The following is a 53442-nucleotide window of genomic DNA, read 5'->3' on the forward strand; positions in this document are numbered from 1 at the left end:
AACCCCCAATACCCCGCCACCGCACCAACCAGGCCGCGTTCAAACGCGTCTCATCCCCTGACCAAACCTCAAATCCTCACACACCAACCCGTTTCGCAGAGACCTCGCGAAAGCCGGGATGACGATGGTGCGGCGGGCGCTACTGAAGATAATCGAACAGCGAGAGGTTCGCGAGCTTGGTGAAGCTCGACTGGGTCGCCTGGAGGATGGTGAGCGTCTTCTGCAGCTCGGTGATCGCCGAGGCGGTGTCGACCGAATCGATCCCCTGGCGCGTCGTGTCGCGGGTGGCCGCGGCGTCGGTGAGCCGGTCGGACTCGAGGTCGACGCGGATCGCGCGTGCGCCCACCGAAGCGCGCGCGGTGTCGACGCCGGCGGAGATCGACTTGATCGCATCGCTCGTCTCCGCGGGCGCCGGATTGCCCGCCATCAGCGCATCGCGAAGCGATTGCAGCGCCCCGAACATCGCGCCGAACGCCTTGTCGCCGGTCATGCCGGTGCTCACGGCGCTGCCATCGGCGATCGGTACCGCCGCGGGCTCGCCAGTGCCGGCGTAGCCGACGCTGCCGTCCGCCGCCTGGGCATAGGGCGCGGACCCGTCGGCGCCGCCGAAGACATATTGGCCGCGTACGTCCCTGGTGTTCGCCAGGTTGAGCAGATCGCCGAGGATCTCGGAGAGCTCCGTGCCGAGCGCCTTGAGGTTGTCAGGGCTCATCGTGCCGTTGCCGGCGTTGACCGCGATCTCCTGCGCGCGCTGCAAGTCGCTCTGCACCGATCCGAGCGTCGAATCGGTCTGGGCGAGCAGGCCCTGGGCGAGCTTGACGTTCGCCGAATACGCCGTGTCGTTGGCATCGGCCTGGTCGAGCCGGACGAGCCGCTGCCAGCTCGGCACGTCGTCCGAAGGCGCGGTGATCCGCGTGCCGGTGGCGATCTGGCCCTGGAGCTTGTCGGACTGGGCGGTGAGGCTGGCCATCCGCGCGGTCGGCGCGTCGTACAGCTGCGAGGTGGCGATGCGCATCGCGGCTCCTATCGGATGTCGAGGATCGATTGCAGCGTCTCGCGCGCGATCTGGATCACGCGGCTCGACGCCTGATAAGCCTGCTGGAAGCGCATGAGGTCGACGGCTTCCTCGTCGATATTGACGCCGCTGGCATTGTCGCGCTGGGCGACGGCGGAGTCGCGGATCGCGGTCTGTGCGTCGCTCAGCGTCTGCCGGGCCGAGAGCGCGGCGGCGTTGCTGCTCACCGTGTCGGTCATCCGCGCTTCGAATGCGCCCGAGCTGCGCAGCGCGTCGAGCCTGGCGAGATTGGCGTTGTCGCGCACCCCGCCGCCGGGCGAGGCTGCGGCGATCCCGCGCGGATCGCCGAGGACGACCGCGATCTTGGTCGCCGGGTCACCCGCCTCGAACATCGGCGCGCCGGCGCCGGCGGTGAGGTCCTGGCCCTGCGCCTGGACTGCGTTGACGCCGCTCACGAAATCCTGCGCGATCATGCCCAGCGTCTCGCGCGCCGAAGCGATGCGCAGCGCGCCGTCGGCGATGCCCGCGAGGGCGCCGCCGCTCGGGCCGAAGGCATGCGTGCCGCTGCCGTCGTGCGTCGCGAACGAGAGCGCGCCTTCGTCGTTCAGCACATAGGTGACGCTAGCGGCGCCCTCGCCCTGCACCAGCGTGGGCCCGCCGCCCCCCGCGCTCACGGCGGCGCGGCCATAGCCGTCGAGACTCACCGAAACGTCGGCGATCATGCTGATCTGCTCGAGCAGTTGGTCGCGCTGGTCGGCGAGCGTCGCGGCGCCCGCCGATCCCGGCGTCGCGCGCGCGAGCCCGGCGTTCACCTTGGCGAGGCCGGCGGTGAGGCTGTTGAGCTGGGTCACCGCCGCGCCGGCGCTCGCATCGAGGTCCGAGGCGGTGGTGGCGAGCGCATCGCCGGTCGCGGCGAAAGCATTGGCGACCGAAGTGGCGGATTCGAGCATCGTCGCGCGTGGCGCCAGCGCGCTCGGATCGGCCGCGACGGCCTTGGCCGAGTTGAAGAAGTCGGTGATCCGGTCGCTCAGCTGGTTGCCGGTGAGCGCGTCCTGGATCCGGTCGAGCCAGGTCGCGCCTGCCTCGGTCCGCGCGAGGTCGCTGCTCGCGCTGCGCACGCCCGCGGCGCGCAGGTCGTCGGCATTGCGCACCACGCCGCTCGCGATCGAGCCCATGCCCGAAGTGGAAGTGATCTTGGCCGAGGTTGGCGCGGCGACTTCGCGGATCGTGGTGGTGCGGCGCGTATAGCCCGCGGTCCCCGCGTTCGCGATATTGTCCGAGACCGTGGTCAGCGCCGCCTGATAGGCGCGCACGCCCGAGGCGCCGATCGAGAGCATGTCGCTCATGGCGAACCCTCCGCTTCGCCGGCCCTGGCCGCCTTGGCGAGGAAGGCAGTCATCGCCTTGCCGATCCCCATCGGCGCATGCTCGGCCATCGACTGGGCGAGCTTCTGGTCCTGCATGTCGCGGAACTCGTCCTCGGCCTTGCTGTCGAACAGCCCGTCGGAGAGCTTGGCCGCGCGCATCGACTTCAGCATCATCTGCGTGAAGATCGCCTCGAACCGCTGCCCCGCAGCGTCGAGATTGGCCTGGGTGTTGAGCCGCGACGTGTCGCCGCTCGTCCCGGCGCTGCCAAGGGTCGGAGGAGCGACGCCGGTCACAGGATCACCAGATCGGCCTTGAGCGCGCCGGCCTCCTTGAGCGCCTCGAGGATCGCCACCAGATCGGCGGGCGACGCGCCGATCGCGTTCACGGCCTTGACCACATCGGCGAGCTTGGGGCCCGGCTCGAGCAGGAACATCGGGTGCTTCTCCTCCTCGACGCCGACCGCGCTCTGGTCCTCGGTGCGCGTCTCGCCCTTGCTGAAGGGCAAGGGCTGGCTGACGCGCTGCGTCTCCTCGATGCGCACGGTGAGCTTGCCGTGGGTGACCGCGGCAGCGCTGACCCGCACCGCCGAGTTGATCACGACGGTGCCGGTGCGCGCGTTGACGATCACCCGCGCGGGCGCCTCGGCGGCTTCCACTTCAAGATTCTCGATCTCGCTGATCAGCTCGGCGCGGACGTCGGCGCCCTGCGGCGCCATGACGGCAACCGACACGCCGTCGACCGCGCGCGCGCGGTTCGGCCCGAGCCGGACGTTGATCGCGTCGGCCACCCGCTGCGCGGTGGTGAAGTCCGAGCGCGAGAGATTGTAGGTGAGATAGGGCGTCGAGCCGAAGCCGGTGTCGACCGCGCGTTCGACCGTCGCGCCTTCGGGGATGCGGCCCGAGGAGGGGATGTTGACCACCACCGACGAGCCGTCCTTGCCCTCGGCGCCGAGCCCCGAGACGGCGAGGTTGCCCTGCGCCATCGCATAGATCTGCCCGTCGGCGCCGATCAGCGGGGTCAGGATCAGCGTGCCGCCGCGCAAGGACTTGGCCTTGCCCATCGACGAGACGGTGATGTCGAGCTTCTGCCCCGGCTTGGCGAAGGCGGGCAGGTCGGCGGTGACCATCACCACCGCGGCGTTCTTGAGTCCCGGGTTGACCCCGGCGGGCAGCTGGAGCCCGAAGCGCGAGGCGACGCCCTTCATCGACTGGACGGTATATTCGAGATTGTCGTCGCCCGTGCCCGGCAGGCCGACGACGACGCCATAGCCGGTGAGCTGGTTCGAGCGGATGCCCTGGAAGCTGCCCAGGTCCTTCACGCGCTGCGCCTGCGCCGGGGTGGCGGCGGCGAGGAGCGCGAGCAGGATGAGGAGGATGCGAGTCATGGCGCTTGCTCCGCTCAGAAGGGGCTGAGGATCTGGAAGAAGCGGCTGAGCCAGCCCTGGCGGCTGGCGCGGGCGACATCGCCCTTGCCGGTATAGGCGATGCGCGCGTCGGCGACTCGCGTGGAGGGCACGCGATTGTCGGTGCCGATGTCGGCGACGCGGACGATGCCCTTGATCTGGATGTACTCGTCGCCGCGGTTGAGCGTGACGCGCTTCTGCCCCTGCACCAGCATCGTGCCGTTGGGATAGACTTCGGCGACGGTCACGCTGATCTCGCCCGAGAGCGCATTGGCCTGGTCGGTGGTGCCCGCGCCGGTGAAGTTGCGCGCGCCGCTCGCCGATGCGTCGCTCTGCTTGAACAGCGAAAGCGCGCCGGTCGTGGGCGGGGTGAGCGAGAAGCCGCCGCCCGAATCGAGCTTCGACGTCGCCGACTTGGACGCGCTGGTGCGCTCGACGAGGACGATCGTCAGCGGATCGCCCACGCGGCGCGCGCGCTGCCCCTCGTAGAGCGCGGCATAGCCCTGGTCGGCCTGGAAGATCGATCCGTTGGCGGGCGCCGCCGACGCCGGAGCGCCGGCGGGAAGCGTCGCGGAGAAATCCTCCTTGGGCTTCTTGTGCCCCAAGATCTGGGCACGCGCCGGGGGCGCCGCCAGCAGCGCGAGCGCGGTGCCGACGACGATCCCGATGCCGAGCCCGGCGGGCAGCGCGAGGCTGCGCGGCTCAGAGGTTCTGGTTGACATATTTCAGCATCTCGTCGGAGGCCGAGATCATCTTGGAGTTGACCTCATAGGCGCGTTGCGTCTCGATCATGTCGACGAGCTCCTCGACGACGTTGACGTTGGAGCCTTCGAGCATCCCCTGGCGGATCGTGCCGCGGCCCACTTCGCCGGGATTGCCGACGCTCGCCGTGCCGCTCGCCGCGGTCTCGATGTAGAGATTGTCGCCCTTGGCCTGGAGCCCGGCCGAATTGGGGAAGGTCGCGACCTGGAGCTGGCCGAGCTGGCTCGCCTCGGTCTGGCCCTGGAGCGTCGCCGAGACGGTGCCGTCGCTGCCGATGGTGATCGAGGTCGCGCCTTCGGGGATCGTGATCCCGGGCATCACCTGATAGCCTTCGGAGGTGATCAGCTGCCCCTGCGGCGAGCGCGAGAAATTGCCGGCGCGGGTATAGCCCAGCGTGCCGTCGGGCATCTGGATCTGGAAATAGCCGTCGCCGTCCAGCGCCAGGTCGAGCGAATTGCCCGTGGTCTGGAAGGCGCCCTGGGTGTCGATCCGGCTGGTGCCCTGCACCTTGACGCCGGTACCGAGGTTGAGCCCGGTGGCATATTGCGTCTGCTGGGTGCTCGCCGCGCCCGGCGCCGTCACCACCTGATAGGCGAGCGTCTGGAACGACGCGCGGTCGCGCTTGAACGCCGTCGTGTTGACGTTGGCGAGGTTGTTCGAGATCACGCGCATCTTCATGTCCTGGGCGTCGAGCCCGGTGCGCGCGATGTGCATTGCGGCGGAACCCATAAGTCGTCCCCTTAAGCAGGCATCCGCATCACCGATGCGGCGCTCTCATCCATCGACTTGGCCTCCTTCAACAGGTTGGCCTGTACTTCGTAGCTGCGCTGGTTCTCGATCATGTCGACCAGCGCCTGGGTCAGGTTGACGTTCGACTGTTCGAGCGCCTTCGACTGGACCGTCGCGTCGAGATCGGCCGGCAGCGCGCCGCCGCCCTCGACGTGGAGGAGGTTGTCGAGCCCCTTGACGGTCTTCGAGCCATCGGTGCTCACCAGCTTGATCCGATCGAGCTCCTGCGGCTGGCTGGGGTCGCCGCCCGCGGGGACGAAGCTGATCGTCCCGTCGGCGGCGATGGCGATCGACTGCGCGGGCGGCACGGTGATGGGGCCCCCCGACCCCATCACCGGGAAACCGTCGCCGGTCTCCAGCACGCCCGACGGCGCGACCTGCAGGTCGCCCCGCCGCGTATAGGCTTCGCTCCCGTCCGCCGCCTGCACCGCGATCCAGGCATCGCCGTTCGACGCGATGTCGAGCGGCCGCCCGGTCTGCATGATCGCGCCGTTGCGCCGGTCGAAGTCGTCGACCTGCTCGGCGGCCATCACGCGCGAATCGAGCGGCTGGCCGGTGAGCATCATCCGGTCGAACGACACGCGATCGGCGCGATAGCCCGTGGTCGAGGCGTTCGCGATGTTGTTCGCGATCGTCGACTGCGCGGCCATCTGGCTCTTGAGCCCCGAGAGCGCGGTGTAGACGAGCCGGTCCATGGCTTAGCTCCCCCTCGCCCCGGTCAGCTGCGGATGTTGAAAATCGTCTGCGAGATCTGGCTCGCGGTATCGAGCGCCTTGGCATTCGCCTGGAAGTTGCGCTGCGCCGCGATCAGGTTGACCAGCTCCTCGGTGATGTCGACGTTCGAGCGCTCGATCGCGCCGGTCATCAGCGAGCCGAAGCCGTTGGCGCCGGGCTCGCCGAGCCGCGGGTCGCCCGAGAGGCCCGAGGCCGCCCAGGTCGAGTTGCCGAGCTGGCGAAGCCCGCCCGTGTTGTCGAAGTTCGCGAGCACCACCTTGCCCAGCGCCTGGGTGTCGCCGTTCGAGAAGCTGGCGGTAACGGTGCCGTCCTCGCCGATGGTCACGCCTTCGAACTGGCCGACCGCCGAGCCGTCCTGCCGGGCCGAGTTGACGCTGAACGGCGAGGCGACCTGCGTCGTCTGGCCGTCGAAACCGAGGCTGATCACCTGCTCCGACGTCGCGCCCGGCGACAGGAAGCCCTGGAAGGTCGTCGCGCCGGTGGGCGAGGAAAGCTTGCCGGTCGCATCGAAGGTCAGTTCGAGCGGCTGGGGGTTGTCCGGATCGGTGCCGGCGCTCAGCTGCTGGTCGCCGACGAAGGAATAGACCGTCCACTTGCTCGTCGGATCGCTCGAGCTCGGCGCGCTGGTGCGCACATAATAGTTGGTGAGCGTCTGCGCATTGCCGTTGGCGTCGTAGATCGTCGTCTGGGTCGACTGGTTGTAGGTGCTCGGATTGAACCGGTCGAACGCGTAGCCGCCGGAAAACTGGTCGGCCTCGGCGGGGATCGACGAATTGGAGTTGAGGTTCAGCGACAGGTCGACGGTCTCGGTCGCCTGCGCCGTGCCGCTGGTCTGCGGCAGGCGGAGACTCACGGTCGAGCCGATGCCGGTCGCGACCACCGCGCCCGAGCCGTCGACCGGATAGACCTGGAGCTTGTTGCCCTGCGCATCGACGACATAGCGGTCGGCGTTCACCAGGAAGCTGCCGTTGCGCGTGTAGGCGACGCCGTTGCCGGTCTTCTCGTCGCCCTTGACGATGAAGAAGCCGTCGCCGGTGATCGCGACGTCGAGCGCCGAGGACGATTGCGTGAAGCCGCCCTGGCTGAACTGCTGGCGCACCGATTTCACCACCGTGCCCGAGCCCACCATCTTCGACGGGTCCGAATTGGCCGAGGAAGCGATGACGTCGGCGAACTGGGTGGTGCTCTTCTTGAAGCCGTTGGTCGAGACGTTCGCGAGGTTGTGCGAGATCGTCGACATGTCGGTCTGCGCCGCCTGGAGGCCGCTGAGCGAAGTGAAGAAGGACATGGGTGTTGCTCCTTGAGGACGTCAGCCGACTTGCCAGACGGCGGAAGCGGAAACCTGGCCGATGCCGGGCAGCGTGAGCAGCGGCTGGCCGTCGGACCCCATCGAGACGGTGGAGACCGGCGCCCAGACGAGCGGCCTGGCCGAGACGCTGCCGCCTTCGGCGTTGCGGGCCTGGACCTTGACCGTGAACGGCCCCTCGCCGGCTGCCGCGCCGCTGTCGGTCGTGCCGTCCCAGTCGAACGCGACTGCGCCTTGTGCTTGCGCGCCGAGGTCGAGCGTCTTGAGCGTCTCGCCGCTCTTGTTCTGGAGGGTGACGGTCACGTCGGTCGCGTCGCCATCGAGGCTCACCGCGCCGGCGAGCCCGCCGCCAGTGCGCGGATAGGCAGTCGAGCCCTCGACCAGCACCGTCTTGCCGACATAGCCGAGCGCATCGTTCATCGACGAGCTGCCGAGCTTGTCCGAGATCGCCTTCAGCGTGGTGTTCATCTCGCTGATCCCGGCCAGCGACGAGAATTGCGCCATCTGCGCGACCATCTGGGTGTTGTCGACGGGCTCGAACGGGTCCTGGTTCTTCAGCTGCGCGGTCATCAGCTGCAGGAAGTCGTTCTGATCCATCTGGGTGCTGCCCAGGTTGGACGTATCGGTGGTGCTCGTCCCGGTGCTCGTGGTCGCGCCGTAGCGGTTGATCCCGAGGCTGGAGAGCGTGGAGTCGAAGCTGCTGGCCATCGTCACCGTCCAAGCTTGAGGGTGTCGAGGATCAGCGACTTGGCGGTCTGCATCACTTCGACATTGTTCTGGTAGCTGCGCGCGGTCTCGAGCATGTCGACCAGCTCGCGCGTCTCATCGACGGCGGATTCCCAGACGTTGCCGTCCTTGTCGGCCATCGGGTTGCCGGGGTCGTAGCGCTTGGTCGGGTCGGCGCCCGCGGTGACGACGCGCTCGACGTCGACCGTCGCCATCCCGCTCTGCTCGTCGAACTTCGTGCGGAACACCGGCTTGATCGTGCGGTAGGCCGTCTCGGCGCTCGAGGCGACCGTGCCGGCATTGGCGAGGTTCGAGGCGGTGGTGTTCATCCGCACGAGCTGCGCGCTCATCGCGCGGCCCGAGACCTGGAAGATCGAGAGGGGTTTGTCGCCCATGCCTATTCTCCCTTCAGCGCGCGCGTGATCTGGCTGATCCGGCCGTTCAGGAACGAGAGCGTCGTCTGATAGGCGACGGCATTCTCGGCGAAGGCGGTCTGTTCGGTCGAGAGGTCGACGGTGTTGCCGTCCTGGCTCGGCTGGAGCGGCACGCGGTAGAGCGTCGCATCGTCGATCGCGCGGTCGACCGAGCCGCCCGGCGCCTCGGCGCCCGCGAGCGCCCTGGCGAAGTCGATATCCCTGGCCTTGTAGCCGGGGGTCGAGGCGTTCGCGATGTTCGACGCGAGCACGCCCATGCGCTGCGAGCGCACGGCCAGCGCCGCGCCATGCACGCCGAAGAGGCTGTCGTCTCCCATCTGCACGTCTCCCGCACAAAGTTCGGGCGTGTTCTCTGCAATGGGTGTGCCAATTGCGGTTTGGTGGAGTGAGGGGCCGGGAGAGGCGGCGGGAGCGGCAAGATGTTGCCGGTCGAGCGGCAAGCGGTTGCCGGTGCCGCCAACACCCACGGCCGTCATCCCGGCGAAAGCCGGGACCCAGCGCCGCGAGCGACGCCCTCCGCAACCCTGGGTCCCGGCTTTCGCCGGGATGACGACTTGAAGGCGGGACGTCGTTTGGCCCGCCTCTTGCACCCACGCAGGCATGGACCTGACGGGCTTCCCCGGGCTCGCGCCCTTCCTCGATCCGGCCGCGCTGGCGATCGTCGGCGGCGGGACGGCGCTTACCGTGATCCTGCGCACGCCGCTCGCCGATCTCGGCCGCGGCCTCGCCGCGATCGCCGTGCTGCCGCGCCGCCGCTTCGACGCCGGCCCGCTGCTCGCCCAGGTCGCCTCGCTCCACCGCATCGCGCGCCGCCACGGCGTCGTCGCGCTCGATCGCAGCGTGATCGCCGATCCCGACCTCGCCGCCGCAGTCACTGCGATCGTCGACGGCGCCGGGCCCGAGGACGTGACCGCGCTCCTCGCCGAACGCCGCCAGGCGCGCTCCGAGCGTCATCGCGGCGCCTTCGAGCTCTGGACCGGAGCCGCCGAAGCGGCGCCGGCGCTCGGCATGGTCGGCACGCTGATCGGGCTGGTGCTGATGTTCACCCGGATGCGCGACCCCGCCGCGATCGGCGCGGCGATGGCGGTCGCGCTGCTCGCCACGCTCTACGGCGCGCTGCTCGCCAACCTGATCGCGCTGCCGATCGCCGTGCGGCTCAAGCGCCGCGCGCGCCAGGAACTGCACGAGCGTGCGCGGCTCGAGGCGCCGCTCGCCGCGCTCGCCGCACTCGCGCCGCAACGCGACCTCAAGGACTATGCGGCATGAGCTGGGACGAGGAAGCGCAGCCGCGCCGCCCCTGGCTGGTCACGCTCGCCGACCTGTCGCTGCTGCTCGTCGGCTTCTTCGTGCTGCTCCAGTCGGTCCAGCGCACCGATCCGCAGGCGCTCGCCGCGGGCATCCGCGCGGGGTTCGGGGTGCGCGACGCCGAATCGAAGCGCCCGGCACCGGCCGCGATGCCGGTCGACCTCGCTACGGTATCCGACTTCGCCGCCGGCTCGGCGCTGCCGCCGGATACCAGCGCCGCGATCGCCTGGGCCCGGCTCGCCGCACGCGACCCGCGCACGCGCCTGCGGATCACCGGCGAGAGCGACGGCACGCCTGCCGACGTCGACCTCGCCACCGGCAGCGCCGCGATCCTCGCCGCCGATCGCGCGCGCACCGTCGCCGCCTTGCTGGTCCGCGCGGGCGCCGTGCCCGCCGACCGCATCGCCATCGCCACGAGCACTGGCCGCCGCCGCGTGCTGCTCACCCTCGGTTACGAGGGTCCGAAATGACCAGGGAGACACCCATGTTCCTGTTCCTCGCGCTCACTGCCGCCGCGCCCGTGGGCGATTTCCAGTCGACCCCCGCGCTCGATGCGATCGTCGCCCAGTTCACCGGCCAGGATATCGGCCAGACCGGCGGCGCACGCGCGCCCGTCGACGCACGGCTCAAGCTCGCCGCCTGCGCCGCGCCGCAGCTCGACTGGCGCAGCGACCAGCACGACGCGGTGGTGGTGCGCTGCATGGCGCCGCAGTGGCGGATCTTCGTCCCCGTGGTGATGGCCGCGCCGGCGCCGAGACCAGCCGCCCAGGCGCCCGTCGCGGCAGCCGCGGCTCCCGCGCCAGCCAAGGCCGAGCCGGTGATCCGCCGCGGCGACGCGGTGACGGTCGAGGCGGGCTCGGGCGGCTTCTCGGTCACGCGCGACGGCGTCGCGATGAGCGATGCCGCGCCGGGCGCGCGACTGATGGTCAAGGTCGACGACAGGAAGCCGCCGATCCAGGCGGTAGCGCTCGAGCCGGGCCGCGCGAAGCTCCCCGGCTGGGAGCCGTGAAACTTTTCGCTTAAACTCTGCGCGGGGCGGCCGTTCTACCGACCGTCAGGATAGAGCGAGGACTGGCAGATCATGGTGGACCCTATCGGCATCAAGGCAGGAACGGCCATCGACCGCCGCCCGGCGCCGGCCGTGTCTGCCGAGCCCGCCGCCCCGGTGCGCAGCGTGGCACCGGCCGCGGATCCGGCGACCCCGCAGGTCGCCGCCGCGCAGGCGCAGGCGGAGATGGCGGCCTCGCCGCCGGTGGATGCCGAGCGCGTCTCGCGCATCCGCAAGGCGGTGCAGGACGGGCGCTTCCCGCTCGTCCCCTCGACCGTCGCCGACCGCCTGCTCGCGCTCAAGCTCGAATGGAGCCCCAATGACAAGGCGTGATGCGCTCGTCGGCGTGATCGAGGCGCTCCACGCCGAGATCGCAGCCCTGAAGGCCAACGACGTGCGCGCGCTCGAGGCCGCGACCGGCGTCAAGCTCGCCGCGATCCAGGCCGCGGCCGCGCACGACCATGAGCCGGTGACGCCCGAAGTTCGCGCGCTCGCCGCCGAGGCGCAACGGCTGAACGAGACCTGCCGGATCTACGTCAACCTGATGGCGGCAACTATCCGCCGCCGCCTGCAGGATCTTGCCGGTCTCGCCGGCGCGCCCTACCGCCCCGCAGGCGCCGCCGCCTGAAACCGCCGGACTGGCACGCTCCTTGCTGATCCTGCCCGCACGAACGGGCAGACGGATCGGAGGCGATGGGCGTCACATCGGTCAATCAAACCGCCAGCATCCAGTCGGCGATTGCATTCGCAAGCCGCCGGACGGGTGTCGACTTCAACTATCTGCTCGGCCAGGCGCAGGTCGAGAGCGGGTTGCGCTCGGACGCCGCCGCGCCGACCTCGAGCGCGCGCGGGCTCTACCAGTTCATCGACCAGAGCTGGCTCGGCGTGATCAAGGCGCATGGCGCCGACTATGGCCTGGGCTGGGCGGCCGGGAGCATCAGGCAGACCCCGAGCGGCCGCTATGTCGTGAGCGATCCCGCGGTCCGCCGCCAGATCCTCGGGCTGCGCAGCGACCCGAACGTCTCTGCGCTGATGGCCGCCGAACATGCCTCGGACAACAAGGACGCGCTCGAAGCGAGCCTGGGCCGCGCGACGAGCGGTACCGACCTCTACATGGCCCACTTCCTCGGCCTGGGCGGCGCGCGCAGGTTCCTGACCGCGATGGACCGCAACCCCGGCGCCAGCGCCGCGAGCCTCTTCCCGGCGGCGGCGAACGCCAACCGCAGCGTCTTCTATGCCGAGGGCGGCCAGCCGCGCAGCCTCCAGCAGGTCTATGACCGGCTGGGCGGCAAGCTCGACGCCGGCGCCGCCGCGGCGGGCGGCACCGGCTCGGCGACCGGCACGCCCGCGTCCGACGCGCCCGACTGGAATGCGATGCTGGGCGAAGGCGGCGAAGTCGTGCTCGGCAGTGGCGCGAGCGCCGACGGCGACGCCACCTGGCTGCACACCACGCTCGCCAATCTCAACACGCTCAGGGAGTCCGTCAATCCGATGCGTCCCACGCCCGAAACCGCCCGGCTCGCCTATCTGATGCTCGCGAGCCTGGGGGCCTGAGCCATGACCCCGCTCGCCCTGCCGCGCGGCCTCGCGCCGACGATGCGCAGCTTCGCGCTGCCGCTCGCGATCCTGATGCTCGTCGCGCTGATGGTGGTGCCGATCCCGGCCTTCCTGCTCGACGCCTTCTTCATCATGAACATCGCGATCAGCCTCGCGGTGCTGATGGTCGCCTTGAACGCGCAGAAGCCGCTCGACTTCTCGGCCTTCCCGACCGTGCTCCTCTTCGCGACGCTGTTCCGCCTCGGCCTCAACGTCGCCTCGACGCGCGTCGTGCTTGTCCACGGCCATGAGGGCGAGAGTGCCGCGGGGCAGGTGATCGAAGCGTTCGGCACCTTCCTCATCGGCGGCGACTATGTCGTCGGCATCTTCGTCTTCGCGATCCTGGTGATCATCAACCTGATCGTGGTGACCAAGGGCGCCGGCCGCGTCTCCGAAGTCTCGGCGCGCTTCACGCTCGATGCCTTGCCCGGCAAGCAGATGGCGATCGACGCCGATCTCAACGCCGGGCTGATCACCCCCGACGAGGCCCGAGCACGCCGCGCCGAAGTCTCGACCGAAGCCGATTTCTACGGCGCGATGGACGGCTCGTCCAAGTTCGTGAAGGGCGATGCAGTCGCCGCGCTGCTGATCCTCGCGGTCAATGTGGTCGGCGGGCTGATCCTCGGCCCGACCGCGCACGGCCTGTCGATCGGCGACGCCGCGCACAATTACGTCCTGCTCGCGATCGGCGACGCACTGGTCGCGCAGCTGCCCGCGCTGATGCTCTCGATCGCCGCCGCCGCGATCGTCACGCGCGTCAACTCGGCGCACGACCTCGCCGGCCAGATCGGCAGCCAGTTCGGCAGCCACAAGACCTGGACGCCGGTGGCGGGCATCCTCGCCATCCTCGGGGTGATCCCGGGCATGCCGCATTTCGTCGTGCTCCCCGCCGCCGCGGTCGCCGGTGCGATCGCCTGGCACCTCCGGACGCAATCGATGCGCCCGCCGCCCGCCGCACCCGCGCCCGAGCCGGCGGACCTCTCGAAGATCGGCTGGGAGGAAGTCACCGACAACATGCTGGTGATGCTCGACATTGGATACGGCCTCGTCCCGCTCGTCGACGAGCGCCGCGGCGGGCCGCTGATGGCCCGCATCACCGGCGTGCGCCGCCAGCTTTCCAAGGAGCTCGGCTTCGTCGTCCCCCAGGTGCGCGTGCGCGACGACATCAACCTGCCGCCCTTCACCTATCGCATCCTGATCGGCGGCGTCGTGGTGGGCGAGGACCAGGTCTCGCCCGACGAGATGCTCGCGCTCGATACCGGCCAGGCCGCAGGCAGGCTCGCCGGCAAGCCGGTCAAGGACCCGACCTTCGGGCTCGACGCGATCTGGGTCGCCAACGCCGACGCCGACGCCGCGACCGGCGCGGGCTATCTCGTCGTCGATCCCGCGACGGTGGTCGCGACGCACCTCAACCAGTGCCTGATCCAGAACGCCGCCGACCTGCTCGGACCCGACGAGGTCCAGGCGCTGCTCGATGGGCTCAAGGAGCGTTCGGCCCAGCTCGTCGCCGCGCTCTGCCCGCAGCCGGTGCCGCTCACCACGCTCACCCAGGTGCTGCGCGGGCTGCTGGCGGAGACTATCCCGCTCAGGGAGTTCCGCCGCATCGCCGCCGCGATCGCAGTCACCGCGCAGAAGACGCTCGACGCCGAGGAACTGCTCGAGCTGATCCGGCCCGAGCTGGGGCCGCTGATCATCCAGCGGCTGTGCGGGGTGCGCGAGCCGCTGCGGGTGATGACACTCGAGGGTCAGCTCGAGGCGCTGCTCGGCCAGGCGGTCCGCTCGGACCCGGCGCGGCGCCACACGATCGAGCCCGAGCTCGGCCGCCGCATCGCCGATGCGCTCCAGCGCGCCGCCCAGCCGCTCGTCGCCGAGGCCAGGCCTTTCGCGCTCGTCGTCCAGCCGTCGATCCGCATCGCGATCCGCAAGCTGGTCCGCACCGTCCTGCCCGACACGCCGGTGATGAGCTTCTTCGAAGTCCCCGAGGACAAGGCGGTCGAAGTCGTCGCCGTGATCGGCGCGCCGGAGGCGCTGCCCGCATGAACGCACCCCAGTTGAGGAAGCCGACCGCCATGGCCAGCGCTGCCCCGCTCACCTACTCGCCCGTGCCCCGGCGCGATGCCGAGGCGCTCGTGCGCAGGCACCTGCCGCTGGTTCGGCGGATCGCCTGGCACATCCACGGCTCGATGAGCGCGATCGTCGATGTCGAGGATCTGGTGCAGACCGGCATGGTCGCGCTGGTCGAGGCGGTCGCCGCGTTCGAGGACCGCGGCCAGGTGAGCTTCGAGCATTATCTCGTCACGCGGCTGCGCGGCTCGATGATCGACGAGCTCCGCCGCCAGGCGACGACGACACGCGGCGCGATGCGGCGCCGGCGCGCGTACAACGACGCGGTCGCGTCGCTCGGTCAGGCGCTGGGCCGAGCGCCCGGCGACGCCGAAGTCGCCGAGCGGCTGGGCGTGAGCGTCGAGAAGCTGCGGCTCGACTATGCCAATGCCGAGGCGGTGCGCTTCGATTCGATCGACGATTGCTATTCGGACGAATCGCCCTGGTTCATGGCCGACGAGCCCGACGCCTTCGACCAGCTCGCCGAGAGCGGCCAGCGCGACGCGCTGATCGACGCGATCGCCGAGCTTCCCGAGCGCGAACAGCTGGTGATCCAGCTCTATTATGTCGAGGAATTGAACCTCGAGGAGATCGGCCAGGTCCTCGGCGTCGGCGCCGCGCGCATCTGCCAGATCAAGGCGAGCGCGCATGCCCGGCTGAAGAAGGGGCTGGCGAGGCGGCCGGGGTAACCTCGCCATGCCCGGGCGAGATCAAGTCGATCGACCCTGGCCGTTGGTTGTGCCGACGGTTATCCTGCCCATTGCAATAAGATTGAGGTGCGCCGTGGACCGGGCGATGAAATCACTTCAGAACGGCATCGATGATCGTCAGCGCGAATTGCGGCAATTGGTCGGGATTTTGGGCGAGAAGGCCTATCATATTCAGATTCTCTCGAATTGGTTGCGTGTCGCCACGATCCTCTTGTCTTCGCTTTCGGCGGCGAAGGCGGCGGCGGACAGTGCATTCGGCCCGAGCAACGTCGGCGTGTTGGCCATATTCACCGCGCTCGGCATCATGACCACCGTGCTGCTCGGACTGGAAGCGGCATTCAAGTTCGAGAAGCGCGCCGCCGATCTCAATCTGCTGGCCGCCACCACGCAGGCGACGGTCATTTCGGTGGATAGCGAATGGCGAAGGAACATCGGTTCGTTCCACGATTCCGACCTTCGCGCCGCGGCACGCGATATTCTGACGTTGCAGGATGCGAAGCTTACCGAAATCCATCAGAAAGCGGCGAGCGCCGGCATCAATCTGGTACTTCAGGTGCGCAAGTTGGAGGATCCCGCCGACAGACCCTATGCGGCCTGAGCATCGGCAACGATCGCTTCAGGGCTCGCCTTCGATCACCGCATGCGCCCGCGCGATCTTCTTGCCGTTGCTCGTCGGAAAGTCGCTGCCGAGGAACGCCTTCATGTCGTCGATCATCGCGATCACGCGGTTGCGGCTGCCGGGGAAGGAAATCGGCTCCTCGGCGTCGGGCAGCCGCGTGCAGAGGTTGATGCAGCCGATCGAGGCGAGGAAGCCGATCCCCGGGTGGATCAGGATCTCCGAGCGATGGCCGGTGTTGCCCAGCTCGACGCCAGGTCGCGGCAGCGCGGTGTGGTTGGCGTTCTGGCTGTAGCCGATCGTGACGTATTTGGTGCCCGCCTGGGTCAGCAGCGGATAGGTCCCCGCCTCGACGCGCTTCTTGTTGCCCGCCTGCGCGTTCGATCCCGGCCCCGGCGATTCGGCGACGGTGCCCGTCATCAGCGCACCGCTCGCCGCGGTGCCGTTGTGGAAGATCGTATAGCGTCCCACCGTGCGCACGCGGCCCGCCGCATTGCGCTGCACCGACTGGCGTTCGATCAGGATTTCCCAGCCCTGGCCCGAGATCGGCATGTTTCCCTCCCGCTGTTCGAGCGAAACAAGACACTCACCTCTGGAGAACGCAACGGGACCGCGCCGATTCGGTGGCGATCGTCCCGCTCGATCCTGCTGATGCGAAGGGATGAGTGGCGGCCCGGACGGCGGCCGGCTAGCCAGTGCCGATGTTCCGCCTGCCCCTCCCCAAGACCGCCAGCGCACCGTTCTGCCCGTCCGAGGTACGCGGCAGCGTCGCGGTGCCGCCCGGGCTGCCCTTCTGGCGCAAGGCGCTGCGCTCGGCCGGGCCGGGGCTGCTCGTCGCGGTCGGCTACATGGACCCGGGAAACTGGGCGACCGACATCGAGGCAGGCTCGCGCTACGGCTATGACCTGCTGTTCGTGATCGGGCTTTGCGGGTTCGGCGCGATGCTGCTGCAATGGCTGGCGATGCGGCTGGGGCTCGTCACCGGGCGCGACCTCGGCCGGATGGCGCGCGAACGCTACGCGCCCGCGACGGTCAAATGCCTGTGGCTGCTCGCCGAGCTTGCGATCGTCGCCACCGACATCGCCGAAGTGCTCGGCAGCGCGCTAGCGTTCAACCTGCTGCTCGGCGTGCCGCTGTGGCTGGGCGTGCTGCTCACCGGGCTCGACACGGTGATCGTGCTCGGGTTGAAGGGCCAGGGCTTCCGCCAGGTCGAGGCGATCGTGCTCGGGCTGGTCGCGACGATCGCACTCTGCTTCGCGGTCCAACTCGCGATCGCCGTCCCGAGCCCCGCGGGCATCCTCCACGGTCTCGTCCCCAGGCCGGCGATCTTCGCCGATCCCCATGCGCTCTACCTCGCGGTCGGCATCCTCGGCGCGACGGTGATGCCGCACAATCTGTACCTCCACAGCTCGGTGGTGCAGACGCGGCTGGTCGGCAGCGGGGAGCCTGCGAAGCGCGACGCGATCCGCTTCGCGACGATCGACATCGTCGTGGCGCTGCTCCTCGCGACCCTGGTCAATGGCGCGATCCTGACACTGTCGGCGGCGACCTTCCACGCGAGCGGCTTCTCGGGCGTCGCCGAGATCGAGGACGCCTATCGCCTGCTCGCGCCGATCACCGGCGCCTCGGCGGCCGCCGCGCTGTTCGCGATCGCGCTGTTCGCATCGGGGCAGAGCGCGACCTTCACCGGCACCATCGCGGGGCAGGTGATCCTCGAGGGCTTCCTCGACCTCAAGATCCCCTGCTGGCAGCGCCGGCTGATCACCCGCGGGCTCGCGCTGGTGCCGGCGCTCGCGGGCGTGATGTGGTTAGGAGACCATGCGGTCGGTAAACTGCTGGTGCTGACCCAGGTGGTGCTGTCGCTCCAGCTCCCCTTCGCGATCTGGCCGCTGATCCGCTTCACCAGCGATCGCGCGCTGATGGGCGCCTTCGCCACGCCGCGCCTGCTCGCGGGCGCGGCGTGGGCGATGTTCGCGACGATCGTCACGGCGAACCTCTGGCTGATCGGCCGGTGGTTCGCCTGAACGTCACTTGGGCAGCACCCTGCTCCCCGTCACCGTGAAGCTCGCCGCCGCGCCCGCCGGCCTGGCGAGCCCCGGCCGCTCGACCGGCTGGCCGCCGCCGACCCAGAGCTCGATCTTCCCCGGCTGGACCGAGCGCACGCCCTTGGCGTCGACCACGCTGATCGCGCGGTCTTTGAGCGTGAAGGTCACGGTCCTGGTCTGCCCCTTGGGAATGGCGACGCGCTGGAAGCCCTCGAGCGCGCGGATCGGACCGCCGCTGACGCCCGGGTGCGTGACATAGAGCTGGACGACTTCGTCGCCGTCCATCGCGCCGGCATTGGTCACCGGCACCGAGACCGTCACCGACCCATCCGCCTTGATGCTCGCTGCGCTCAGCTTGACCGCGCCGTAGCGGAACCGCGTGAAGCTCAGCCCATGGCCGAAGGGGTAGAGCACTTCGCCGCCGAAATAGCGGTAGGTGCGGCCCTTCATCGCATAATCGTCGAACGGCGGCAGGTCGTTCACCGACTTGTAGAAAGTCACCGGCAGGCGACCCGCAGGACTGTAGTCGCCCGCGAGCAGCCCGGCGACCGCTTCGCCGCCCGCTTCGCCCGGATACCAGGCCTCGACGATCGCGGGGACGTGCTTGTCGGCCCAGTTCACGCTCATCGCGCTGCCGTTCATCAGCACGAGCACGGTGGGCTTGCCGGTCGCGGTGACGCGCTCGAGCAGCTTCTGCTGGGGCGCGGGCAAGTCGAGGCTGGTGCGGTCGCCGCCGGCGAAGCCGTCGGTCTTGAGCTTCATCTCCTCGCCCTCGATCCGCGCCGAGAGCCCGCCGACGAACACGACGAGGTCAGCCTGTTTCGCGGCGTCGACGGCATCGTCGCCGTTCGAGCTCGGCGTGCTCCACACCAGACGCTGCTCGCCGCGCGCGCCGCGCTGGAAGCCTTCGACGCGGAGCGGATAGGTCTTGCCCGCCTCGAGATCGATCGTCCCCGACAGGATCGAGGGCGAGTCCCCCACGCCCCATTCGTCGACGACGAGCGTGTCGCCGACCCAGACGCGGTAGCCGTTCTCGCTGAGCAGGCGGAAGCTGTAGGTGCCGGTCTCGGGCGCCTTGACGAAGCCCGTCCAGCGCGCCGAATTTTCCTTGTCGCCGTTCCACTGGATCGCGGCATTGGCTTCGGTCCCGCTCGCGGTCGCTGCGCCCTCGAGGTTGGCGCCGGCGAAATGCTCGGCCTTGAGACCGGGCGCCGCGCAGCCCGCGTCGAGGCAGAGCGCGCCATCGGGCACCGAAGTCTCGGCCGGGCCGACGAGGCCCGTCCCTTCGGCGAACACCACCTTCGCCTGCGGCCAGCGCGCGCGGATGCCGTCGAGCACCGTCGTCGGCGCGGAGGGCGTGCCGTAATAATTGCCGACCAGCGTATCGAGGCTGTCGGCATTGGGGCCGACCACCGCGATCACCTTGGGGTCGCCCTTGATCGGCAGCAGGTCGCCCTCGTTCCTGAGCAGCACCATCGAGGCCTTGGCCATCTCGAGGCTTACGGCGCGATGCGCGGGCGTGTTGTTGTCCGCCGCGGTGATCCCGGCGAAGGGCAGGCTGGCGGCGGGATCGAACATGCCGAGCTTGATCCGCGCCTCGAACAGCCGGACCAGCGCCTGGTCGACCACGCTCTCGGGCAGCAGCCCCTGCCTGACCGAACGGACGATCGTGTCGGCGTCGGTGGTCATGTTGTTGCGATAGTCGCCGCAGATCACGTCCATCCCGGCCTTGAAGCCGAGCGCGATCCCTTCCTCGGGGGTCTTGGTGTAGTGGAGCGCGTCGGGGCGGTAGATGTTCGCCGCCGCGCCGCAATCCGACACGACATAGCCCTTGAAGCCCCAGTCCTTGCGGAGGTGCTGGTCGAGCAGCATCGTGTTCGCGCAGCCCGGCACGCCGTCGACGGCGTTGTAGACGCACATGATCGACTGGACCTTGCCCTCGGTCACCGTCGCGCGGAAGGCGGGGAGGTAGGTGTCCTCGAGGTCGTAGGCGCTGGGGTTCACATTGGTGGTGTGGCGCGTCGATTCGGGGCCCGAATGCACCGCGAAATGCTTCGAGGTGGCGATGACCTTGTAGTAGTTCGGGTCGTCGCCCTGCAGGCCGGTGATGAAGGCGATGCCGATGCGGCTGGTGAGGAACGGATCCTCGCCATAGGTCTCCTGGCCGCGGCCCCAGCGCGGATCGCGGAAGATGTTGATGTTCGGCGACCAGACGGTGAGCCCGCGGTAGAAGTCGCTGCCGCCGTCGGGGTGGAGCCGCTCGACGTATTTCGCGCGGAATTCGGTGGAGATCGTGTCGGCGACCTTGTGCATCCGCGCCGTGTCCCAGGTCGCGGCCATGCCGATCGCCTGGGGGAAGACCGTCGCGATGCCCGCGCGCGCGACGCCGTGGAGGCCCTCGTTCCACCAGTTGTACGCCGGGACGCCGAGCCGCGGAATCGCCGGGGCGGTATGGCCGAGCTGGTGCGCCTTCTCTTCGAGCGTCATGTGCCTGACGACGTCGGCGGCGCGCTCGGCGGGGGTCTTGCTGGTGTCGCGCAGCGCCGTTGGCTCGGCACTCTGCGCCAGCGCCGGGGCAGTGACGGCCGTGGAAGCGAGCAACGCGAGCGCGAGCAGGTGGCGGTGGTTCATGCGGGGCCTCTCCTTTGTGGGAGGGGCGTAGCCGATAATTGGTAGCGCTACCAGAGGCGGCGCCCCGGCACGGAAAAGCCCCGGTGGCACAAGACCACCGGGGCTCCCCATGCGCCCCCTCGTCCGAGGGGTGACCGGCCGTGGTGCCTGTCAGGGGGGTGACACCCCGGACCGGCCCACGCTTAACGGAGCAGCTGCAGAACCGTCTGCTGGCTCTGGTTGGCCTGCGCCAGCATCGCGGTCGACGCCTGGCTCAGGATCTGGGCCTTGGCGAGCTGAGCGGTCTCGGCCGAATAATCGGTGTCCTCGATCCGGCTGCGCGCGTCGGTCAGGTTGGTGACGTTGGTGGTCAGGTTGTTGACCACCGATTCGAGGCGGCTCTGCGACGCACCGAGCGTGGCGCGCGCGGTGTTCACCGTCTTGAGCGCGTCGTCGAGCGTGTCGAGTGCGTCGGTCGCGCCGTCGGCATCCGAGATGTCGACGTCGACCGCATCGTCGAGATCGACTTCGGCGAAGGACAAAGTCACCGTGTCCGACGAGTTCGAGCCGACCTGGACGGTCACGTCGCCGTCGTCGCCGGCCGAGCCGTCGAACAGCGCGATGTTGTTGAACTTGGTGTTCGAGAGGATGTCGGTGATCTGGCCGGTCAGCTCGGTGACTTCCGCCTGGAGGTTGGTGCGGTCGTCGTCCGAATAGGTGCCCGAGGCCGACTGGACCGCCAGCTCGCGGATGCGCTGCAGCATGTTGGTGACTTCACCGAGTGCGCCTTCCGCGGTCTGCGCCATCGAGATGCCGTCGTTGGCATTGCGGATCGCCTGGCTCATGCCGCGGATCTGGCCGGTCATCGTCGAGGCGATGGCGAGGCCGGCGGCGTCGTCCTTCGCGCTGTTGATGCGCTTGCCGGTCGAAAGCCGCTCCATCGCGGTGCTGAGCATGCTCGACGCGGCGGTCGAGGCATTGCCCGCGCGAATGGCGGCGGTGTTGGTGCCGATAACAGTCATGGGTCTCACTCCATTCAAGCCTGGCGCTTCCCGCGCACCCCCCTAGCGGGAGCTCCGAGCCGCCAAGGCACAGAACGGCCGGGCCCGGACGGGCTTTAGCGAAAAACTTGAAAATGCCGCCGGGGCCTCGCGCGCGTGCGCGTAGAACGCCCGGAAGCCAATGCGGACAAACCCTTAGATATTTTACCGGAGATTAACCAACTTTCCCGCACAAGGGCCGGTGAAGGGGGAAGCTATGGGTTCGATCCTACCGTCGGCCGCTGTGCTTCGGCAGAATTACGCGCTGGTCTCCGCGCTTCGGGCGCAGGGGTTCGCGATCGGCACGGCCGACGCCCGGCCTGTCGCGGGGGACCTGTTCCTCGTCGCCGAAGGCGAGCCCGTGCCCGCGCCGGCCCGCACGCTGATCCTCGGCACTGGCGCCCCGCTCGCGCTGCCCTTTCGCGACGGCAATCCCGCGCGGCTGCGCTACCGGCATGACGACGCCGCGGTCGGCATCGGCTTCGCCAGCGCGATGGCGCGCGGCGAGGCTCCCGTCGCCGCCGATCCCGAGAGCCTCGCGCTGCTCGCGCTGTCCGAGCGCGTCGCGGCGTCCGATATCACTGTGCTGATCAACGGCCCCACCGGCACCGGCAAGGAAGTCCTCTCCCGCGCGATCCACCTGGGCTCGTCGCGCGCCAATGGCCCGTTCGTCGCGATCAACTGCGCCGCGCTGCCCGAATCGATGCTCGAGGCGATGCTGTTCGGCCACCAGAAGGGCAGCTTCACCGGCGCCTCCTCGAGCGGCCAGGGGTTCTTCCGCGCCGCCCACGGCGGGACCTTGTTGCTCGACGAGATCGCCGAGATGCCGCTCGGCCTCCAGGCCAAGTTGCTCCGCGCGCTCCAGGAGCGCGAGGTGGTGCCGATCGGCGGCACCGTTCCCGAGAAGGTCGACGTGCGCGTGATCGCCTGCGCCAACCGCGACCTGCACGCCGAGGTCCAGTCGGGCCGCTTCCGCGCCGACCTCTATTACCGCCTCTCGGTCTTCCCGCTCGCCACCAAGGCGCTTGCCGAGCGCCCGGGCGATATCGCCGCGCTCGCTGCCGCGATGGTGCTCCGCCACGCGGGCAACCGCGGCGAGCTCCCCTGGATCAGCGCCGATGCGCTCGAGGCGCTCGCCGACCACGACTGGCCGGGCAATGTCCGCGAGCTCGAGAACGTCATCCAGCGCGCGCTGCTGCTCTGCGCCGGCGACGCGATCGAGCCCGAGCACCTGATCTTCGACCGGGCGCCCGAGCGCGCTCTGCCCACGGGCGGCACGCTCAGCAACATCGTCCAGATCCACGAATTCCAGGCGATCCGCGACACGCTTGCGGAGTGTAACGGCAGCCGCACCGAGACCGCGCGCCGGCTCGGCATCTCCGAGCGGACGCTGCGCTACCGCCTCGCCAAGGCGCGCGAACAGGGTGAGGACATCGCCCGCATCGCGGTGCCGGCATGAGCGGGGTGGCGGGCGCCATGAGCGTCGACCGGGTGATGGCGTTGCGCGCGCAGATCCTCGAGCGCAACGCCGCGCTATCGCGCGCCAACCAGGCGCCGGCCGCGGCGGGCACCGACGCGACCGAGGCGCCGACCCGCGCGACTTTCTCGAACACGCTCGAAAGCGCGCTCAAGCAGGTCAACCAGCAGCAGGCCGACGCCGGCGCGCTGTCCGAGGCCTATGAGCGCGGCGAGACGGTGGACATCGCCAAGGTGATGCTCGCGCGCCAGCAGGCGTCGGTGGGCTTCGAAGCGACGCTCCAGGTCCGCAACAAGCTGCTGTCGGCGTACCAGAACATCATGAACATGCCGGTGTAACGCGATGAGCAACGTCCCCGTCCCCGCCAATGGCATGCCCCAGGCGCTCGCCGCACCGCTGCGCCAGGCCACGAGCCTGCTCGGCCAGCCCGCGGTCAGGCGCGCGATGCCGTTCCTCTTCCTGATCGGGCTCGCCGCCGCCGGCTGGCTCGCCTGGTCGATGGTCGCCACCGCGCCGCAGCGTATCCTGTTCGCGAACCTGAGCGACGCCGACAAGGCCTCGGTCACCAGCGCGCTCGACAGCGCCGGCATCCCGTCGGCGATCGACGGCTCGGGCTCGGTGACCGTCGCCGAGGACCAGTACCACAAGGCACGGATGCTGCTCGCCAGCCAGGACCTGCCCAAGGGCCAGCCCGGCGGCTACCAGATCCTCGACCAGCTGCCGATGGGCGTCAGCCGCGCGGTCGAAGGCGAGCGGCTGCGCCAGGCGCGCGAGACCGAGCTTGCACGCTCGATCCAGGAGATCGATTCGATCGCCGAGGCACGCGTCCACCTCGCGACGCCCGAAGCCTCGGCCTTCGTGCGCGACCATGCCCAGCCCTCGGCGAGCGTGATCGTCAAGCTCCAGCCCGGCCGCGCGCTGGGCGACGCGCAGATCCGCGCGATCGTCAATCTCGTCGCCTCCTCGGTCCCCCGCATGGCGCCCGAGAGCGTGACGATCGTCGACCAGATGGGCGCGCTGCTCAGCAAGTCGGGCAGCGGCGACCCTTCCGGCAGCGACAATCGCATCGATTTCCAGCGCCGGGTGGAGGAGAAGTACCGCACCCAGCTGGTCCAGCTGCTCACGCCGATGGTCGGCGGCAACAACTTCACCGCCGAGGTCCAGGCCGACGTCAACCTCGACGAGAGCCAGGCGACGCGCGAGAGCTACGACAAGGACGGCACGCTGCGCGCCGAGCAGGGCAATTGGACCGGCAGCGGCGAGAAGGAAGCGCCCGGCGGCATCCCCGGCGCGCTGTCGAACACCCCGCCGCCGCCGAGCACGCTGACGTCACCCAACGCCGCGGCGAAGCAGCCGCAGCCGAGCGGCCCCAACGGCACGATCAACTCCGCCGCCTCGACTCCCGGCGTGCCCCAGCCGGCGCCGTCCGCCGCGGCCTCGCCCGAGCCGCAGACCAAGCAGAGCGACAGTTTCTCGCGCGCCTATGACCTGGGCAAGGAAGTCTCGGTCACACGGCAGGTGCCGGGCAACGTCAAGCGCCTCTCGGTCGCGGTGCTGCTGCGCGAGGAGTCGGGCAAGCCGCGCTCGAAGATCGAGATCGACCAGATCACGCAGCTCGTCCGCGCCGCGATGGGCTTCGATCCGGCGCGCGGCGACGTGGTCACGGTGATCAGTCGCAAGTTCAACCCGCTGCCCGAGCTCAACGACGCCGCGGGGCCGGCCTGGTACGATGCCGCCTGGGTCCCGCTCGTCGCGCGCAACGTGACGGCGCTGCTGATCGCGGTGCTGGTGCTGTTCCTCGGCATCCGGCCGCTCACCAAGGCACTGCTCAGGAAGCGCGACGACGCCGCGCGGCCGAACCCGGCGCTGGCGATGGGCGGCGTCGCCCAGGACGGGCAATACGTGCCGCCGCCCGCGCCGCCGCCGGTGAGCATCGACATGCTCCAGAGCGCCGACACGCGCGGCTACGAGGAGCGCGTCGGCATGGTCCGCGGCTTCACGCGCGACAATCCCGCGCGCGCGGCGCTGGCGGTGCGCGACATGATCAAGGCCGACGCGCCATGAACGCGGTCCGCAGCTTCAACGGCGTCGAGCGCGCCGCGGTGCTGATGATGCTCGTCGGCGAGGAGGAGGCCGCGGCCATCCTCCAGAAGCTCGATCCCGACGAGGTCCGCGACCTCGGCAAGGCGATGTTCGAAGTCGCCGACGTCAGCGAAGCCGAAGTCGAGCAGGTGCTCGACGACTTCACCTGGAAGGCCAGCGCGCGCTCGGGGATCCAGTTCGATCCCGGCGCGCAGGTCGAGGGGATGATGACGCGCGCGCTCGGCCCCGATCGCGCGGGCAGCGTGCTCGCGCGGATCATGCCGGCCAAGGCCGCCGCCGGGCTCGAGCTGCTGCAATGGTTCGAGCCGCCCGAGATCGCCGCGATGATCGAAGCCGAGCATCCGCAGATCGCCGCGGTGCTGCTCGCCAACCTCGAGCCCGACGTGGCGGCGAAGGTGTTCGAGCACCTCCCCGAAGCCGCGCAGCCGCAGATATTGCGCCGCGTGGCCAAGCTCGGCCCGGTGCCGCCCGAAGCGATCGAGACGCTGCGCACGATGCTGGAGAGCCGCGCCGGCGCGGTCTCGGCCAGCCCCGATTCGGGTCTCCAGCTCGGCGGCACGCGCGAGGCGGCGAAGATCCTCGGCGCCGCGCGCAAGACGGTCGAGCAGAAGGTGATGCCCAGGCTCGCCAAGATCGACAAGGACGTCGCCCGAGCGATCGAGGAAGCGATGTTCGTCTTCGACAACCTCCTCGAGATGGACGACAAGAACCTCTCGACCCTCATCCGCAGCGTCGACGGCGACGTGCTGGTGCGTGCGCTCAAGGGCGTCGAGGCCGAGGTGCGCGACCGCTTCCTCGGCTGCATGTCGAGCCGCGCCGCCGACGGCATCCGCGACGAGATGGACGCGCGCGGGCCGATGAAGCTCGCCGAAGTGCTCGAGGCGCAAAAGACGATGATCGCGGTCGCGCGCGGGCTGATCAAGGATGGCACGCTGCTGATGCCGAGCAGCGGCGGCGAGGACGATTATGTCTGACTTCGTCCCCGGCTTCTCGGCGCGCCAGTCGCGCGCGGCGGCGGTGCTGCACCAGGCCTTCGCCGGCATGCCGGGCTTCGCGCCCGCCCCGGTCGAGGGGATCGGGCGGCGCGGCTTCGTGCCTGCCTCGGCGCAAGTGGAGGATGAGGAGGACGAGCCCGAACTGGCACCCCGCCACTTCAGCCCCGCCGACCCCAGCCGCAACCCGACCGAAGGCTGGGACCCCTTCGCGCCCGACGCCGTCACGGCAGCGCGCGCCGAAGGCTTCGCCGAGGGCCGCGCGCTCGCGCTGCTCGAGATCGGCGAGGTCCGTGCGCGCGAGACCGCGCTGCTCGACCAGGTCTCGACCGCGCTCGCCGGCGGTGCGCATTTCGATCGCGAGCGGATGGCGGGGCACCTCCGCCAGACCGTGCTCCATCTGGTCACGCGGCTGATCGGCGAGGCGGGCATCGCACCCGACGTGCTCGCCGCGCGCGTGAAGGCCGCGATCGACCTGCTCGCCGACAGCGCCGAATCGGCGCTGCTCCGCCTCCACCCGGACGATGTCGCGCTGGTAGAGGGCAAGCTGCCGACGACGATTTTCGCAGTCGCCGACCCGCATATCGCGCGCGGCGGCTTCGTGATCGAGAGCGCGTCGACGATCGTCGAGGATGGCCCCGGCCTCTGGCTCGAGCAGCTCGCCCAGGCGATCGATCGCGTGCCGATCCCGCCCCTATGCTGAGCGACTTCGCGACCGGCTATCTCGACGGGCTCGCTTGCCCGGGCTTTGCGCCGCGCGCCTGCGTCGCCGGGCGGCTCGCGTCGTTCGACGGGCTGCTGATGGAAGCGACCGGGCTGTCGCTCCCGGTCGGCACCGTCTGCGCGATCGGCAGCGGCTCGGCGCTGGTCGAGGCCGAAGTGATCGGCTTCCGCGGCGGCCGCACGCTGCTGATGAACCTCGGCGGCCCCGCGCCGCTGCTCCCCAACGCCCCCGTCCGCCCGATCGGCCCGCCCGGCGAGGCGGAGGTCGGTGCGGCGCTGCTCGGCCGCGTCGTCGACGGCGCGGGCAAGCCGATCGACGGGCTCGGACCCATCCGCGGCGCCGGGCGCTGGCCGCTCGCGGGCAAGCTCCACAACCCGCTCGACCGCGGCCGGGTGCGCCAGCCGCTCGACGTCGGCGTGCGCGCGATCAACGGGCTGCTCACCGTCGGCCAGGGCCAGCGGATCGGGATCGTGGCGGGCTCGGGGGTCGGCAAATCGGTGCTGCTCGGGATGATCGTCCGCGCGGCCGAAGCCGATGTCGTCGTCGTCGGGCTGATCGGCGAGCGCAGCCGCGAAGTCGCCGATTTCCTCGAGACCAAGGTCGCCGGCGAGGCGCGCGCGCGCACCGTCGTCGTCGCGGTTCCGGCCAATCATTCGCCGGTGCTACGCATCCGCGGCGCGCTGCGCGCCACGGCCATCGCCGAAGCCTTTCGCGCGCAGGGCAGGAAGGTGCTGCTGATCATGGACAGCCTGACGCGCGTCGCGCATGCGGGCCGCGAGATCGGCCTCGCGCTCGGCGAGCCGGCCTCGGCGCGCGGCTATCCGCCCAGCGCCATCGCGATGCTCCCCAGCCTGATCGAGCGTGCCGGCGTCGACGTCGCGAGCGGGGGCTCGATCACCGCGATCTACACCGTGCTCGCCGACGGCGACGACGGCAACGACCCCGTGGTCGACAGCGCGCGCTCGATCCTCGACGGCCACGTCGTGCTCAGCCGCGCGATGGCCGAGCGCGGCATCTACCCCGCGATCGACCTGGGTCCCTCGGTCAGCCGCGTGATGACCGACATTGCGGCTCCCGACCATGTCCATGCCGCGCGCGTGCTCCGCCGCCACCTCGCGACCTATGAGGAGAATCGCGACCTCGTGCTGATGGGCGCCTATCGCCCCGGCGCCGATGCCGAGATCGACGCGGCGATCGCCTGCCACCCGGCCGTGCTCGAATATATCCGCCAGGGCAGCGACGAAATCGTGCCGCTCGCCGATGCCGTCGCCGAGCTGACCGGCGTGTTCGGCGATGGCTGACCTTCGGGCGGTGCCGGCCCGCTCCCCCACCCGGCCACCCAACGCCAGTATCCTATGGGTGGCCGGGTGGGGGAGCGGGCCGGCACCGACGCACTTCCATGCATAAGGCACGCAAGCTGGAGCGGCTGCTCCGCGTCCGTACCTTGCAGCTCGGTCAGGTTCGCGCCGAAGAGGCCGCCGCACGCGCGCGCTTCGGCCAAGAAGCGGCCCTGCGCGAGCGCATCGCCCAGCTCGTTGCCGGGGTCGCGCCCGCGCAATCCGCCGGCTTCGGCGCGACGATGATCGCTGCCGCGCATTATCGCGAACGGCTCCACCAGTCGGCGCATGCCGCCGATCGCCGGGTCGAGGTCGCTGCCAACAATGTCTCGACTGCGGCTTCGGCGACGCAGGAAGCTAGGCGCGACCAGAGCGCGATCGAGAAGCTGATCGCGCGCGAAAAGGCCGAAGCGGCGCTCGAGGCGCTGCGCGCGCTCGAGAAGCTCCCGGCCACGGTGCGAAACCGGCACGATCCTTGCTGACCGCTTCCCCGATTGATGCAATCGGGGAGTTCGACCTTGATCCAGATCGCGGCCTCCGCGCTTCCGACGCAGCCCGGAGCGATCCGTGTCGGCGCGCAAGTGGCTGGCACAGCGCCCGATTTCTCGCTCGCGCTCACCGCGCTGCTGCTCGGCGGCGGCGCGGTTGCGGGCGACGCGGGCGAGCCCGGCCGGCAAGCCGATGCCGCCCCCGGCAAGATCTTGCCGGAAGCGCTGCTCGCGAGCGGCGAGGCGGCGCCCGAGGCGAAGGACGCCAAGGACGTGAAGGACGAGGCCGAGGCCGCCGCGGACATGCCCTTCGCCTGGTTCGCCGTCGCGCCGATCCGGATCGAGCCCCAGCCGCTGCCGCAGGGCGGCGCGGCGGCTCCGGGCGCTCGGATCGAGCTTCGGCCGGCGCTCGGCGCTCAGCCCAGGCCGCAAGGCGAGGCGACTGCCCCCCAGCTTCCCGTGGCCGACGCTGCGGCGCCCCAGCCCCAGCTCGAACCCAAGGCCGAGCCGGCCGCCAAGCCGGTCGCGATCCCGGTCCCGGGCATGCAGCCGGTCCAGGTCCGGCCCGCAACTGCCGCCATGGCGCCTGCTGCCGACATCACCCGGCCCGTCACCATCGCCCAGCTCCAGCCGCGCATCGAGACCGTCCAGTCCGCCACCGCAACCGCCGTCGTCGCGGCGGCCTTTCAGCTGCCAGAGAACCGGCCCGCCAATCAGCGCCGCGCCGAGCCGCAGGACCTCCCTATCCTCGCCAGCGCTGCGCCAGGCACGGAGCAAGCCGCGCCCCAGGCGGTCCAGGCGATGCAGCCGGCGCAGGACCTGCAGCTCGACATCCGCCGTCGCGACTGGATGACCTCGATGGTCGACCGGATCGAAGCGATGCGCGACTTGCAGGCGGCGAGCGCGAAGGAGACGCAGATCCGCCTCGTTCCCGATGCGCTCGGCAAGGTCGACATCGCGATCCGCCGGGAAGGCGATCGCATCGACGTGCGCTTCACCACCGAGACCGCGATCGCGCGCACCATCCTGAACGACGCCCAGCCGCGCCTCGCCGAGCTCGCCGAAGCGCGCGGTCTGCGGCTCGGCCAGGCGAGCGTGAGCCTCGGTGCCGATCCGGGCGCGAGCGGCGGGCAAGGCAACCAGTCCCGCCAGGACTCGCGCCCTGCACCCGCCGCGCCGCCGAGCGCCTTCCGTGACGCGAGCGCCGACGCGCCCGCCGAGGACCGCATTGCCTGAGACTTGAGGAACCGATCATGAGCGACACCAAGGCCGACAAGCCCGAGAAGAAGAAGGGCGGCATGATGAAGATCCTGATGCTCGCCGGCGCCGCGCTGCTGCTGGTCGGCGGCGGCGTCGGCGGCGCGCTCTATGCGATGAACGCCGGATTGTTCGGCAGCGCGCACGGCGGCGCCGCGGCGGCGGCCAACGGCCCCCAGCTCGTCCCCAAGGCCGAGGAGAAGCGCGCCTCGGCCACCAAGGAAGGCGGCCATGGCGAAGGCGGCGAGGGCGGCGGCTCGCATGAAGGCCTGCCCACGCCCGAGGGCCATGGCGGCGACAAATATGCCTCCAACTATTATGCGATCGAGAAGGAGTTCACGTCGAACCTCCAGGACAGCGTCCATTTCATCCAGGTCGGCGTCGCGATCTCGACGCCCTATGACGATCGCGTCCTCGACAACATCAAGACGCATGAGATCGCGATCCGCTCGGCGGTTCTGCTCGCGCTCGGCGAGACCAGCGAGGAGGACGTGTTCACCGCCGAGGGCAAGAAGGCGATCCAGCAGCGGCTGGTGAAGGCGATCAACGCCGTCCTGCAGCAGAAAGAAGGTTTCGGGGGCGTAAGTAACGTCTACTTTACCAATTTCATTGTTCAGTGAACAATGATGGTTAACGCTCCTTCAGACATGGATCGCCGCGAGCGGCCCCGGGTCAGCGCCGAGCACGCGCTCGCGCTCGGCGGCGCTTCGAGCCGCAATCCCTTCGGCGACCTGGTGACGCTCCAGCATTTGTCGGCACGGCTCTCAAAGTCGCTCAAGCCGGTGTTCGAGGGCATGCTCCGCCGCCCGCTGCGCTGCTGGGCCGAGCCGGTCGAGGTCCAGCGCTGGGCCGACTACAAGGCCGAGCGCGGCGACGCGCTTTCCGCCTGGCAGCCGCTGGCGATGCAGCCGGGCCGCGGCCGGGCTTGCCTGGTGATCGACGGCCGCCACGTCATGGAGATGCTCGATGCCTTCTTCGGCGGCGATGGCGAGGGTGTGGCACCCGGCGAGTTCACCCCTGCCGCCGAGGCGCTGGTCGCACGGCTCGGCCAGGCGGTCGCGGTGCCGCTCGCCGCGGCCTGGGAGCCGCTGGTCCGCATCGGCTTCCGCGCCACCACCGTCATGGTCCTGGGCGCGCCGCCCGAGCTTCCCGGTGACGAGGCCGTGGTCATCACGCGCTTCGGCCTGGCCGACGGCGACCGCAAGCCGGTCCATGTCGACCTCCTCTACCCGGCGAGCGCGCTCAAGCCGCACAGCGCCGCGCTCGCGGTCAAGGTCCATGACGACGGTGACGAGGTCGAGCCCGAATGGCGCAGCGGCCTCACCCGCGCGGTGATGGGCGTGCGCTTCCCCGTCCGCTCGGTGCTCGCCGAGCCGGTGATGCCGCTCGGCCGCCTGCTCGAACTCAAGCCCGGCGACGTCATCCCGATCGATTTCGGCACGCAAGTGCCCGTGATGGTGGCGAGCCGCAAGCTCGGCGCCGGCGAGGTCGGCACTGCCAACGGCCGCGCCGCGGTGCGCCTCACCACGCTCGAACCGATCAACGCGGAGGATTTCCGATGAACGACATGACGGGCAATTTCCCGATGGAAGCCGCGGTCGCCGCGAACTTCCATCTGCTCCAGGATGTCGACGTCAGGCTGACGGTCGAGATCGGCTCGACCACGCTGTCGCTACGCGAGCTGCTCGCGCTCGGCGAGACCAGCGTGATCGAGCTCGACCGCGATGCGAACGAGCTGCTCGACGTCTTCGTCAACGGCACGCTGATCGGCCGCGGCGAAGTCGTGACCGTCGGCGAGAAGTTCGGCGTGCGGATGACCGAGCTGGTCAGCCCCGACAAGCGGACTGCCGCCAAATGATGTGGTCCTATGTCCTCAAGCTGGTGATCCTGCTGCCGCTTGTCTGCGGGCTGCTCGTCGGCTGCCTCTACGCCTGGCGCAAGCTCGAGGCACGGCTGCCGAAGAGCCAGGGCGAGCGGATGGTGCAGGTCAGGGAGAGCATGATGCTCTCGCCGGGGCTGCGGCTCGCGGTGGTCGAGTTCGAGGGGCGCAAGCTGCTCGTCTCGGTGAGCCGCACCGGCGTGACTTTGGTCGACCGGGGAGACGAGCCGTGATCCGCGCGCGCCGCGCTTCGCGCACTCTTGGCATCCGCACGCCCCGCACCGTCGGCGGCCGCGCCGCGCTGTTCGTCGGGCTGCTCGCCTTCCTGATCCTCTTCGCCGCGCCTGCCTTCGCGCAAGGCGTACCGGCACCCGTTGCGACGCCCGGCGTCGGCGACGCGGTCGACCGCGCGCTCGGCGACCTCGGCGGCGGCAATGCGCCGCTCAGCCTGTCGCTCCAGCTGCTCATCATCATGGGCCTGCTCACGGTGCTGCCGGGCATCCTCTTGATGATGACCAGCTTCACCCGGATCATCATCGTGCTCGCGGTGCTCCGCCAGGCGCTGGGGCTCCAGCAGACCCCGCCCAACCAGGTGCTGATCGGCCTGTCGTTGTTCCTCACCTTCTTCGTGATGTCGCCGGTGCTGGGCCAGATGAACGCGACCGCGATCCAGCCCTACGCCGAGGGCAAGATCAACGCGACCGCGATGATCGCCGGCGCGGGCGAGCCCCTGCACGGCTTCATGATCAAGCAGACGCGCAACCACGATCTCAAGATGTTCGCCGACATGGCCAGGAGCGGCCCTTATGCGAAGCCCGAGGACGTGCCCTATTCGGTGCTCCTCCCCGCCTTCGTGACGAGCGAGCTCAAGACCGCCTTCCAGATCGGCTTCCTGATCTTCCTGCCCTTCATCGTGATCGACCTCGTCGTCGCCACCGTGCTCATGTCCTTGGGCATGATGATGATGTCGCCGACGATCATCTCGCTGCCGTTCAAGCTCCTGCTGTTCGTCCTCGTCGACGGCTGGGCGATGACGATGGGCAGCCTCGCCTCCAGCTTCGCGACGTGACCCCATGGATGCTGACTATTTCCTCACCGTCGCCCGCGAGGCGCTGTGGATCCTGGCGCTGGCCTCGGCGCCGATCCTGATCCCGGCGCTGCTTTCGGGCCTGATCCTCGGCATGATCCAGGCCGCGACCTCGATCCAGGAGCAGACGCTCACCTTCGTGCCCAAGCTCGTCGTCGTGGGGATCAGCCTGGTGATCTTCGGCGGCATGATCCTCGGCCTGCTCGGCGACTTTCTGACGAGCATCTTCGAGCGCATCCCGGATCTGGTGCGGTAGCGACGCGATGATGGGCTTCGGCCTCTCGATCGAGCCGCAGCTCTGGGCTTTGCTGTTCGCGATGGTGCGGATCGGCGCGGCGTTCGTCGCGGCGCCGGTGTTCAGCGCGGTGGCGGTGCCGCTCCACGCGCGGATCGCGCTGTCGGGCGCGATCGGCGTGCTCGTGGTGAACGTCGCCCACATCCAGCCGCCCGCCGAAATCTTCTCGATCACTACCTTCCTCGCGGTCGCGGCCGAGGCGCTGATCGGGCTGGCGATGGGTTTCGTCCTCCAGATCGCCTTCGCCGCGCCGCTCGTCGCGAGCGAGCTGATCGGCATGGGGATGGGGCTGGGCTTCGCCAACGCGGTCGACCCGCAGAGCAACCACGCCACCCCTGCGCTCGGCCAGTTCCTCTCGATCCTGCTGACCCTGCTCTTCCTCGCGGTCGACGGCCATCTCGTGCTCGTCGACCTCGTCGTGCGCAGCTATGAAGCGATGCCGCCGGGGACGTGGATCGCGCCCGCCCGGCTGCTCGGCATCGCGATGTTCGGCGGCTATGCCTTCCTCGCCGGGCTGCTGCTCGCGCTGCCGGTGGGCTTCATCCTGCTCTGCCTCAACGTCGTCGTCGGCATGCTGAGCCGCGCCGCGCCGTCGCTCAACCTCTTCGCGGTCGGCCTGCCCGCCAGCCTGGTGATTGGCGTGGTCGCGCTGCTGCTCGCGTTGCCCGCGATGGGCGACTATCTCCAGGTCATCATCGGCGAGGGCCTCGCCATGATGCCGCAGCTGGTGCTCGGCTGATGGCGGAGGAGTTCGGCGAAAAGACCGAGGCCCCGACACCCAGGCGCCGGCAAAAGGCGCGCGAGGAGGGCCAGGTCCTCCGCTCGCGCGACTTCGCCTCGGCGCTGGTGGTGCTCGCGGGGTGCGGCTGGATGGCGCTGATGGGCCCCTCGCTGCTCGCCGGCTGCCGCCAGCTGATGACGGCCAGTTTGAGTTTCGGCCGCGCCGACGTCGAGGACTTCGAGCCCTGGCGCCCGCTGCTCGCCGCGGGCTGGGCACTCGCGCCATCGCTCGGCGGGCTGCTCGCGCTGTCCTTCGCTGCCGCGGTGCTGAGCCAGGCGGGGCTCGGCGCGCTCACCTGGAACGGCCGGAACTTCGCCCCCAAGGCCTCGCGCATCGATCCTGCCGCCGGGCTCAAGCGCGTCTTCGGACCCACCGGCTGGATCGAGCTGGTCAAGTCGCTGCTCAAGGTCGTGCTGCTCGGCGGGATCGGCTGGTGGATGCTCGCCTCGCTGATCCATCCCTCGATCGGGCTCGTCTCCGCCGACCTGCCGGGCGCGGTGGGTGCTATCGGCGGCAGGTTCCTGCTGCTCGTCTTCGCCATGGCGGGCGGCATGGCGCTGATCGCGGGGATCGACCTGCCGATCCAGATCCTCCGCCATCTGAAGCAGCTCCGGATGAGCAAGCAGGAGATCCGCGACGAGCATAAGGAAAGCGAAGGCTCGCCCGAAGTGAAGGCCGCCCAGCGCGACCGCCAGCGCGCGATCGTCAAGGGCGGGCTGCGCAAGACGGTGGCGACCGCGCATGTCGTGCTCACCAACCCGACGCACTTCGCCGTCGCCCTGCGCTACGACCGCGAGAGCGACCAGGTGCCGGTGGTCGTCGCCAAGGGCCGCGGCATCACCGCACTCGCGATCCGCGAGCTCGCCGGCGAGTTCGCAGTGCCCGTGCTGGAATATCCGAGCCTCGCGCGCGCCGTCTATTACACCAGCCGCGAGGGGCAGGAGATCCGCGACGACCTCTATGCCGCGATCGCGACGGTGCTCGCCTTCGTCTTCGGGGTGAACGCTCGCACCGCCGGGGTCCAGCCGCCGGTCAATGTGCCGGCAACCGCGCGCTTCGACGAGAATGGACGGAAACAGGGCTAAAGTCCTGCGTCGCATGGCCGTTTTCCGGGTCAGGGGGTTTGCATGGCCATCGAATCGATTGCGAAGACGCTCGGCGCCGGATCGGGCATCGACATCAACACGCTGGTCGAGCAGCTCGTCGACGCGCAATTCTCGGCGAAGCAGGATGGCTTCACCAAGCGCGGCGACACGCTGACCGCGCAGATCTCGTCGGTGTCGAGCCTCAAGGACGGCATCTCGGGGTTCGACACCGCGCTCAAGACGCTGATCAAGACCGGCACGCTCGCGACCCAGCCGACCAGTTCGAACACGAGCATCCTCACCGCCTCGACGATGAGCGGCGGCTCGGCCGCGGGGCTCTCGACCCAGGTCGAGGTCCGACAGCTCGCCGCGGCGCAGAGCGCCTATAGCGCGCCGGTCGCCGACAAGACCGCCGCGATCGGCACCGGCACGCTCACCATCACCTTCGGCACCGCCACCGTCTCCGACGGCACGATGACCGACTTCGAACCCGGCTCGGCGGCGTCTGTCGACATCGCGATCACCTCGGCCAATTCGAGCCTCACCGGCATTCGCGACGCGATCAACGCGAAGAACTGCGGCGTCACCGCGACGATCATGAGCGATTCGGACGGCGCGCGGCTCGTGCTCAAGAGCGGCACCGGCGCCACCCAGGCCTTCACGCTCACCGCTACCGAGGACGACGGCGCCGAGGGGCTCGCCGCGCTCGATATCGGCAAGGATGCCGCCGGCACCACGATCGGCACTGCCGCGCAGGATGCGATCGTCGCGGTCGACGGCGTCGCGATCCACCGCGCGTCGAACGCGATCCTCGACCTCGTCACCGGCATCCGCCTCGACCTGCAATCGGCCGCGCCCGGCACCAAGGTGACGCTCGGCAGCTCGGCGCCGACCGATGCGCTGAGCCAGGCGGTAACCGACGTGGTCGACACCTACAACGAGCTGCTCGCGACGCTGAAGACCGCGACCGACGCGACCAGCGGTCCGCTGCGCAACGACGCCGCCGCCAAGGCGCTGCTCCGCTCGCTCGCGCAGCTGCCGACGCAGCAGCTGACCACAGTCACCGACGGCGGCCCCAGGACGCTCGCCGAGATCGGCGTCGCGACCAACCGCGACGGCACGCTGCGCGTCGACGCGACCCGGCTGGCGACGGCGATGTCGAGCTACGAAAGCGACATCGAGGCGATGTTCAAGGCGAGCGCGGGGCTTTCGGCCCAGCTCACCACGATCACCAATGCCGCGACGAGCACGAGCTATGGCCTGGGCGCGAGCACGGCGACCTATCAGAAGGCCCAGTCGCAGCTCGCCGACGACCAGGCCAAGGCGCAGACCCAGGAAGACGCGATGCGCGACCGGCTGACCAAGCAGTTCGCGACGATGGACGCCGCGGTCGCAGCCTATAAGGCGACCCAGTCGCAGCTGCAGAACCAGATCGACGCCTGGAACAGCAACGACTGACGATGCGCTACGCGACCGCCCTCACCCGCGACCCCGCCGCGACCTATCGCCAGGTCGGGCTGGTGGGGCGGACGAGCACCGGCGACCCGCATGCGCTGGTGTCGATGCTCTACGAGGAAGGCATGTCGGCGCTGCGCTCGGCGGCCTGGGCGGCCGAGCGTCGCCGCTTCGAGATGAAGAGCGAGCGCGTCGCGCGCGCCACCGCGGTGCTGTTCGCGCTCGAGGCGGGGCTCGACTTCGACGCGGGCGGCGAGGTCAGCCGCGCGCTGGAGGCCTTCTATCACGATCTTCGCCAGCGCATCGTCCAGGCCAGCCTCGGCACCGATCCGCGGCCATTCCACGACGCCGCCGACAGTCTCGCCGAGATCGCCGACGCATGGCGGAGCGTGCGCGGCGCCTAGCCCCAGCGCTCCAGGATTTCCTCCACCGTCGCCGTCTCCTGCGTCACCGCCGCGGCCGGCGTGTCCGAGAAGCGTGGGGCGGGCATCGGCTGCGGCGTGCCCGCGGGCGAGGCGAAAGTCTCGCGCGCGGCGAGGTGCGGGTGCTGCGGCGCTTCGGCGAGCGACAGCACCGGCGTCACGCACGCGCGCTTCTCGGCGAACAGCGCGGCCCAATCGTCGCGCGCGCGGCTGGCGAAGGCCTGGGCGAAGGCTTCGCCCATCTCGATCCAGGTCGCGCGGTCATATTGGCGGAAGCGGCCCTGCGGAAAGCCCAGCCCTTCGCACAACGCATCGAAATAGGGCGGCTCGACCGCGCCGACCGCGACGTGCCGCCCATCGGCGCAGGCATAGCAGCGGTAGAAGGGCGCGCCGCCGTCGATCAGGTTGGAGGCTCGCGAATCGGCCCAGCGATTGACGCCGTGGAGTCCGTAATAGAGCGTCATCATCGCGGCGACGCCGTCGACCTGCGCGGCCTCGACCACCTGGCCGCGCCCGGTCGCCTGCGCCGCGAGGATCGCCGAGACCGCGCCGAGCGCAAGGAACAGGGCGCCTCCGGCATATTCGCCGAGCAGGTTGAGCGGCAGCACCGGCGTCGCCGGCGTGCCGATCGCGTGGAGCGCGCCGGTGAGCGCGAGATGGTTGATGTCGTTCCCCGGCGCGCCCGACAGCGGCCCCTCCAGCCCCCAGCCGCTCACTCGCGCATAGACCAGCCGTGGATTGAGCGAGAGGCACTTGGCCGGATCGAGCCCGAGCTGCTCGGCCACGCCGGCGCGGAAGCCCTCCAGCACGCCATCGGCCTGGGCGATCATCGCCAGCGCCTTCTCGCGGTCGGCGACATTGGTGAGGTCGAGCGAGACTTCGGAGCGGCCGCGGTAGAGCACCGGCGCGATCGCGCTGCCGTCGGTCCCGGCGCGGCGGATCCGCACGACATCCGCGCCCATGTCGGCGAGCAGCATGCCCGCGAGCGGCACCGGCCCCGCTGCATCGAGCTCGACGATCCTGACGCCCGCCAACGGTCCGTGCCGCAACTCCATCGCGTCCAATTCCCCTCTTGTCGCGACTCGCTCATAGCCGCGCCTGAGCGAAAGGGCCAAGCGCTGGCGCTCTCAGGCGCTTTCGTCTAGCGGAACGGCATGTCAGCACCCCATGTCGTCGCCCTGGGCGGCACCACGCGCGCCGAATCGACCACCGGGCGCCTGCTCGCCGCTGCGCTCGACATGGCGGCGGCCCGCGGCGCGCGCGTGACGCTGCTGACCGGGCCCGACATCGCCTTCCCGCACTACGAGCCCGGCATCGCCGAGGGCAACGAAGCGATCGAACGCTACCTCGCGGCGCTGCGCTCGGCCGATGCGATCATCGTCGGCTCGCCGGGCTATCACGGCACGCTCTCCGGTTTGGTCAAGACCGCGCTCGACTATGTCGAGCAGCTGGCGAAGGACGAGCGCCCCTATTTCGACGGCCTCCCCGTCGGCCTCGTCGCCACCGCGGCGGGCTGGCAGGCGGCCGTCTCGACGCTCCAGGCGCTGCGCACGATCGTCCACGCGCTGCGCGGCTGGCCGACGCCGATCGGCATCGCGGTCAACACCAGCGAGAACTCCGATCCGGTCGGCGGCTGCCAGAAACAGATGCAGGCGATGGTCGACCAGCTTTTCCTGTTCCACGGCCGCCGCTGAAAGGCCTCGTATGGTTGCCGCTCGATTAACCATTTCGTGACAGCTTTTCCCTAGCGTCTTCCCTAGAAAACAGGGGGATCGCAGGGTGACGGACGAAGGCTCAGCGGAGCGCGCACGCCGCGCGCGGCGGACGATCCTCGCGGTCGACGACAGCCGCACCAACCTCAACCTGCTCGGCCAGCGGCTGGGCAACCTCGGCTATCTCGTCGTGCTCGCCGACAAGGGGTCGGACGCGCTCGACCTCATCGCGGGCCGCGGCTTCGACCTGGTGCTGCTCGACATGGTGATGCCCCAGCTCTCGGGCCTGCACGTCCTTTCCGAGATCCGCGCCGCGCCCGATACCGCCGACCTGCCGGTGATCATGATCACGGGCCGCAGCGACCCGGCCTCTGCCGTGGAGGCGCTCGCCGCGGGGGCGGACGATTATGTCGCCAAGCCGTTCGAGTTCGAGGTTCTCGCCGCGCGGATCGAGCGCACGCTCGAGCGCGCCGCGCGGGTCGAGGCGCTCAAGCGCGTGACGATGTCGCTCGACGCCCGCATCGCCGCGCGCGCGATCGAGCTGGGCGAAGTCAAGTCAGAGCTCGCCGCCGCCCGCGCCGACCGTACCCGGCTGATCGCGTCGATCCAGGCGCTGCACGACGAGCTGAACCAGGTCTCGCGGATTCGCTGACGATTTCCGTCATCCCGGCGAAAGCCGGGACCCAGAATCAAGCAGGAGGTCGCTCGTGGTCCTGGGTCCCGGCTTTCGCCGGGATGACGACTTATGGCGTGCGGTTTCCTACAACCCCCGCGGAAACCAGTGGCGGCGCATGAAATAGAGCGTGATCGCCGCCGAGATCGCGATGCACAGCCCGGTCACGCCCCAGAAGGCCCAGGGCTCGTGCGCCCAGGGGATGCCCGCGACGTTCATGCCCAGCAGGCCGGTGATGAAGGTCAGCGGCAGGAAGATCATCGCCACCACCGCGATCAGCAGCGAGCGCTGGTCGATCTGCTCGGCGCGCAGGTCGGTGAGCGTCTCGTGCGTCAGCGCGGCGCGCTCGCGAATGCTCTCCAGTTCCTCGACCATGCGCGCGGCGCGGTCGGCGGCGGAGCTGAGGTGCAGCCGGTCGTCGTCGCGCAGCCAGTCGCCGGGGAGCGACGCCAGCCTCTCGAGCGCGAGCCGCTGCGGCGCGAGGAAGCGGCGATAGCCGATCGCGCGGATGCGGATGCGGTTGACCAGGATGCGCAGCTCGAACACGCCGTGCGCGGCGATCTTCTCCTCGCAATCGTCGAGCATGTCGCCGAGCTCGGCGACGACCGGGTCGAGCTCCTCGGTGATCTCCTCGGCCATCCCCGCGATCAGGTCGCCGGGATCGAGGATCGCGCCATGGGTCACCGCGACGCGGATATTGTCGAGCGCCTGCATCGGCTTGCGCGTCACCGAGAAGACATGGTCGGCATGCGCATAGATGCGGATCGAGGCGAGCGGATCGGAGGCGGCGAGCTCCTCGGTGGAGAGGCCGCGCAGGTTGATCACCGCGCCTTCGCCGACGGCATCGCAGCGCGGGCGCGTCTCGTTGGCGGTCAGCGCCTCGATGACATAGGGCGAGAGCTGCGCCTGGTCGGTGAGCCATTGCTGGGCGTGCTCGTCGGTGGTGGTGAGGTGCACCCACACCAGCTCGCCGCCCTGCTTGAGCGCATCCTTGACGCCCAGCTCCTGGACCTTGCCCTTGCTGACGACGAACGCGAATCCGCTCATCCGGCCATCTCCACTTCGATCGAAAGCCCCGGCCCGGGATCGGCGGGGAAGGTGTCGCACGCGATCCGCGGCGCGTCGGCGCGCGCGCGCTCGAGGATCGCGGCGGGCACGCCGGGGCGGTGGTAGACGCGATCCGCCGCTGCCAGCGCGCGCGCCTGGCGCAGCGTGAGATCGTCGGGATCGGGGGAAGCAAGCACAAAACGCTCGACGCGTGGCGCAGGGCGCTCGTCACCGGCGGCGGCGAGCCAGATGCCCACCGCTTCGGCGGCATGTTCGCGCAACGGATCGAGAGTCCCGCCCGGCGAAAGCGCCGCACCGATCGCGCGCCGGCGCTTGTCGGGCTCCGGCCAGCGGTCGCGGATGCGGCCCCTGGCCGTCGACAGCGCCCAGGCGAGCTCGCCCAGGCTCGCGGGCAACAGCGCCTCGATCCGCTGCCTCAGCGCCGCCGCCAGCCCCGCCGAAGCGCCGCCGGTGCCCACTGCCACCGTCACGCTCCCGCGCTCGACGATCGCCGGCAGGGTGAAGTCGCAGAGGTCGGGCCGGTCGGCGACATTGACCAGCAGCCCGCGCGCCTTGAGCCGCGCCGCCACCGGCTCGGGGTCGGCAAGCGCGACCAGCGCGATCCGCGCCGCGCCCGCCTCGTCCACGATCGTCGCGCCCGCGCGCTCGAGCAGCCGGCGCTTGGCCTCGCCTGCATCGCCCTCGCCGATCAGCATCACCGGCCGCCCCGCCAGCGCCACGAAGATCGGCAGGGCGGCGAGGCTCATTCCAGCCAGTCCGGCACTTGCTCGGCGTCCATGATCGTCTCGGCGGCGATCCGCTTGGCGACCACGGCGTAGCGATCGCCCGACACCAGCACCTCGGGCACCAGCGCGCGGCTGTTGTAGGTGCTCGCCATCGTCGCGCCATAGGCGCCGGCGCTGCGCAGCACGATCAGGTCGTCGGAGGCGACCGCATCCATCTCGCGCGCCTTGGCGAAGACGTCGGTGCTCTCGCACACCGGCCCCGCGACGTTCGCGACCATCCGCGCGCCCGTCGGCCGCACCGCCGCGACATCGTGCCAGGCGTCGTAGAGCGCCACGCGCGCAAGGTCGTTCATCGCCGCGTCGACGATCACCCAGGGATTGGTCACGCCGGGCTTCACCCACAGCACCTTGGTGAGCAGCACGCCGGCATTGGCGGCGATCACGCGGCCGGGCTCGAACATCAGCTCGACGCCCCAGTCCCTGGTCACCCGCGCGACCATCGCGCCATAATCGGCCGGGCTCGGCGGGTTCTCGTCGTCGCGATAGGGCACCCCCAGCCCGCCGCCGAGATCGACGTGGGTGATGCGGTGCCCCGCTTCGCGCAGCTCGGCGATCAGCTCGCCGACGCGCGTGAACGCCGCCTCGAGCGGCGCAAGGCTCTTCAATTGGCTGCCGATGTGCAGCGCCACGCCGCGCAGGTCGATCCCCGGCAGCGGCGCCAGCCGGTCGAAGATCGCACGCGCCTGGTCGATCGGCAGGCCGAACTTGTTCTCGGCCTTGCCGGTCGAGATCTTGGCGTGCGTGCCCGCGTCGACGTCGGGGTTGACGCGCAGCACCGCCGGTGCGCGCAGGCCGCGCGCGGCCGCCAGCTCGGCGAGGACGACGCCCTCCTCCTCGAGCTCGAGGTTGAACTGGCCGATGCCCATGTCGAGCCCCAGCGCCAGCTCCTCGCGCGTCTTGCCGACGCCCGAGAAGAGGATCTTCTCCGCCGGCATCCCCGCCGCGAGCGCGCGGTGGAGCTCGCCGCCCGAGACGACGTCGGCGCCGAAGCCTTCGTTCGCGAGCACGCGCAGCACGCCCAGGTTCGGATTGGCCTTGATCGCGAAGGCGAGGTTCGATTTCCCCGCCGCCGCCACGCCCTCGCGGAACACGCGCGCGTGCCGCTGGAAGGTCGCAGTCGAATAGACATACACCGGGGTGCCGACTTCGGCGGCGATCCGGGCAAGCGGCACGTCTTCGGCGAAGAGCTCGCCGTCCCTCAGGTTGAAATGGTCCATCGTGCTTTCTGGAGACTGGAAGGGATCAATCGGGCGGCGGGAGATCGAACTCGTCGCTGCGCCGTTCTTTCGAGCTTTCGATCAGCGTGTCGCTGCGCTCGGGGCGGGTCTGCGGCGGCGGCTCCACCAGCGCTTCGGCAGTGGGAGTCGCCTGCGCAGAATAGGGTTTGACCGGCAGCGACGCGCCCTGCGGCGGTTTGAGCGGCTCGCGCGCGCCGCAGGCGGCGAGCAGCAGCGCGGTCCCGGCGAGAAGCAGCAGTCGCACCATCAGCCTTCCTCCGCTCGCGCCTTCCGGGCCTCGGCAATCGCCTCGCGCACGCGCACCGGCGCGGTGCCGCCGAAGCTCGTGCGGCTCGCCACCGACGCATCGACGCTGAGAACGCCGTAGACGCTTTCGTCGATCCTGTCGTCAATCGCTTTCAGCGTGGCGATCGGCAGCTCGTGGAGCCGGACCCCCGCCGCCTCGGCCGCCGCCACCGCGCGCCCGGTGATGTGGTGCGCCTCGCGGAACGGCACCCCCGCCTCGCGGACCAGCCAGTCGGCAAGGTCGGTCGCGGTGGCGAAGCCGCTCTCCGCCAGCGCGCGCATCCGGTCGATGCGGAAGGTCGCGCTCTCGACCATCCCGGTCATCGCCGCGATCGACAGGCCGAGCAGATCGTGCGCTTCGAACACCGGCGGCTTGTCGTCCTGCATGTCCTTCGAATAGGCGAGCGGCAGGCCCTTCATCGTGATCATCAGGCTGACGAGGCTGCCGACGATCCGGCCGCTGTGCCCGCGCACCAGCTCCGCGGCATCGGGGTTGCGCTTCTGCGGCATGATCGAGCTGCCGGTCGACCATTGGTCCGAGAGCGCGACGAAGCCGAAGGGCTGGCTCGCCCACACCACGAATTCCTCGGCGAGGCGCGAGAGGTGGAGGCTGCACTGCGCCGCCGCGGTGAGATACTCGATCGCGAAGTCGCGGTCCGAGACCGAATCGAGCGAGTTGCGCGTCGGCCCGTCGAAGCCCAGCGCCTGCGCCGTGGCGTCGCGGTCGATCGGGAAGCCCGTGCCGGCAAGCGCCGCCGAGCCGAGCGGGCAGAGGTTCATCCGCGCGCGCGCGTCGCGCAGGCGCGAGCGGTCGCGCGCGACCATCTCGTGATAGGCCATGAGGTGATGGCCCAGCGTCACCGGCTGCGCGCTCTGGAGATGGGTGAAGCCGGGCATCACGCTTTCGGCATGTTCCTCGGCGCGAGCGAGCAACGCGTCCTGGAGCGCGCCGAGCGCCGCCTCGGCCTGGTCGATCGCGTCGCGCACCCAGAGGCGGAAGTCGGTCGCGACCTGGTCGTTGCGCGAGCGCGCGGTGTGGAGCCGCCCTGCCGTCGGGCCGATCGCCTGCGCGAGGCGATGCTCGGCGAACATGTGGATGTCCTCGAGCACGAGGTCGTCGGGCACGCCTTCGGCCTCGAACGCGACTTCGAGCCCGCGCAGCCCCTCGCCGATCGCCTCGGCCGCGTCGGCGGCGATGATGCCCTGCTTGCCCAGCATCGCGGCATGCGCCCGGCTGCCGCGCAGGTCCTGCCGCCACATCCGCTTGTCGAAGGGGATCGAGGCGTTTATCTCGCGCATGACCGCGGAGGGGCCTTCGGCAAACCTGCCGCCCCACATGCTATTGGAGCTGTCCTTGCGCCCGGCGATCGTGCTTCTCCTCCTGACCGCGCTCGCGATCGGCGGCTGCGATAGGCAAACAAATGCCCCCGGGCAAGCGACCGGGGCCAACACTGCGGAGACCGCTGCCGCGTCCGAGCCGGCCGAGGCCGCGGGCAACGAGACGGTTGTCGAGGAAGAGATCGGCAAGCTCAACCGCGCGCACAAGGGCGAAGCGGCGTTCATCACCCCCTTCGAGAACCCGGCGGGGCAGAAGGTCACGATCGCGGACTTCAAGGGCAAGCCGCTGCTGCTCAACCTCTGGGCGACCTGGTGCATCCCCTGCGTCAAGGAAATGCCGACGCTCGACGCGCTGGCGGCATCGCTGGGCGACAGCGTCCAGGTCGTCGCGGTCAGCCAGGATTCGAAGGGCGACGCCGTGGTCGCACCGTTCTTCCAGAAGGCTGGGTTCAAGAAGCTCCAGCCCTATCTCGATACCGATTCGGCGCTGAGCGTCGGGCTGGGGGTCAATCTGCCGACGACGATCCTGTTCGATTCGCAAGGCAAGGAAGTCTGGCGGATGGAAGGCGGGATGGACTGGACCGGCGAGACGGCGAAAGAGCTGATCGCCGAGGCGAAGTAGCAGGGTAGCAGGACGCGCTCCTGATCCGTCATCCCCGCGAAAGCCGGGACCCAGGGTTACGGAAGGCGTCGCTCGCTGCCCCGGGTCCCGGCTTTCGCCGGGATGACGACCTGGGCATGGGCTTAAGCCCGCACGAACAAATTCCGCAGCCACAGCGGCCCCGCGCGGCCGGCGCGGTCCCACTCCTCGTCCTCGTCTTCCGCCGCATCGGGCGTATAGCCCCAGGGGTTGAACAGCTTCACCCGCCCGCCCTTGAACGCCGCGACGTCGCGCGTCACCAGGGTCAGCCCATGTTCGATCGCGGTCGCGGCGAGCAGGGCATTGCGCGATTCGGCCTGCGACATCGCCGCGCGCCGGCGCGCCACCGCCGCATCGATCGGCAATATCCGCCCGTCGAACGCCGGGATCAGCTGCTGGTCGATCCAGCTCCTCAGCGGCGCCACGGCCTCGCGGTCGCGCTTGCCGATCCGCGCCGCGGCATTCTCCAGCTCCACCAGCGAGAGCGCCGACAGGAACAGCCGCGTCCGGGCGACACCCGCGGCCCAGCGCGCCAGCCCGGCGTCGGTCCGTCCCGCGCGCGCCTTGCGCAGCTCGAACACCACGGGCGTGTCGAGCAGGAACATCAGCGCTTCTTCCCTGCCAGCTCCCAGCCGCCGTCGCGGCTCGCCCCCAAACCAATATCGCCTAGCCCGATGTCGCCTAGGCCCGGCATCGCGAGAAGATCGACGATGCTCTCGGTCTGGCCGCTCAGCTGGCGCCAGGCGTCGATGCTCATCAGAACGTGGGTGGGCTTGCCGCGGTCGGTCACGAACACCGGTTCGAGTCGCGCGGCGCGCTTCGCCTCGCTCACATCCTGGTTGAACTCGCGGCTGCCGATCACCTTCATGCGGTCGATTCCCGTCAAGAATATGTAGGCACATACCTACAATGTGACTCGCCGGCAACAAAATCCTTCCCGTTCACGAAAAACCATTGCCCCGAGGCGACCCCCGCGCCGATTTGCAGTTGCGCGGGACCGCGAAACCCGCCCCTTTCGCGTCGTTGACAACGCTGGACCGGCGCGAATGCCGGCCAGGGGGAGGGGCAGACGATGTTTTCCGAAGTCTGGGACAGCCTGATTCACACGATCGGCGACGTGCTGTCGCCGCACGGGCCGGCGGTGAACGCGGCCAAAAGCTATGGACCGGGCGACTATAGCGTCCATTTCTTCCTGCAGATCGCCGTGATCATCCTCACCTGCCGCGTGGTCGGCTGGCTCGGCAAGAAGCTGCTCGGCCAGCCGCAGGTCGTCGGCGAGATGATCGCGGGCGTGATCCTCGGGCCGTCGCTGCTGGGCCTCCTCTTCCCCGGCTTCCAGGCCGCGCTCTTCCCCAAGGAGACCAAGAGCGTCCTCTATGTCGGCGCGCAGTTCGGCGTGGGGCTCTACATGTTCCTCGTCGGCACCACGCTCCAGCTCGACCATTTCAAGTCCCAGGCGAAGAGCGCCTTCGGCGTCTCGATGGCGGGGATCGGCACCCCGTTCGTCTTCGCGATCCTGATCACGCCCTTCCTGCTGACCGTCCCCGGGCTGTTCGCGCCGGGGATCAGCACCGCCAATGCGACGCTGTTCATGGGCGCCTGCATCGCGCTCACCGCCTTCCCGATGCTCGCACGGATCATCAACGAGCGCGGCCTCGCGAATTCGTCGCTCGGCACGCTCTCGCTGACCGCCGGCGCGTTCGACGATGCCTGCTCGTGGTGCGTGCTCGCGATCGTGCTCGCCACCTTCGGCGGCGGCCCCGGCGTCGCGGTGCTCGCGATCGGCGGCGGGCTCGCCTTTGCCGCGTTCATGCTGCTGTTCGGCAAGCGCCTGCTCGCCCCGCTCGGCCGGATGGTCGAGGCCGAGGGCGAGATGAGCTTCACCGTGATGGCGATCGTGCTCAGCCTGTTCGCGCTCTCGGCCTTCCTCATGGACGCGGTGGGCATCCACGCGGTGTTCGGCGGCTTCCTGCTCGGCGCCTGCATGCCGCGCGGCCTATTCGTCGAGGAATTGAAGAAGAAGGTCGAGCCGATCGCGGTGGTGCTGCTGCTGCCGATGTTCTTCACTTATTCGGGGCTCAACACCCGGATGGACATGGTCAACTCGGTCCCGCTGCTGCTGATCGCGCTCGGCATCCTGGTCGTCTCGATCCTCGCCAAGTTCGGCGCCTGCTGGGCCGCCGCCCGGCTCGCCGGCGAGGACAATTCGACTGCGCTCGGCATCGGCGCGCTGATGAACTCGCGCGGGCTGATGGAGCTGATCATCATCAACATCGGCCTGCAGAAGGGCATCATCGGCCCGACGCTGTTCTCGATGATGGTGCTGATGGCGATCGTCACCACGATGATGGCGGGGCCGCTGTTCGAGCTCGTCTACGGCCGCAAGGCGCGCGAGCGGGGCGAGCTTGCCCAGCTCCACGGCGGCACCGTCGCCGGCGCGGCGGCCTGATCACCCGAGGTTCGCCCCGTTCCTCCTCCATCCTTCCCATAGGAGGAACGGGGCGGCGCATTCTCCCTAAATCCGAAAGGCTCCCCATGAAGCGATCGCTGGCGCTGCTGGCGGGGTTGCTGGCCGGCACCCCCGCGCTCGCGCAGGATGACGTGAAGTTCACCCCGAGCATCGATGCCCGGCTGCGCTACGACAAGACCGACCAGGACGGCGTCGCGCTCGACGCCAATGCGCTCACGCTCCGCGTCCGCCCCGGCGTCACCGTGGCGCGCGGCGAATGGTCGGCGCTGGTCGAGGGCGAGGCGACGATCGCACTGTCGGCCGGCTACAACGACGGGCTGAACGGCAAGACGCGCTATCCGGTCGTCGCCGATCCGCGCAACGTCGAGCTCAACCGCGCGCAGCTGCGCTGGGCCTCGGGCACGCATTCGGTCACGCTCGGCCGCCAGCGCATCGCGCTCGCCGACGAGCGCTTCGTCGGCCCCGCCGCCTGGCGCCAGAACGAGCAGACCTTCGACGCCGCGCGCGTACAATGGGGCTTCGGCAAGGCGATCACCGCCGACGTCACTTATTCGTGGAACCTCCGCACCGTGAACGGCGAGCGCGGCTTCGGCGCGCGGCCGACCGCGATCCACGGCGACAATGTCTTCGCGCTGCTGAGCTACAAGACCGGGCCCGGCACGCTCACCGGCTTCGCCTATCTGGTCGACCAGGACAGCGCGGCGGTGCAGGGCTATCGGCTGTCCAGCCAGACCTATGGCCTGCGCTTCGCCGGCAACACCGACATCGCCCCCAAGCTCAAGCTCAGCTACACCGCCAGCTGGGCGCGCCAGAGCGGCTGGCATCGCAACCCCAATGACTATGCCGCGACCTATTGGCTCGGCGAGGCAGGCCTGGCCTCGGGCAGGCTCACCGCCACCGCGGGCTATGAAGTACTCGGCGCGAGTTCGGGCGCGGCGCTGACCTCGGTCCAGACCCCGCTCGCTTCCTTCTTCAAGTGGAACGGCTGGGCGAGCAAGTTCAACCCGACGCCCGCCAACGGCCTGCGCGACGCCTATGGCACGATCGGCTATGGCTGGAAGAAGGTCGCGGGGCTCGACGCGATCACCCTCGCCGCGACGGTCCACCGCTTCGACAGCGACCGGCTCGACCAGCATTACGGCAACGAGTTCGACCTCGCCGCGATCGCGAAGCGGGGGCATTATACCGCTGCGGTGCGCTACGCGAGCTACGACGCCCATGCCTTCGCGACCAATACGCGCAAGCTGTGGCTCACGCTGGAGTGGAGCCTGTAAGCGCCCTTCTCTTCAGTCGTCATCCCGGCGAAAGCCGGGACCAGGGTTACAAGGACATCCCTCTTGGCCCTGGGTCCCGGCTTTCGCCGGGATGACGGTGGTAGTTTGTCTATCCCAGGTTTGCAGGCACTACCCCGCCAGCACCGCCCCGGCATTGATCTCGTCGATCAGCGCCCGGTGCGCGGGCAGGTCGTGCGCGGCGCGTTCGCCGAAGGTGCGGATCTTGCGGAACAGCTTCTCGGCTTCCGCGGCATTGGGGAATTCGTCGCGCACCGGGGTCAGGTCGGTGCGGAATTCCATGCCGTAGAGGATGTACTGATAGTTGAAGAAGGCGAAGCTCTCGAGGTCGAGGATGAAGTCGAACCGGCCCGGCGGGCGATAGCGCCATTGCTCGAGCAGCTCCTGCAGCCGCTCGGGGATCGACGCCGGATCGGCATTGTCGCGCCAGAACGGCTCATCGCGCTGGCTGAGGCAGTAATGGAGCTTCAGGAAGTTGACGATGTTGTCGTAGCGCGCGGTCATCAGTTCGTTGAAGCGCCGCGCGGGGGCGTCGACCGGGCCATTGTGCGGGAAGAGCTCGGCGATCATGCCGACCGCGGCTTCGATCATCACCACACCCGTCGATTCGAGCGGCTCGAGGAAGCCGCCCGCCAAGCCCACCGCGACGCAGTTGCGCACCCATTGCCGCTGGCGATAGCCCGCCTGGAAGGGGATGTGGCGCATCGCCGCCTCGGCCTCGGGCATCCCGAGATAGCCCGAGAGGATCGCCGCGGCGCGATCGTCGCTCATATGGCCGCTCGAATAGACGCAGCCGACGCCGTGGCCGCCCGACAGGCCGATGTCCCAGATCCACCCGCCTTCGTGCGCCGTCGCGATGGTGAAGCTCTCCAGCGGCGCGTCGGGCCGGTCATAGGGCAGCTTCACCGCCAGCGCGCGATCGGTGAAGAGGGCATGGCTCACCGGCTTGAACGGCACCCCCATCGCCTTGCCGATCAGCTCGGCGCGGAAGCCCGAGCAGTCGAGGTAGAGGTCGGCCCTGAGCTCGCCCAGCCGGTCGGTGATCACATGGTCGATCGCCCCCGTCGCATCGAGCTCGACGCGGGTCAGCAGCCCGCGGAGATGCTTCACCCCCAGCTCGCGCGCACGCTCGGCGACCACTTCGGCCAGGCTCGCGGCGTCGAAATGATAGGCATAGTTGAGCGGGCCGGCGAAATCGCCTTCGAGCGGCCGCTTGGGCGCGCGCTGCGCCTCGGCGACGCGGTTCTGGATCGTCATCGCCTCCGCGAAGGGCGGGCGCTCCTTCTCGTCCTGGAGCAGCCAGTAGGAGACCAGGCTCGGGCCCTCGGTGTAGAAGGGCGCTTCGAAGGGATGGAAGAAGTGCCGCGGCCTGCCCGGCGTGGGCGTGCGCACCCAGTCAGTGAAGCGGATGCCCTGCTTGAAGGTCGCGCTGGTCTCGCGAATGAAACGCGTCTCGTCGATGCCGATGAACTGGAGCGTGTTGCGGATCGTCGGGAAGGTGCCTTCGCCGACGCCGATGATCCCGATCTCGGGCGATTCAAGCAGCGTGATCTCGATCCGGTCCGATTCGGCGATCTCGAGATATCTGGCGAGATAGGCCGCGGCGAGCCACCCCGCCGTTCCCCCACCGATGATCAGGATGCTTCGTTTCCCCGCCATGATCCCTGGCTTAGCCGAGCGCGGGGCCCGCGAACAGATGGGGACCGCGTGGATGCCCCGTGAGGATTCGAACCTCAATTGACGGAGTCAGAGTCCGTAGTCTTACCTTTAGACGACGGGGCAACGCGAGGCGGGCCGAATAGGCGGGTGGGCCGGGCCTGTCAACGCCGTGGAATCCCCGGGTGCGCTTGCCCCTCCCGCCGCCCTCCGCTAGCATCGCAGCCAAGCGCCGGGCGGCATCGCAAAATGCCGGGACGGAAAGAACAGAACAAGAAGAGAGAGTGTATCATGGGGGACGGCTCCGCAGGGATGCCGAACCGGCAGGGCGATAGCCCGGGTGTGCCGGCAAGATCGCCAGCCGTTGCGTCGTCACGATCGCGCTGGGGCGAACCGCGCCACTATGCCGCCCTCGATCTCGGCACCAACAATTGCCGCCTGCTGATCGCCCGCCCGCAAGGCTCGGGCTTCGCCGTCGTCGACGCCTTCTCGCGGATCGTGCGGCTGGGCGAGGGCCTGGCCTCCACCGGCCGCCTCTCCGACGCCGCGATCGACCGCACGCTCGCCGCGCTGTCGATCTGCGCCGACAAGCTCAAGCGCCGCCGCGTCGCGCTCGCCCGCTCGGTCGCGACCGAGGCGTGCCGCCGCGCGACCAACGGCCGCGAGTTCATCGAGCGCGCCTATCGCGAGACGGGGATCGCGCTCGACATCATCACCGCCGAGGAAGAGGCACGGCTCGCCGTGCTCGGCTGCCATGCGCTGCTCGAGCCCGGCGACGGCCCGGCGCTGGTCTTCGACATCGGCGGCGGCTCGACCGAGCTGGTGCTCGTCGATTCGACCGAGCCGGTGCCGCGCGTGCTCGACTGGCATTCGGCGCCCTGGGGCGTGGTCTCGCTCACCGAGGCGACCGGCCATGGCGGCGACGCCGCCGACCGCGCCGCGGTCTACGCCGCGATGCGCGCGCGCGTCGCCGAGGCGTTCGCGCCCTTCGCCGAACGGCTCGCCCCGCCGCAGGGCACGCCGCGGCTGCTCGGCACCAGCGGCACGGTGACGACGCTCGCCAGCGTCCATCTGGGCCTCGAATGCTATGATCGTTCTGTGGTCGACGGCCTCATCGTCCCCACCGACTCGATGAAGCAGGTGTGCGACCGGATCGCGCACCTGAGCATGGCCGAGCGCAGCAAGGTGCCGTGCATCGGCAACGAGCGCGCCGACCTGGTGGTGGCGGGCTGCGCGATCCTCGCGACGATCCTCGACCTCTGGCCCGCCGAGCGCCTGGGCGTCGCCGACCGCGGCATCCGCGAGGGCATCCTTCGCCGGCTGATGGCGGGGCATCTCGCATGAGCCGGGGCGGCGGCCGCGGCCACACCCGCGTGCGCAACACCCGCGGGCGCAGCGCGCAATCGACCCGCTGGCTCGAGCGCCAGCTCAACGACCCCTATGTCAAGCGCGCCAAGGCCGAAGGCTATCGCAGCCGCGCCGCCTACAAGCTGATCGAGCTCGACGAGAAGTTCGGCTTCCTGAAGGGCTCGAAACGGGTGCTCGACCTCGGCATCGCGCCGGGCGGCTGGACGCAGGTGGTGCGGCGCACGCTGCCCAAGGCAGCGGTGGTGGGCATCGACCTGCTGCCGGTCGACCCGATCGACGGCGCGACGATCTTCCAGATGGACTTCATGGACGATGCGGCGCCCCGCCTGCTGGTCGAGGCGCTGGGCGGCGCGCCCGACCTGATCGTCTCGGACATGGCAGCGAACACCGTCGGCCACCCGCAGACCGATGCGCTCAGGACCATGGCGCTGGTCGAGACCGCGCTCGACTTCGCGCTGACTCATCTCGAGCCCGGCGGCACCTTCGTCGCCAAGGTCTTCGCCGGCGGCGCCGATTCGGCGCTCGTCGCGCAGCTGAAGAAGGGCTTCACGACGGTGAAGCATGCCAAGCCGCCCGCCAGTCGCAAGGGCTCGGTCGAATGGTATGTGGTGGCGCAGGGGTTCAAGGGCCCCGCCGAAGACTGACAAAGTTTTGCGACAGCTCGGGTGCAAGGAAGCTGCCGACCGCGCGCCGTTGCGCGCGGGAGGAGACTGGAATCTGATGAAGAAGCTGATCTTGAGCGCCGCGCTCGCCGGTGCGGCGATCGCCGCGGGCACCGTGCCCGCCGCGGCGCAGGACATGAATGCGATCATGGCGGCGCTGTTCCCCGACCCCAATGGCGACGGCGTCACCACCAAGGACGAGATGGTCGGCGCTGCACAGGCGCGCTTCGCCCAGCTCGACGCCAACAAGGACGGCGTGCTCGACGCGACCGAGATGAGCGCCGGCCCCGGCGGCCGCATGCTGGCCCGCGCCGACACCGACGGCGACGGCAAGGTCAGCGCCGCCGAGATGAAGGCGGGCGCGGAGATGCGCTTCGACCGGCTCGACGCCAACAAGGACGGCAAGATCGACGCCGCCGAGCGCGACGCGGCGATGGAGCGGATGAAGGCGATGCGCGGCGGCAATTGAGCCCGGTCGGTCAAAGGTTCAAGCCCCTCCCCTGAAGGGGAGGGGCTTTAGAGGGCCGAGCGTCCAAAGCCTGTTGCCCCCGGGCCGGAATGAAAAAGGCCGGGGGCGACCCGGCCTTTTTCCTGTCAGCGATGCCCCGGCGGCTCAGCCGTCGTAGTCGCCGCCGAGGTTCTGGTTGCGCGGCGGCGCCGCGGCGGTGAGGCGCAGCGCCTCGGCCGAAGCCGCGAGGCTGCCGACTTCGTCGGGCGCTTCCTCGTCGTCGATCTGGACGCGCTGGAGCGAGCCGATCACCGAATCCTCGAGGTGCACCGGATGCACCGTCTCGTCGGCGATCTCGCGGAGCGCCACCACCGGATTCTTGTCGCGATCGCGATCGATCGTCAGTTCGGCGCCGCCCGAAATCTGCCGCGCGCGCTGTGCGGCGAACAGAACCAGGTCAAAGCGGTTGGGAACCTTGTCGACGCAATCCTCGACCGTGACGCGCGCCATCTACGCTTCCTCGAAACTAAAATTCTGGAGAGGGAGCGGACCTAGGGATCGACAGCTGCATTGTCAAGAAAATGCGACCCCTTGCCCTTTGCCCAACGCCCGCGCATCACGCCCCGATGCCCGCCTCCGCCCAGCCGAGCTTCACCATCGACGGCAGCCGCCTCACGCTGCTGACCGAGGGGCCCGAGCGGCTGGCGGCGCTGCTCGCGCTGATCGACGGCGCCGAGCGGTCGCTGCGCGTGCTCTATTACATCTATGTCGACGATGCAGTCGGCAATGCGATCCGCGACGGGCTGATCCGCGCGG

Annotated in this window: 61 protein-coding genes and 1 tRNA gene (1 of these 62 only partly in view); 37 read left to right on the forward strand and 25 right to left on the reverse strand. The window is 69.8% G+C overall.

Annotation, left to right across the window (positions count from 1 at the left end; all coding sequences use genetic code 11):
* Positions 1-139: 139 nt before the first annotated feature.
* Genes flgL through flgB form a run of 11 tightly spaced genes read right to left on the reverse strand, consistent with a single transcriptional unit; the run spans position 140 to position 8853 of the window.
* Positions 140-1015: a flagellar hook-associated protein FlgL gene (gene flgL, locus J7495_RS13450; protein ID WP_294057099.1), complete on the reverse strand. Its 876-nt coding sequence runs from the start codon at positions 1013-1015 to the stop codon at positions 140-142.
* Between the two features lie 8 nt (positions 1016-1023).
* Positions 1024-2361, reverse strand: a complete 1338-nt coding sequence (gene flgK / locus J7495_RS13455) for a flagellar hook-associated protein FlgK (RefSeq protein ID WP_294057100.1) — start codon at positions 2359-2361, stop codon at positions 1024-1026.
* Entirely contained in the window at positions 2358-2675 is a 318-nt protein-coding gene (locus J7495_RS13460) for a rod-binding protein (RefSeq protein WP_294057102.1), read from the reverse strand. Before J7495_RS13460 ends, flgK begins: the two co-directional genes overlap by 4 nt.
* On the reverse strand, positions 2672-3766 hold the full coding sequence (locus tag J7495_RS13465) for a flagellar basal body P-ring protein FlgI (RefSeq protein WP_294057103.1): 1095 nt from the start codon (positions 3764-3766) through the stop codon (positions 2672-2674). Before J7495_RS13465 ends, J7495_RS13460 begins: the two co-directional genes overlap by 4 nt.
* Positions 3767-3780: 14 nt before the next feature.
* Positions 3781-4506, reverse strand: coding sequence for a flagellar basal body L-ring protein FlgH (locus J7495_RS13470; RefSeq protein ID WP_294057105.1), 726 nt, complete (start codon positions 4504-4506; stop codon positions 3781-3783).
* Positions 4487-5275 (reverse strand): flagellar basal-body rod protein FlgG, encoded by a 789-nt coding sequence (gene flgG, locus J7495_RS13475; protein ID WP_294057106.1) that lies wholly within the window; start codon positions 5273-5275, stop codon positions 4487-4489. Before flgG ends, J7495_RS13470 begins: the two co-directional genes overlap by 20 nt.
* A gap of 11 nt (positions 5276-5286) precedes the next feature.
* Positions 5287-6030, reverse strand: a complete 744-nt coding sequence (gene flgF, locus J7495_RS13480; RefSeq protein ID WP_294057107.1) for a flagellar basal-body rod protein FlgF — start codon at positions 6028-6030, stop codon at positions 5287-5289.
* A 23-nt stretch (positions 6031-6053) separates the two neighbouring features.
* Positions 6054-7358: a flagellar hook protein FlgE gene (locus J7495_RS13485; protein ID WP_294057109.1), complete on the reverse strand. Its 1305-nt coding sequence runs from the start codon at positions 7356-7358 to the stop codon at positions 6054-6056.
* 21 nt (positions 7359-7379) lie between these two features.
* Positions 7380-8084, reverse strand: coding sequence for a flagellar hook assembly protein FlgD (locus J7495_RS13490; protein WP_294057111.1), 705 nt, complete (start codon positions 8082-8084; stop codon positions 7380-7382).
* Positions 8085-8086: 2 nt separating this feature from the next.
* Entirely contained in the window at positions 8087-8497 is a 411-nt protein-coding gene (flgC, locus tag J7495_RS13495; RefSeq protein ID WP_294057113.1) for a flagellar basal body rod protein FlgC, read from the reverse strand.
* Positions 8498-8499: 2 nt separating this feature from the next.
* Positions 8500-8853 carry a flagellar basal body rod protein FlgB gene (flgB, locus tag J7495_RS13500; RefSeq protein ID WP_294057114.1) on the reverse strand — a complete coding sequence of 118 codons (354 nt, stop codon included), beginning with the start codon at positions 8851-8853 and terminating at the stop codon, positions 8500-8502.
* Positions 8854-9136: 283 nt separating this feature from the next.
* Here flgB and J7495_RS13505 point away from each other — a divergent pair, with 283 nt between their 5' ends.
* The 9 genes from J7495_RS13505 to J7495_RS13545 all read left to right on the forward strand — a co-directional run bounded on the left by J7495_RS13505 (position 9137) and on the right by J7495_RS13545 (position 15896).
* Positions 9137-9802, forward strand: coding sequence for a MotA/TolQ/ExbB proton channel family protein (locus J7495_RS13505; RefSeq protein ID WP_294057115.1), 666 nt, complete (start codon positions 9137-9139; stop codon positions 9800-9802).
* Positions 9799-10311 carry a flagellar motor protein MotB gene (locus J7495_RS13510; RefSeq protein WP_294057117.1) on the forward strand — a complete coding sequence of 171 codons (513 nt, stop codon included), beginning with the start codon at positions 9799-9801 and terminating at the stop codon, positions 10309-10311. The genes J7495_RS13505 and J7495_RS13510 overlap by 4 nt, the downstream gene beginning before the upstream one ends.
* A gap of 14 nt (positions 10312-10325) precedes the next feature.
* The gene (locus J7495_RS13515) at positions 10326-10850 is read left to right on the forward strand and encodes a flagella basal body P-ring formation protein FlgA (RefSeq protein ID WP_294057119.1); all 525 of its coding nucleotides are present in this window, start codon (positions 10326-10328) and stop codon (positions 10848-10850) included.
* Positions 10851-10922: 72 nt separating this feature from the next.
* On the forward strand, positions 10923-11222 hold the full coding sequence (gene flgM, locus J7495_RS13520) for a flagellar biosynthesis anti-sigma factor FlgM (RefSeq protein ID WP_294057120.1): 300 nt from the start codon (positions 10923-10925) through the stop codon (positions 11220-11222).
* Positions 11209-11517 (forward strand): flagellar protein FlgN, encoded by a 309-nt coding sequence (locus J7495_RS13525; RefSeq protein ID WP_294057121.1) that lies wholly within the window; start codon positions 11209-11211, stop codon positions 11515-11517. Before flgM ends, J7495_RS13525 begins: the two co-directional genes overlap by 14 nt.
* A 65-nt stretch (positions 11518-11582) precedes the next feature.
* A complete protein-coding gene (locus J7495_RS13530) occupies positions 11583-12443 on the forward strand; it encodes a lytic transglycosylase domain-containing protein (RefSeq protein WP_294057122.1) in 861 nt (286 codons plus the stop codon).
* A gap of 3 nt (positions 12444-12446) precedes the next feature.
* On the forward strand, positions 12447-14525 hold the full coding sequence (flhA, locus tag J7495_RS13535) for a flagellar biosynthesis protein FlhA (RefSeq protein ID WP_294057123.1): 2079 nt from the start codon (positions 12447-12449) through the stop codon (positions 14523-14525).
* A 29-nt stretch (positions 14526-14554) separates the two neighbouring features.
* Entirely contained in the window at positions 14555-15277 is a 723-nt protein-coding gene (gene fliA, locus J7495_RS13540) for a sigma-70 family RNA polymerase sigma factor (RefSeq protein ID WP_294057124.1), read from the forward strand.
* 106 nt (positions 15278-15383) lie between these two features.
* Entirely contained in the window at positions 15384-15896 is a 513-nt protein-coding gene (locus J7495_RS13545; RefSeq protein ID WP_294057126.1) for a hypothetical protein, read from the forward strand.
* An 18-nt stretch (positions 15897-15914) separates the two neighbouring features.
* Here the strand turns inward: J7495_RS13545 and J7495_RS13550 are convergent, their stop codons facing one another.
* Complete coding sequence (locus J7495_RS13550; RefSeq protein ID WP_294057127.1) at positions 15915-16466, reverse strand: hypothetical protein; 552 nt, start codon at positions 16464-16466, stop codon at positions 15915-15917.
* A gap of 149 nt (positions 16467-16615) precedes the next feature.
* Between J7495_RS13550 and J7495_RS13555 the strand changes: the two genes are divergently transcribed.
* Complete coding sequence (locus J7495_RS13555; RefSeq protein ID WP_294057128.1) at positions 16616-17938, forward strand: Nramp family divalent metal transporter; 1323 nt, start codon at positions 16616-16618, stop codon at positions 17936-17938.
* 3 nt (positions 17939-17941) lie between these two features.
* Here J7495_RS13555 and J7495_RS13560 read toward each other — a convergent pair whose 3' ends face one another.
* Positions 17942-20590 carry a glycoside hydrolase family 3 protein gene (locus tag J7495_RS13560; RefSeq protein ID WP_294057129.1) on the reverse strand — a complete coding sequence of 883 codons (2649 nt, stop codon included), beginning with the start codon at positions 20588-20590 and terminating at the stop codon, positions 17942-17944.
* A gap of 182 nt (positions 20591-20772) precedes the next feature.
* On the reverse strand, positions 20773-21591 hold the full coding sequence (locus J7495_RS13565; RefSeq protein WP_294057131.1) for a flagellin: 819 nt from the start codon (positions 21589-21591) through the stop codon (positions 20773-20775).
* A 235-nt stretch (positions 21592-21826) separates the two neighbouring features.
* On the opposite strand from J7495_RS13565, the gene J7495_RS13570 reads away from it, so the two are divergent.
* The 18 genes from J7495_RS13570 (at position 21827) to fliS (ending at position 36973) form a co-directional block, all read left to right on the forward strand.
* On the forward strand, positions 21827-23068 hold the full coding sequence (locus J7495_RS13570) for a sigma 54-interacting transcriptional regulator (protein WP_294057133.1): 1242 nt from the start codon (positions 21827-21829) through the stop codon (positions 23066-23068).
* A gap of 17 nt (positions 23069-23085) precedes the next feature.
* Positions 23086-23424 carry a flagellar hook-basal body complex protein FliE gene (gene fliE / locus J7495_RS13575; RefSeq protein WP_294057135.1) on the forward strand — a complete coding sequence of 113 codons (339 nt, stop codon included), beginning with the start codon at positions 23086-23088 and terminating at the stop codon, positions 23422-23424.
* 4 nt (positions 23425-23428) lie between these two features.
* The gene (fliF, locus tag J7495_RS13580; protein ID WP_294057136.1) at positions 23429-25150 is read left to right on the forward strand and encodes a flagellar basal-body MS-ring/collar protein FliF; all 1722 of its coding nucleotides are present in this window, start codon (positions 23429-23431) and stop codon (positions 25148-25150) included.
* Positions 25147-26163, forward strand: a complete 1017-nt coding sequence (fliG, locus tag J7495_RS13585) for a flagellar motor switch protein FliG (RefSeq protein ID WP_294057138.1) — start codon at positions 25147-25149, stop codon at positions 26161-26163. The genes fliF and fliG overlap by 4 nt, the downstream gene beginning before the upstream one ends.
* The gene (locus J7495_RS13590; RefSeq protein ID WP_294057139.1) at positions 26156-26884 is read left to right on the forward strand and encodes a FliH/SctL family protein; all 729 of its coding nucleotides are present in this window, start codon (positions 26156-26158) and stop codon (positions 26882-26884) included. The genes fliG and J7495_RS13590 overlap by 8 nt, the downstream gene beginning before the upstream one ends.
* Positions 26878-28206 (forward strand): FliI/YscN family ATPase, encoded by a 1329-nt coding sequence (locus tag J7495_RS13595; protein WP_294057140.1) that lies wholly within the window; start codon positions 26878-26880, stop codon positions 28204-28206. The genes J7495_RS13590 and J7495_RS13595 overlap by 7 nt, the downstream gene beginning before the upstream one ends.
* 98 nt (positions 28207-28304) lie before the next feature.
* The gene (locus J7495_RS13600) at positions 28305-28724 is read left to right on the forward strand and encodes a hypothetical protein (RefSeq protein ID WP_294057141.1); all 420 of its coding nucleotides are present in this window, start codon (positions 28305-28307) and stop codon (positions 28722-28724) included.
* Between the two features lie 99 nt (positions 28725-28823).
* A complete protein-coding gene (locus J7495_RS13605; protein WP_294057143.1) occupies positions 28824-29966 on the forward strand; it encodes a flagellar hook-length control protein FliK in 1143 nt (380 codons plus the stop codon).
* Between the two features lie 17 nt (positions 29967-29983).
* Positions 29984-30607 carry a flagellar basal body-associated protein FliL gene (locus J7495_RS13610; protein WP_294057145.1) on the forward strand — a complete coding sequence of 208 codons (624 nt, stop codon included), beginning with the start codon at positions 29984-29986 and terminating at the stop codon, positions 30605-30607.
* 27 nt (positions 30608-30634) lie between these two features.
* The gene (locus J7495_RS13615) at positions 30635-31549 is read left to right on the forward strand and encodes a FliM/FliN family flagellar motor switch protein (protein ID WP_294057146.1); all 915 of its coding nucleotides are present in this window, start codon (positions 30635-30637) and stop codon (positions 31547-31549) included.
* Entirely contained in the window at positions 31546-31845 is a 300-nt protein-coding gene (gene fliN, locus J7495_RS13620) for a flagellar motor switch protein FliN (RefSeq protein ID WP_294057148.1), read from the forward strand. Before J7495_RS13615 ends, fliN begins: the two co-directional genes overlap by 4 nt.
* Positions 31842-32099, forward strand: coding sequence for a flagellar biosynthetic protein FliO (locus tag J7495_RS13625; protein ID WP_294057149.1), 258 nt, complete (start codon positions 31842-31844; stop codon positions 32097-32099). Before fliN ends, J7495_RS13625 begins: the two co-directional genes overlap by 4 nt.
* A gap of 68 nt (positions 32100-32167) precedes the next feature.
* Positions 32168-32935, forward strand: a complete 768-nt coding sequence (gene fliP, locus J7495_RS13630) for a flagellar type III secretion system pore protein FliP (protein ID WP_294057303.1) — start codon at positions 32168-32170, stop codon at positions 32933-32935.
* 4 nt (positions 32936-32939) lie between these two features.
* Positions 32940-33209 (forward strand): flagellar biosynthesis protein FliQ, encoded by a 270-nt coding sequence (gene fliQ / locus J7495_RS13635; protein WP_294057151.1) that lies wholly within the window; start codon positions 32940-32942, stop codon positions 33207-33209.
* A gap of 7 nt (positions 33210-33216) precedes the next feature.
* Positions 33217-33987, forward strand: coding sequence for a flagellar biosynthetic protein FliR (fliR, locus tag J7495_RS13640; RefSeq protein ID WP_294057153.1), 771 nt, complete (start codon positions 33217-33219; stop codon positions 33985-33987).
* The gene (locus J7495_RS13645) at positions 33987-35114 is read left to right on the forward strand and encodes a flagellar type III secretion system protein FlhB (RefSeq protein ID WP_294057154.1); all 1128 of its coding nucleotides are present in this window, start codon (positions 33987-33989) and stop codon (positions 35112-35114) included. The genes fliR and J7495_RS13645 overlap by 1 nt, the downstream gene beginning before the upstream one ends.
* Positions 35115-35156: 42 nt before the next feature.
* Positions 35157-36572, forward strand: coding sequence for a flagellar filament capping protein FliD (fliD, locus tag J7495_RS13650; RefSeq protein WP_294057156.1), 1416 nt, complete (start codon positions 35157-35159; stop codon positions 36570-36572).
* A 2-nt stretch (positions 36573-36574) separates the two neighbouring features.
* Complete coding sequence (gene fliS / locus J7495_RS13655) at positions 36575-36973, forward strand: flagellar export chaperone FliS (RefSeq protein WP_294057157.1); 399 nt, start codon at positions 36575-36577, stop codon at positions 36971-36973.
* On the opposite strand, the gene J7495_RS13660 is transcribed toward fliS, so the two are convergent.
* Positions 36970-38046, reverse strand: coding sequence for a CaiB/BaiF CoA-transferase family protein (locus J7495_RS13660; RefSeq protein ID WP_294057158.1), 1077 nt, complete (start codon positions 38044-38046; stop codon positions 36970-36972). The genes fliS and J7495_RS13660 overlap by 4 nt on opposite strands.
* Positions 38047-38145: 99 nt before the next feature.
* Between J7495_RS13660 and J7495_RS13665 the strand changes: the two genes are divergently transcribed.
* Both J7495_RS13665 and J7495_RS13670 read left to right on the forward strand, forming a co-directional pair.
* Positions 38146-38685: an NAD(P)H-dependent oxidoreductase gene (locus tag J7495_RS13665; RefSeq protein WP_294057159.1), complete on the forward strand. Its 540-nt coding sequence runs from the start codon at positions 38146-38148 to the stop codon at positions 38683-38685.
* Positions 38686-38770: 85 nt separating this feature from the next.
* The gene (locus J7495_RS13670; protein ID WP_294057160.1) at positions 38771-39355 is read left to right on the forward strand and encodes a response regulator; all 585 of its coding nucleotides are present in this window, start codon (positions 38771-38773) and stop codon (positions 39353-39355) included.
* A 108-nt stretch (positions 39356-39463) separates the two neighbouring features.
* On the opposite strand, the gene J7495_RS13675 is transcribed toward J7495_RS13670, so the two are convergent.
* The 5 genes from J7495_RS13675 to argH are packed head-to-tail and all read right to left on the reverse strand — an operon-like array spanning position 39464 to position 44090.
* Positions 39464-40423: a zinc transporter ZntB gene (locus J7495_RS13675; RefSeq protein WP_294057161.1), complete on the reverse strand. Its 960-nt coding sequence runs from the start codon at positions 40421-40423 to the stop codon at positions 39464-39466.
* Positions 40420-41190: an NAD(P)-dependent oxidoreductase gene (locus tag J7495_RS13680; RefSeq protein WP_294057162.1), complete on the reverse strand. Its 771-nt coding sequence runs from the start codon at positions 41188-41190 to the stop codon at positions 40420-40422. Before J7495_RS13680 ends, J7495_RS13675 begins: the two co-directional genes overlap by 4 nt.
* A complete protein-coding gene (lysA, locus tag J7495_RS13685; protein WP_294057163.1) occupies positions 41187-42446 on the reverse strand; it encodes a diaminopimelate decarboxylase in 1260 nt (419 codons plus the stop codon). Before lysA ends, J7495_RS13680 begins: the two co-directional genes overlap by 4 nt.
* A gap of 25 nt (positions 42447-42471) precedes the next feature.
* Complete coding sequence (locus J7495_RS13690; protein WP_294057164.1) at positions 42472-42714, reverse strand: hypothetical protein; 243 nt, start codon at positions 42712-42714, stop codon at positions 42472-42474.
* The gene (gene argH / locus J7495_RS13695) at positions 42714-44090 is read right to left on the reverse strand and encodes an argininosuccinate lyase (RefSeq protein WP_294057165.1); all 1377 of its coding nucleotides are present in this window, start codon (positions 44088-44090) and stop codon (positions 42714-42716) included. The genes J7495_RS13690 and argH overlap by 1 nt, the downstream gene beginning before the upstream one ends.
* Before the next feature lie 16 nt (positions 44091-44106).
* On the opposite strand from argH, the gene J7495_RS13700 reads away from it, so the two are divergent.
* On the forward strand, positions 44107-44712 hold the full coding sequence (locus J7495_RS13700) for a TlpA disulfide reductase family protein (RefSeq protein WP_366811168.1): 606 nt from the start codon (positions 44107-44109) through the stop codon (positions 44710-44712).
* A 122-nt stretch (positions 44713-44834) separates the two neighbouring features.
* Here the strand turns inward: J7495_RS13700 and J7495_RS13705 are convergent, their stop codons facing one another.
* Entirely contained in the window at positions 44835-45335 is a 501-nt protein-coding gene (locus J7495_RS13705; RefSeq protein WP_294057167.1) for a PIN domain-containing protein, read from the reverse strand.
* Positions 45335-45598, reverse strand: a complete 264-nt coding sequence (locus J7495_RS13710) for a type II toxin-antitoxin system Phd/YefM family antitoxin (protein WP_294057168.1) — start codon at positions 45596-45598, stop codon at positions 45335-45337. The genes J7495_RS13705 and J7495_RS13710 overlap by 1 nt, the downstream gene beginning before the upstream one ends.
* 204 nt (positions 45599-45802) lie before the next feature.
* Here J7495_RS13710 and J7495_RS13715 point away from each other — a divergent pair, with 204 nt between their 5' ends.
* Both J7495_RS13715 and J7495_RS13720 read left to right on the forward strand, forming a co-directional pair.
* Positions 45803-47179 (forward strand): cation:proton antiporter, encoded by a 1377-nt coding sequence (locus J7495_RS13715; RefSeq protein ID WP_294057169.1) that lies wholly within the window; start codon positions 45803-45805, stop codon positions 47177-47179.
* 86 nt (positions 47180-47265) lie between these two features.
* A complete protein-coding gene (locus tag J7495_RS13720) occupies positions 47266-48474 on the forward strand; it encodes an alginate export family protein (RefSeq protein WP_294057171.1) in 1209 nt (402 codons plus the stop codon).
* A 129-nt stretch (positions 48475-48603) separates the two neighbouring features.
* Here J7495_RS13720 and J7495_RS13725 read toward each other — a convergent pair whose 3' ends face one another.
* The gene (locus J7495_RS13725) at positions 48604-50151 is read right to left on the reverse strand and encodes a tryptophan halogenase family protein (protein WP_294057172.1); all 1548 of its coding nucleotides are present in this window, start codon (positions 50149-50151) and stop codon (positions 48604-48606) included.
* 49 nt (positions 50152-50200) lie between these two features.
* Positions 50201-50274 (reverse strand) — tRNA-Gln (locus tag J7495_RS13730).
* A 165-nt stretch (positions 50275-50439) separates the two neighbouring features.
* Here J7495_RS13730 and J7495_RS13735 point away from each other — a divergent pair.
* The 3 genes from J7495_RS13735 to J7495_RS13745 all read left to right on the forward strand — a co-directional run bounded on the left by J7495_RS13735 (position 50440) and on the right by J7495_RS13745 (position 52647).
* On the forward strand, positions 50440-51492 hold the full coding sequence (locus J7495_RS13735; RefSeq protein WP_294057173.1) for a Ppx/GppA phosphatase family protein: 1053 nt from the start codon (positions 50440-50442) through the stop codon (positions 51490-51492).
* Positions 51489-52160: an RlmE family RNA methyltransferase gene (locus J7495_RS13740; protein WP_294057174.1), complete on the forward strand. Its 672-nt coding sequence runs from the start codon at positions 51489-51491 to the stop codon at positions 52158-52160. The genes J7495_RS13735 and J7495_RS13740 overlap by 4 nt, the downstream gene beginning before the upstream one ends.
* A 76-nt stretch (positions 52161-52236) precedes the next feature.
* Positions 52237-52647 carry an EF-hand domain-containing protein gene (locus J7495_RS13745; protein ID WP_294057175.1) on the forward strand — a complete coding sequence of 137 codons (411 nt, stop codon included), beginning with the start codon at positions 52237-52239 and terminating at the stop codon, positions 52645-52647.
* Positions 52648-52791: 144 nt separating this feature from the next.
* On the opposite strand, the gene rpoZ is transcribed toward J7495_RS13745, so the two are convergent.
* Positions 52792-53136: a DNA-directed RNA polymerase subunit omega gene (gene rpoZ / locus J7495_RS13750; protein WP_294057177.1), complete on the reverse strand. Its 345-nt coding sequence runs from the start codon at positions 53134-53136 to the stop codon at positions 52792-52794.
* Between the two features lie 116 nt (positions 53137-53252).
* On the opposite strand from rpoZ, the gene J7495_RS13755 reads away from it, so the two are divergent.
* Positions 53253-53442 carry the beginning of a phosphatidylserine/phosphatidylglycerophosphate/cardiolipin synthase family protein gene (locus J7495_RS13755; protein WP_294057178.1) on the forward strand. It continues 977 nt past the right edge of the window, so 190 of the gene's 1167 nt are visible here — the first part of the coding sequence; it begins with the start codon at positions 53253-53255; its stop codon lies off the right edge, out of view.

Origin of the sequence: Sphingomonas sp., assembly GCF_017745215.1 — a bacterium.
Lineage (GTDB): Bacteria > Pseudomonadota > Alphaproteobacteria > Sphingomonadales > Sphingomonadaceae > Sphingomonas.

Coding starts and splice junctions, on each gene's coding strand:
- J7495_RS13545 (WP_294057126.1), top strand. CDS start 15,384: ATGAAATCACTTCAGAACGGCATCGATGATCGTCAGCGCGAATTGCGG.
- J7495_RS13505 (WP_294057115.1), top strand. CDS start 9,137: ATGGACCTGACGGGCTTCCCCGGGCTCGCGCCCTTCCTCGATCCGGCC.
- flhA (WP_294057123.1), top strand. CDS start 12,447: ATGACCCCGCTCGCCCTGCCGCGCGGCCTCGCGCCGACGATGCGCAGC.
- J7495_RS13565 (WP_294057131.1), bottom strand. CDS start 21,591: ATGACTGTTATCGGCACCAACACCGCCGCCATTCGCGCGGGCAATGCC.
- J7495_RS13555 (WP_294057128.1), top strand. CDS start 16,616: ATGTTCCGCCTGCCCCTCCCCAAGACCGCCAGCGCACCGTTCTGCCCG.
- J7495_RS13665 (WP_294057159.1), top strand. CDS start 38,146: ATGTCAGCACCCCATGTCGTCGCCCTGGGCGGCACCACGCGCGCCGAA.
- J7495_RS13740 (WP_294057174.1), top strand. CDS start 51,489: ATGAGCCGGGGCGGCGGCCGCGGCCACACCCGCGTGCGCAACACCCGC.
- J7495_RS13490 (WP_294057111.1), bottom strand. CDS start 8,084: ATGGCCAGCAGCTTCGACTCCACGCTCTCCAGCCTCGGGATCAACCGC.
- J7495_RS13510 (WP_294057117.1), top strand. CDS start 9,799: ATGAGCTGGGACGAGGAAGCGCAGCCGCGCCGCCCCTGGCTGGTCACG.
- J7495_RS13720 (WP_294057171.1), top strand. CDS start 47,266: ATGAAGCGATCGCTGGCGCTGCTGGCGGGGTTGCTGGCCGGCACCCCC.
- flgK (WP_294057100.1), bottom strand. CDS start 2,361: ATGAGCGACATGCTCTCGATCGGCGCCTCGGGCGTGCGCGCCTATCAG.
- J7495_RS13745 (WP_294057175.1), top strand. CDS start 52,237: ATGAAGAAGCTGATCTTGAGCGCCGCGCTCGCCGGTGCGGCGATCGCC.
- J7495_RS13660 (WP_294057158.1), bottom strand. CDS start 38,046: ATGGAGTTGCGGCACGGACCGTTGGCGGGCGTCAGGATCGTCGAGCTC.
- J7495_RS13645 (WP_294057154.1), top strand. CDS start 33,987: ATGGCGGAGGAGTTCGGCGAAAAGACCGAGGCCCCGACACCCAGGCGC.
- fliE (WP_294057135.1), top strand. CDS start 23,086: ATGAGCGTCGACCGGGTGATGGCGTTGCGCGCGCAGATCCTCGAGCGC.
- fliA (WP_294057124.1), top strand. CDS start 14,555: ATGGCCAGCGCTGCCCCGCTCACCTACTCGCCCGTGCCCCGGCGCGAT.
- J7495_RS13735 (WP_294057173.1), top strand. CDS start 50,440: ATGGGGGACGGCTCCGCAGGGATGCCGAACCGGCAGGGCGATAGCCCG.
- lysA (WP_294057163.1), bottom strand. CDS start 42,446: ATGGACCATTTCAACCTGAGGGACGGCGAGCTCTTCGCCGAAGACGTG.
- flgM (WP_294057120.1), top strand. CDS start 10,923: ATGGTGGACCCTATCGGCATCAAGGCAGGAACGGCCATCGACCGCCGC.
- J7495_RS13530 (WP_294057122.1), top strand. CDS start 11,583: ATGGGCGTCACATCGGTCAATCAAACCGCCAGCATCCAGTCGGCGATT.
- flgC (WP_294057113.1), bottom strand. CDS start 8,497: ATGGGCGACAAACCCCTCTCGATCTTCCAGGTCTCGGGCCGCGCGATG.
- rpoZ (WP_294057177.1), bottom strand. CDS start 53,136: ATGGCGCGCGTCACGGTCGAGGATTGCGTCGACAAGGTTCCCAACCGC.
- J7495_RS13625 (WP_294057149.1), top strand. CDS start 31,842: ATGATGTGGTCCTATGTCCTCAAGCTGGTGATCCTGCTGCCGCTTGTC.
- fliD (WP_294057156.1), top strand. CDS start 35,157: ATGGCCATCGAATCGATTGCGAAGACGCTCGGCGCCGGATCGGGCATC.
- fliF (WP_294057136.1), top strand. CDS start 23,429: ATGAGCAACGTCCCCGTCCCCGCCAATGGCATGCCCCAGGCGCTCGCC.
- J7495_RS13600 (WP_294057141.1), top strand. CDS start 28,305: ATGCATAAGGCACGCAAGCTGGAGCGGCTGCTCCGCGTCCGTACCTTG.
- J7495_RS13675 (WP_294057161.1), bottom strand. CDS start 40,423: ATGAGCGGATTCGCGTTCGTCGTCAGCAAGGGCAAGGTCCAGGAGCTG.
- argH (WP_294057165.1), bottom strand. CDS start 44,090: ATGTGGGGCGGCAGGTTTGCCGAAGGCCCCTCCGCGGTCATGCGCGAG.
- J7495_RS13515 (WP_294057119.1), top strand. CDS start 10,326: ATGTTCCTGTTCCTCGCGCTCACTGCCGCCGCGCCCGTGGGCGATTTC.
- J7495_RS13595 (WP_294057140.1), top strand. CDS start 26,878: ATGCTGAGCGACTTCGCGACCGGCTATCTCGACGGGCTCGCTTGCCCG.
- J7495_RS13550 (WP_294057127.1), bottom strand. CDS start 16,466: ATGCCGATCTCGGGCCAGGGCTGGGAAATCCTGATCGAACGCCAGTCG.
- J7495_RS13615 (WP_294057146.1), top strand. CDS start 30,635: ATGGATCGCCGCGAGCGGCCCCGGGTCAGCGCCGAGCACGCGCTCGCG.
- fliN (WP_294057148.1), top strand. CDS start 31,546: ATGAACGACATGACGGGCAATTTCCCGATGGAAGCCGCGGTCGCCGCG.
- J7495_RS13465 (WP_294057103.1), bottom strand. CDS start 3,766: ATGACTCGCATCCTCCTCATCCTGCTCGCGCTCCTCGCCGCCGCCACC.
- fliS (WP_294057157.1), top strand. CDS start 36,575: ATGCGCTACGCGACCGCCCTCACCCGCGACCCCGCCGCGACCTATCGC.
- J7495_RS13715 (WP_294057169.1), top strand. CDS start 45,803: ATGTTTTCCGAAGTCTGGGACAGCCTGATTCACACGATCGGCGACGTG.
- J7495_RS13485 (WP_294057109.1), bottom strand. CDS start 7,358: ATGTCCTTCTTCACTTCGCTCAGCGGCCTCCAGGCGGCGCAGACCGAC.
- flgL (WP_294057099.1), bottom strand. CDS start 1,015: ATGCGCATCGCCACCTCGCAGCTGTACGACGCGCCGACCGCGCGGATG.
- flgG (WP_294057106.1), bottom strand. CDS start 5,275: ATGGGTTCCGCCGCAATGCACATCGCGCGCACCGGGCTCGACGCCCAG.
- J7495_RS13560 (WP_294057129.1), bottom strand. CDS start 20,590: ATGAACCACCGCCACCTGCTCGCGCTCGCGTTGCTCGCTTCCACGGCC.
- flgB (WP_294057114.1), bottom strand. CDS start 8,853: ATGGGAGACGACAGCCTCTTCGGCGTGCATGGCGCGGCGCTGGCCGTG.
- fliG (WP_294057138.1), top strand. CDS start 25,147: ATGAACGCGGTCCGCAGCTTCAACGGCGTCGAGCGCGCCGCGGTGCTG.
- J7495_RS13525 (WP_294057121.1), top strand. CDS start 11,209: ATGACAAGGCGTGATGCGCTCGTCGGCGTGATCGAGGCGCTCCACGCC.
- J7495_RS13725 (WP_294057172.1), bottom strand. CDS start 50,151: ATGGCGGGGAAACGAAGCATCCTGATCATCGGTGGGGGAACGGCGGGG.
- fliR (WP_294057153.1), top strand. CDS start 33,217: ATGATGGGCTTCGGCCTCTCGATCGAGCCGCAGCTCTGGGCTTTGCTG.
- J7495_RS13690 (WP_294057164.1), bottom strand. CDS start 42,714: ATGGTGCGACTGCTGCTTCTCGCCGGGACCGCGCTGCTGCTCGCCGCC.
- J7495_RS13710 (WP_294057168.1), bottom strand. CDS start 45,598: ATGAAGGTGATCGGCAGCCGCGAGTTCAACCAGGATGTGAGCGAGGCG.
- J7495_RS13570 (WP_294057133.1), top strand. CDS start 21,827: ATGGGTTCGATCCTACCGTCGGCCGCTGTGCTTCGGCAGAATTACGCG.
- J7495_RS13680 (WP_294057162.1), bottom strand. CDS start 41,190: ATGAGCCTCGCCGCCCTGCCGATCTTCGTGGCGCTGGCGGGGCGGCCG.
- flgF (WP_294057107.1), bottom strand. CDS start 6,030: ATGGACCGGCTCGTCTACACCGCGCTCTCGGGGCTCAAGAGCCAGATG.
- J7495_RS13610 (WP_294057145.1), top strand. CDS start 29,984: ATGAGCGACACCAAGGCCGACAAGCCCGAGAAGAAGAAGGGCGGCATG.
- J7495_RS13705 (WP_294057167.1), bottom strand. CDS start 45,335: ATGTTCCTGCTCGACACGCCCGTGGTGTTCGAGCTGCGCAAGGCGCGC.
- J7495_RS13590 (WP_294057139.1), top strand. CDS start 26,156: ATGTCTGACTTCGTCCCCGGCTTCTCGGCGCGCCAGTCGCGCGCGGCG.
- fliQ (WP_294057151.1), top strand. CDS start 32,940: ATGGATGCTGACTATTTCCTCACCGTCGCCCGCGAGGCGCTGTGGATC.
- J7495_RS13470 (WP_294057105.1), bottom strand. CDS start 4,506: ATGTCAACCAGAACCTCTGAGCCGCGCAGCCTCGCGCTGCCCGCCGGG.